Here is a 57,671-nt window from a genome sequence, read left to right as displayed (position 1 = left end):
AGCGGTGATCCCGACCGTGAGGATGATCGCGCCGAACCAGTCGATGCGGTGCTCGGTGCGCTTCTTCGGCAGATCGAGCTTGAGCCAGAGCCACACCAGCGAGACGCCGCCGAGCGGGAGGTTCACGTAGAAGGCCCAGCGCCAGTCGAGGTGGTCGGTGATGAAGCCGCCGGCGAGGGGGCCGGCGATCATGGCGAGCGACATGATCGCGGCCATGATGCCCTGGTACTGACCGCGTTCACGCGGCGGGACCAGGTCGCCGATGATGGCCATCACGCCGACGATGAGGCCGCCGGCGCCGAGGCCCTGGATGGCGCGGAAGGCGATCAGCTCGGTCATGCCGTTGTCGACGCCGCCGAAGAGCTCCGAGCCGGCCATGCCGCACAGCGCCGAGCCGACCAGGAAGATGACGATCGAGGTGAGGAAGACGGTCTTGCGGCCGTAGAGGTCGCCCAGCTTGCCCCAGATGGGGGTGGACACCGTGGTGCCCAGGATGTAGGCGGTGGTGACCCAGGTGAAGTATTCGAGACCGTTCAGTTCGCCGACGATGCGGGGCATCGCGGTGCCGACGATCATGTTGTCGAGGAAGGCGAGCATCATCGCCAGGAGCAGTCCCGGCAAGATGATCATGACTTCTCTGGACCGCGCCGGAGGTGGACTGGCGGCGGTTTCCGACATTGCGGGGCCCCCTTGTTAACCCTTGAACTTACTTGCCGACCGGCAAGTAGCCGGAGTTAAGGTAAGGTCCGTACTAGCCGCCCGTCAAGTTGAATTAAAAGGACGACCAAACGCCATGAGCGAACGTGCGTTCGCCCCTCGGGAGACCCGAGACACCCGCGCGCGCATCCAGGAGATCGCGCTCGATCTGTTCACCGAGCAGGGCTATGAGGCGACCTCGCTCCGCGAGATCGCCGAGGCGCTGGGGGTGACCAAGGCGGCCCTCTACTACCACTTCAAGACCAAGGAAGACATCGTCGCCGGCATGATCATCGATCGCATCGCGTCGCTCGACCTGATCATCGAGCACCTGCGCTCGCACGTGACGGTCACGCCCGAGGTCCGCCGCGCGGCCATCATCCGCTACGCCGAGGGCGCCTACGAGGGCCGCGCGATCACCCGCTTCATGGAGCGCAACCCGACCGCGATGAAGCACCACCCGGTGATGCTGCGGATGCGCGAGAAGGTCGTCGAGCTCAGCGAGCTCCTGATCGACCACGACCAGCCGCTGACGCTGCGGCTCAAGCACGGCCTGGCCCTGTTCGCCATCCACGCGGTCGGGTTCATGCTGCCCGATCCGAAGATCGACGAGAACGAGAAGTATGAGGCTTCACTGAAGGTTGCCCTGGAATTGATCGAGGCGACCGGGAGTTGATCCGCCCGAAAGGGTAGGTGAGTCCACATGCTGTTTGGCAAGGAACACGTCGAGCGTTACCAGGCCACCGACGGCGCCGAGGGTCACGACTGGCAGGGCACGACGGCGGCCCTGCTGACCACGACCGGCCGCCGCACCGGCACGAAGCACACGACACCGCTGATCTACCAGAAGTACGGCGACGACTATCTGCTGGTCGCCTCCAAGGGCGGCGCGGACGCCCCGCCCGAGTGGTATCTGAACCTGCAGTCCAACCCCGAGGTGGAGTTCCAGGTCCTGGGCGACAAGTTCCGCGCCCGCGCCCGGACCGCCACCCCGGAGGAGAAGCCCGACATGTGGCGGGTGATGACCGCCGCCTGGCCCGACTACGACGAGTACACGAAGAAGACCGACCGTGAGATCCCGGTCGTCGTCGTCGAACGCGCCTAGCTACCAGGCCACCACGCCCGCCTCGTTGACGAACGTGCCCGTCGGGCCGTCGTCGCCGAGCAGGGCCATCGACACCGACACGGCCGCGCCCTGGGCGGCCGTCCGGTCTCCCTGGAAACCGTTGAGGTCGGTGGCGCAGTAGCCGGGCGAGATCGCGTTCACCTTGATCGCGGTGCCGGCCAGCTCCTTGGCGTACAGGGCGGTGACCATGTTGAGGGCCGTCTTGGACGACTGGTAGGCCAGGCTGTTCAGATCCCCCCACGGGTTGGCCGGGTCGGTCGTGACCGTGAGGCTGCCGACCTCGCTGGAGACCATGACGATCCGGCCGGCGGGCGACTTGAGCAGGAGCGGCACCATCGCGTTGGTGACCGCGACCACGCCGAAGACGTTGACTTCGTAGAGGCCCCGCATCAGGTCGAGCGGGGTCTCGGTGGGCGGGCCGCCCTGGGCGATCCCGGCGTTGTTGACCAGGATGTCCAGGGAGCCGAAGCGTTCTGCCAGGAACGCCGCCGCGGCCGTGATCGTCTCGGGAGAGGTCACGTCGAGCCGCACGCAGCCGACGCCGAGGCGCGCGGCCGCCTCCTCTCCCCGGCCGGGATCCCGGGCGCCGATGACCACGTCCACGCCCCGCTCCGCCAGCAGGCGGGCCGTCTCGAAGCCGATTCCCTTGTTCGCGCCGGTGATGAGTGCTGTTGTCATGGCCCCCAGCCTGGGCGGGGGCCGTACCGCCAGACGAGAGACCCGCCGAAGCTGGGATCAGCGGTACCACCCACGCGCCCCTCAAAAGAGGAAAAATCGGCTCATGGACAGGAACGGGCTGGCCGACTTCCTCCGCACCCGCCGCGCCCGGCTGAAGCCCCGCGACGTCGGGCTGCCCGACGGCGCGCGGCGGCGGACCGCCGGGCTGCGCCGGCAGGAGGTCGCCGAACTGGCCGGCATGTCGGTCGACTACTACATCCGGCTGGAACAGGGGCGCGGCCCCCATCCGTCACGGCAGATCCTCAACGCGCTGGCCAGGGCACTCATGCTCAACGCCGACGAGCGCGCCCACCTCTGCAACCTGGCCGGCGAGGCCCCCGCCCGGCCCGGCGTCGCCCCGACGCCGCCCCAGGGCGTGCTGGAGCTCCTGGCGACGCTGACCGACATCCCGGCCTACGTCCTGGACGACGGGTTCGACGTGCTGGCCGCCAACCCGATGGCCCTGCACCTGATCCCCTACCTGCAGGTCGGCGGGAACGAGATGCGCGGCATCTTCGCCGGTCCGGTGCACCGCGAGGTCTGCCGCCACGCCGACTCGTTCGCCGCGGCGGCGGTCCGCGAGCTCAGGGCGGCCTCTGCGACCCGGCCGGAGCTGATGGACCTGGTCGCCGAACTGGCCGCGCGCAGCCCCCTGTTCACCGGCCTGTGGGCCGCCCATGACGTGGAGATCCGTCGTGAGCTGCGCAAACAGCTGCTGCACGAGGTCGTCGGCGAGATCGACGTACGGAGACAGATCCTGGCCATCCCCGACTCGGGCCAGCGCCTGATCATGTACGTCCCGATCCCCGGCACCGGCGCGCAGGAGGCCCTCAGGAGGGTTCGGGAACTGTTGGAGAGACGGGGATACGCGCGGTCAGGGTGAATCCGTCGGCCGCCGCGCCCGCCTGGAGGGTGCCGCCGACCAGCATGATCCGCTCCCGCAGGCCCGCCAGCCCGTAGCCCGACTCGCCGAAGACCCGCCCGCGCGGCGGCCCGGCGGCGTTGTGGATGACGATGACGAGCTCGTCGTCGGAGACCCGGCCGGTCACCGTGACCGTGGCCCGGGGCGCGTGCTTGCGGGCGTTGTTCAGCCCCTCCTGGACCACGCGGTAGGCGGCGTGCTCGACGCTGCGCGACAGGCGTACCCCGTCGAGCGCGAAGTCCAGGTCGACCCGCTGCCCGGTCGTGTTGCTGTCGGCCACGAGCCGCGGGATGGCGTCGATCCCCTGGGCCGAGTCGGGCAGGTCACCCGCCCGCAACACGGTGAGCAGCTCGCGGAGTTCCGTGAGGGCGCGTACACCCTGGTCTTCGATGTCCCTGGCCAGGGCGGGGTTGTCCTCCAGGTCGGTGTCCTCCTGGATCATCCCGGCCTTGAGCACCATCACGGTCACCGCGTGGGTGACGGTGTCGTGCAGCTCGGCCGCGATCCGCCTGCGCTCGCGCGCGGCGGCGTTCTCCTCCCTGATGTGGACGTCGTCCGTCAGCGTCTGGATCATGTCGCGGTAGCCGCGCACCCAGGTGCCGACCACGGCGGCCACGTACACGGTCGTGATCGCCCGCACGGCGTCGATGACGATGTTGGGGCTCATGTTGGGCTGGTAGTGGTAGCCGACCGCGAACCCGACGGTCAGCACGGCCGCCACGGCCTGCCACCACCGCACGGTCCGGTGCGCCGTCATCGAGTAGGCGGCGATCGACACCGGGACCGACTGCCCGGTGAACAGGTAGCAGACCAGCGAGAACACCAGCGACGGCCCGGCCCACCGGCGTCTGATGAGCATGGTCAGCGAGGCGATGACCGCGCTCGCGGTGGCCAGCCAGATCGGGACCACGATCGAGGAGTCGTAGGGGTCGACCAGCGCCTGCGGCAGCGTGTAGGCGAGGAGCGTGACGACGAGGGCGAGGTCGACGATCCGGGCCCTCGGCTCGGGGTCGAGGGAATCCCAGCGCTCCCGCCACCGGTGGATCGTCTCCCGCATCCCGCCAATGTCGGCTCTCCGCGGGACCCGCGAGCCCTCTGACACGCGGACTTTCCCGATCTTGTACGAACCCGCCGTGTGTCCGCGGCTCGTTTCGCTCTCCCCGAGCTTCGGGGCAGGATAGAGCGGTGAGCCTGATCGAGCGCCTGCCGCGGACCCCCGACCCTGATTCCCTCTTCGAGGCGTTCGCCGCCTGGAACGAGGAGCGCGGGCTGACGCTCTATCCGGCGCAGGAAGAGGCGCTGATGGAGGTGGTGACGGGCAGCAACCTGATCCTGTCGACCCCCACGGGCTCGGGCAAGTCGCTCGTCGCGGCCGGGGCCCACTTCGCGGCGCTCGCCAACGACCAGGTCTCGTTCTACACGGCCCCCATCAAGGCGCTGGTCTCGGAGAAGTTCTTCGACCTGTGCGCGATCTTCGGCACCGAGAACGTCGGCATGATGACCGGCGACGCCTCGGTCAACGCCGACGCCCCGATCATCTGCTGCACCGCCGAGATCCTCGCCCAGGTCGCGCTGGCCGAGGGCCGCCAGGCCGACGTCGGCATGGTGATCATGGACGAGTTCCACTTCTACGCCGAACCCGACCGGGGCTGGGCCTGGCAGGTCCCGCTGCTGGAGCTCCCGCAGGCCCAGTTCGTGCTGATGTCGGCGACCCTGGGCGACGTCACCCGCTTCGAGAAGGACCTCACGCGGCGCACCGGCCGTCCGACGGCCGTGGTCAAGCACTCCGAGCGCCCGGTGCCGCTGGTCTACTCCTACCGGATGACCCCGCTGCACGAGACGCTGGAGGAGTTCCTGTCGACCGGGCAGGCCCCCGTCTACGTGGTCCACTTCACCCAGGCCGCCGCCATGGAGCGCGCGCAGGCGCTGATGAGCATCAACATGTGCAGCAAGGCCGAGAAGGAGGCCATCGCGGCCCTGATCGGCAACTTCCGCTTCACGACCAAGTTCGGCCGCGCCCTCTCCCGGCTGGTACGCCACGGGATCGGCGTCCACCACGCGGGCATGCTGCCCAAATACCGCCGGCTCGTCGAGAAGCTCGCCCAGGCCGGCCTCCTGAAGGTCATCTGCGGCACCGACACCCTCGGCGTCGGCGTGAACGTCCCGATCCGCACGGTCCTGTTCACCGCGCTGACGAAGTACGACGGCAACCGCGTCCGCCGCCTGCGCGCCCGCGAGTTCCACCAGATCGCCGGCCGGGCCGGCCGGGCCGGCTTCGACACCATCGGCTACGTCTCCTGCCAGGCCCCCGACCACGTCATCGAGAACGAACGCGCCCTGGCGAAGATCGGCGACGACCCCAAGCGCCGAAGGGGCTACGCCCGCAAGAAGCCGCCGGAGGGCTTCGTCAACTGGAACGAGGAGACCTTCGAGAAGCTCCAGACGGCCGAACCCGAGCCGCTGAACAGCCGGTTCAAGGTCTCCAACGCGATGCTGCTGGCGGTCATCAACCGCCCCGGCAACTGCTTCGAGGCGATGAAGAGCCTGCTGACCGACAACCACGAGGAGCGCAAGAACCAGCGCCGCCACATCAGCCACGCCATCGCGATCTACCGCTCGCTGCTGGCCGGCGGCATCGTCGAGACGATGAAGGAGCCCGACGACCAGGGCCGCTACGCCCGCCTGACGGTCGACCTCCAGCAGGACTTCGCCCTCAACCAGGCCCTGTCGACCTTCGCCCTGGCCACCTTCGAACTCCTGGCCCCCGACAGCCCCACCTACGCCCTCGACGTGGTCAGCGTCGTCGAGTCGACCCTCGACGACCCCCGCCAGATCCTGCACGCCCAGCTCAACAAGGCGCGCGGCGAGGCGGTCGCCCAGATGAAGGCCGACGGCATCGAATACGAGGAGCGGATGGAGCTCCTCCAGGAGGTCACCTACCCGATGCCGCTGGAGGCGCTGCTCTTCGGCGCCTACGAGACCTACCGCCAGGGCCACCCCTGGGTCGGCGACCACACGGTCAGCCCGAAGTCCATCATCCGCGACATGTACGAACGCGCGATGACCTTCACCGACTACATCCAGTTCTACGAACTGGCCCGGTCGGAGGGCACCGTCCTGCGCTACCTGGCCGACGCCTACCGCGCCCTGTCGCGGACGGTCCCCGAGCACATGAAGACCGACGACCTGATCGACCTCATCGAGTGGCTCGGCGAACTGATCCGCCAGGTCGACTCCAGCCTCATCGACGAGTGGGAGAAGCTCGCCAACCCGTCGGAGGCCCTGGAACACCGCGACGAACTGGAGTCGAAGATCCGGCCCGTCACCGCGAACGCCCGCGCGTTCCGCGTGCTGGTGCGCAACGCGATGTTCCGGATGGTCGAGCTGGCCGCGCTCGACCAGCAGGAGGAACTGGAGGAGATGTACCCCGACGTCGACTGGGCCGCGGGGCTCGACGCCTACTACGAGGAGCACGACACGATCGGCACCGGGCCCTCGGCCCGTGGGCCGGCGTTCCTGCGGATCGAGGAGGAGCCGGGGGTCTGGCGGGTGCGGCAGGTCATCGAAGACCCGGCTGGCGACGGCGACTGGGGGGTGAGCGCAGACGTGGATCTGGCGGCGTCCGACGAGGAGGGCACCGCCGTGCTCCACGTGACGGGGATCAACCGCCTCTAACGACCGGACCAGCCGAACTGTTCAAGCCGATGCCGGGCGATCTCCGTCTCCGCTTCGGTGAACAGTTCGGCGAATTCGGGGCGAAGCACGAGCGCTTCGACGGTGAGGTCCAGCCGTCCGCGTTCCCACAGAGCCGCGAAGCCGTCCGACACCGCCGGTGAGTTCAGCAGCCGCCGGGCTGTGGCCAGGCCGCCGTGCTCGGCGAGCATGCTCAGGAAGTAGGACGCGTGGTAGTTGGCCTCGCTACGGGCGCGATCGTAGATGGAGCGCATGGCCGCCTCGAAGGCCGTGTGATCGGGATCAGATGAGCCGCTCGGAATGGGCATGTCCTGCTCCTCCCCGGACGCCGCCTCGCTGCGCCTGGAGGCATAGCCGAGAAGCGCGTCCACTGACGTGAACACCTCGTAGCCGAGCTCCTCCAGCCTGGGCAGGTCGGCCGCCTCGGGGTCGAGTTCCAGGACCACGGGCTTGCCCTGCCCTGCCTGCAGTCCCTCGGGCCAGAACGCCTCGGCCACGGCCAGGGAGCGGCCGGTGACAGGGTCGGCGATCTCGCTGTCCAGAGCCGGGTCGGCGTAGCCGAGCCGGGTCAGCTCTTCGGCCATGGCCTTCACCTGAGCGGATCGCACGTCATCGGCGTCGTCCGCGACGACCGCGACCGGTGGCAGCTCCCCGGCTGCCGCGACCGCACCGCCGTCCCGCAGGCCGGCGAGGAAGGACTGCGCGGACGCCGCCAGCAGCTCCCGCCGCGCCTCCAGGAAGTCGAGATAGCGGTCGACGCGCCAGAGGTCCGGATCGGTGGGGATCCACTGCGACGCGAGTACGCCCGGGTGCTTCTCCTCGGCTTCGGCGAAGTAGTCCTCGGGGGCCCGCTTGCCGATCACCAGGTTCGTGTTCTGGGTGAGGAAGCAGAAGTTGGCGATGGCGTTCACATCGGCACGGTCGTAGCCGGCGGGGTAGAGCAGTGCCTTCGGGAAGATGTGGTGGACCTGCAGGTTGGTCAGTTTGCCGAGCATCTCGGCGTGCAGCGGCAGGCCGGTGCCGAAATCCCGTGCACCGTGTACACGGGTCAGCATGTAGAGAAGCGGGTAGAAGCGGGACCCTCGGGTGGAGCCGTCGAAGTCGTGTGGCCGGATCTCCAGGTTGCCACCACGCCAGCGCTCCAGCGACGCGATCAGCCCGTCGATTCCGGCACGCCCGGCGGTGTCATAGTCCTGGGCGAGGATGGTCTCGGTGGAACCGGCGTGCCGACCCCACAGCGCCGCATGGACGTACCAGAACAGCACCCGGTCGCGGTAAGCGCCGTCGGGGAAGCCGCCGCCGGGAGTCAGGTGCAGCAGCCGGGAGATGACCGGAAGGGCGTAGCGCCCCATCAGCACCTGGTCGTGGTCGAGGCCCAGGCGTCCGGACGCCGCGCCGAGAAGGGTGTCCACATAGAGCACCGACTTCGCGAGGGCCGTCTCGAACTCCCCGTCGCTGACCATGTCGAGCGCCGTGAAGACCGACCGTCCGGTGGCCACGGCGGTGACGTTGCGCAGCAGCCAGTCGAGGGAGAAGGTGAAGCCCTTGTCGGCCCAGCCGTCCAGATGCTGCCTCATGACCTTACGCGCGGGCGACCACTGGGCGCAGATCTTGGCCAGGGCGAGATCGCCCTTGGACAGAGCCGTGCCTCCCGAGTTGACCCGGTTGAAGATGTCGACGACCACATCCACGTTCTTGTCGGGCCCGGTGATCTTCTCCTCGTGGAACTGCCGGTTCTCCAGATTTTTCAGCTGGTTCAGCCTGGAGAGGTAGGTCGACAGCTTGTCGGGATACTGGGCGAAGGCCTGGAAGAAGGGTTCCAGCCCGTGAGTGAAGAGCCGGGTCACGTCGACCCACCTGGCGTCGTCGCGCATCTTCGCCGGGCCGTAGAACTCGAACGTCTCGTCTTCGACGTTGAACCGGAGCCCGGTGAACGCCGAGGCGTCTCCTTCGAAGAACGCCGGAGGCTTGCCGCGCATGATCCCGTAAAGCGTGGTGATGCGCTGCTGCCCGTCGAGTAGCAGCAGCCGCACCCCGGCTTCGGCCGAAGCGCCGCGAATGGAAGCCATTTCCGGCTCGGTCTCCCACAGCAGCAGCCCGCCGACGGGATAGCCCTTGTAGAGCGAGCGCATCAGGCCCCGGACCTGGTCGCGGGTCCACACGTAGCCGCGCTGGAACTCGGGCAGCAGGACGGTGCCGTTGTCGATCTGATGGAGGAGTACCGAGAGGGTGGCCAATTCATTCGCTCCGGGGAAGGCTGGCGAGTAATTCGCGAACTTGTAAGACGCTCGGATGTTTCGGTCCGTATCGATTCTCAATGTCAGGGAGCAGATCCGTCAGCGTTTTCCCCGCCCGGACCGGATCTCCCGACCCAACTTCGAGAAGTGCGATCTGGCGCCGGAGCTCCAGCGTGCGATCGTCGTCGATGCCGAGCCGGCGCTCGTCTTCCAGCAGCCGACCGAGCTGGTCGAGGGCGAGGGTCGTCTCTCCGACAGCCGCGTGGCAGTTGGCCTCCATCAGCCGGAAACGCAGCACGAGATCGGCGCCCGGCCCATCTCGTTCGGCAAGGACGGCGGCCAGGTCGGCGAACTCCGTCGCCGCCCGCCGGTAGTCACCGGCCAGGAAGAGCACGTCCGCCAGCTCGATCCGCACCGAGATCACATCGGGGTCGGTGACGCCTAGCGCCCGTGTCGCGGGCTCCAGAGCGCCGGCGAGCACCTCGGCCGCCTGGGTGAACCGGGATTCAGCCTTGAGCAGGTGGGCGTCCTTCCTGGCCAGCCCGAGATCGCTCGGCCGGAACGGCGCCGCGTCAGGAACGGATGTGGTCGATGCGGGACGGACCGGCGCCGGCTCCGGTCGCTCCTGCGGACGCGCTCCGACTCGGCTGACGACGCCCGCGTACATCCGGGCAGAGTGCGAGCCGGACGCATCGACATAGCCGGGGAAGGCGGGCAGCTCACGGCAGAAGCCGAGCAGGCGGTCGTAGACGACGGCGGCCGATTCCGGACGGTTGTCGGGTGCCTTCTGCAACAGCCAGAGAACCAGGCGTTCAAGCCCCTCCGGTACGTCACGCCGCCGCTGGCGAAGAGGTCGGGGGGCGCGGCCGATGTGATTGTGCATCGACGCCAGCGGAGTGGCGCCCGCGAACTGGTTCTCCCCTGACAGCATCTCGTCGAGGACCACACCCAGGGCGTAGAGATCGCTCTGAGGGCTGGTCGAACCCGCCATGACCTGCTCGGGCGCCATGTATTCAGGGGTGCCCACCGCGACGCCCGTCGCGGTCAGCCGCGTCGAGCCCGGCGACAGGGCGATGGCCACCCCGAAGTCGAGGACCTTGACGGTGCCGTCGGGGCTGAGCATGAGGTTTCCGGGCTTCAGGTCGCGGTGGATCAGCGAGTTCTCGTGGGCCCTCGCCAGCACCGAGCAGACCTGGGCGGCGATCGCCGCCGCCCAGGGGACGGGAATTTCCGTCTCGTCGAGAAGGGCTGAGACTGAGCAGCCGTCGATGAGCTGCATGACCAGATAGAGGTCGTCGTCGTACGTCCCACAGTCGTAGACGGCGGGTACACCCGGGTGTTCGAGCCGGGCGGTGATGCGGGATTCCCGCACGAACCGCTGGGTGAGTTCGTTGTCCGGTCTGCCGTCGGGCAGACGGTCGATGCGGATGAACTTCACCGCGACCGGGCGATCCAGTCGCTTGTCGTAACCGAACCACACCTCGCCCATACCGCCGCCGCGCCGGGAGAGCGGATCCAGCTCGTAACGACTGTCGATGACCCGCAAACCGACCGCCCTCCATGCCCGAATCCGCGTTCCTCCGAGAAGTTACACCAGCCACGAAACGGAAATCTCCCTAGAATTCCCTCATGCCTCGCGAATATTGGGCGGCAACCCGGAATGACGGCATGAACAGACGGATTCTCACAAGTCCAGTCACCATGAGTTTCGGTTGGACTTTAGCGCCTCTATGGTCATTTGGGCTTCTCACGGTGTGCGTCACCGGACCCGCCGCCTATCGGCTCCGCAGTCGCGAGCACGGGTTGGTGGCCGGGGCCCATTTCGTTCTCCTCCTCGCGGCCTTCGCGCTCACTGGGATCTACGGCCCCGAGTCCTGGCAGAACTCGGTCGCAGCCTTCATGTGGGCGCTGGGGCCGTGGTGGGGAGGCAGCGTCCACGCCTTTGTGCTCAGGGCCCGCCTGGCCCGGCCGCCCATGGCTGCCCCGCCGATCTCCAACCCGCCGATCTCCGTCCCAGCCACTCCTGTACCCCCGGGCTCCGGCCCCTGGAATCCCTGGGGCACGCCCGCGCCGCCCGCGCCGCCGGTCTCCCCTGCACCTCCGCGGGTGCGCATGTATGGGACGTACACCGTTTTGAGCACGCTGGGTGAGGGCGGCCAGGGCGTCGTCTACCTCGGTGCGGGGCCCGACGGACGGCAGGTCGCGATCAAGGTCCTGCACGAGCGGCTCCAGGGCACGAAGGGGCACCTGCGTTTCACTCGCGAGGTCACCGCCGCCAAGCGGGTACCCCCGTTCTCCACCGCCCGGATCCTCGACGTCGGCTTCGAGGACGAGGCTCCCTACATCGTGAGCGAGTACGTCCGCGGGCCCTCGCTGGACCGGCTCGTCCGGGCGAACGGCCCCCTGAACGGCGACAGCCTCGTCCGGCTCGCCATCGCCACCTCCGCCGCGCTGAACGCCATCCATTCCGTTGAGATCGTCCACCGAGACCTGAAACCCGCCAACGTCCTCATCGGGCCCGACGGCCCGCGCGTCATCGACTTCGGGATCGCCAAGGCCCTCGACCAGGCCACCATGACGTCGGGCGTCGTCAAGGGCACGCCCGCGTACATGTCACCGGAACAGGTCTCGGGGCTGCCGATCAGCCCCCAGACCGATGTCTTCAGCTGGGCCTCGACGATGTACTACGGGGCGACCGGCCGTCAGGCGTTCGACGGCCGGACGGTCTTCCAGGTCTTCGAGGCCGTCTTGCACCACCAGCCCGACCTGCGCGAACTGCCGTCACCGTTGCGCGGCCCGCTAGCGGCCTGCCTGGACAAGGAGCCGCGCAACCGGCCGACCCCGGCCGAACTCATGCTGTCGATGGCCCGTTAGCCGGACGGCCGGAGCTGTCCGTTGATCAGCCCCTGGAGGATCTGCTCCACCAGGGAACCGCCGGTCTCCGCGACCTGACGTACGGCGCTCTCGAAGATCTCCACCTGCCGGAACACCTCGCCGTAGCGCCGCTGTTCGTCGACGGGCAGCCGCGGCAGGCGCGCCCGCCGCACGTCCACGCGATAGGCGCCGGACCCCGTCGTCGCGGCCCGCTCGGCGGAGACCCGGAGGAAACCGGCCACGAAGCGGGGGTCGAGGACGGCCGAATCCACCCGGATCAGGATCAGGTGGGGGCCGAGCGCGACCTCCTCCGTCATCACCCGCGCGGTCACCAGGCGGGTCACGACGGGAATGACGATGTCGCCGGGCCTGGCCGTCACGACGTCACGGCCATCTTCTCCCTGACCCGTCGGGCCCCGGCCGAGAGTGACGTCCTTCGCCGTGAGCAGCGGCACCGGCCCCGATTCCGTCTCCATCCGCATCGGTGTCTGCTCGATCTGGACGGTTCCGGCCCTGGCCAGCTCCGCGAGAGTGGTCATGGCCAGATCGCGGGTCTCCGGGCCGACACCCGGCAACAGCCCGGTCAGTCCGGCCGTGAACCGCCCGAGGGTGTCACGGGTCCGATCGAGATCGTCCATCCGGACAGCCGCCACCTTCGGCAGATGACGCGACGGGGTCAGGTCGACGTCGTCGTCGAGCAGATCGATGATCGGGACAGGGTGACCCACCGCTTCGATGCCGTCGGCGAACGCCTCTATCGGGCCATCGGCCATGAGAACGGTGGCGGGGACGCCGGCTGTGTCATCGGGGCGGCGCAGCACCCATATGTGGGGTGGCAGCGCCGACTGCGGGGCCGAACCGGCCGGCAGTCCGATGACCGCCTGGAGGGTGCCAGTCCGCAGGAGTTGCGCCCGGATCCGGCGTCCGGACCGCCGGTTGGCCGCGGCCGGGGGCATCAGGACCACCACTCGGCCACCCGGCGAAACACGGGCGAGGCAGTGTTGCACCCACGCGAGCTCCGATTCGCCACGCGGCGGCAGGCCGTACTGCCATCGGGGGTCGTTGGTGAGCTGTTCGTAGCCCCAGCCACGCTCGTTGAAGGGCGGCACGCACATGGCCCCGTCGACGTGAATGTCGGGCCAGGCGTCGTTGAGCAGCGCGTCCCCTTCTCGGACCTGTGTCTCCGGCCCTTTCGCCGCGATGCGGGCGGCGGCGAACAGCGCCATCGCGGGGTCGCGCTCCTGCCCGCGCACCTTGCCCCGTTCGAACAGCGCCTCCATGAGCAGCGTGCCGGGGCCGCAGATCGGATCGAGCACGGTGACACAGGGCCCGAGCAACCGCGCCATCAGTGCCGCGACGGGGGCGGGGACGGTCGACACCCGGCGGGAGTGAGTCTCGACGTAGCGTTTGAACAGGAACTCCACCGCGTCTGCGGTGCCGTGCCGGGCGGCGAGTCCGGCCGCAGCCTCGACGAGCGGCTCGGGAGGCGGGTCCCATGCTCCCAGGAGCAGCCGATTCCGCACCAGGGTCGCGGCCACCCTGCTCACCAGCCACGCGAGCTCAAGATCGTCTGCGGAGTTGCGGATCAGCTGCCAGGCTCGTTCGTCCTCGGGGAGCTCGTCGAGTTTTCCCTGCTCGCGCAGCCAGGTCTCGACTTCGGCGAGCGAGAAGAGTGGATTGGACGAGGTCCCGCCGACCGGTTCGGGAAAGTCCTGAAACCTGCGGCGCCAGTTGCTGACGGCGGCCCGGCCCACTCCGGCCAGCCGGGCGATGTCGCCCGCCGCCACCGTGGCGTTGGCCGTGGCGTCGTCGTGCATCACATACCTCTCTCCCCTAGCGGAGCCGTTCGAGCACGCCTCTGGCCCGTAGCTCGGCGACGTGCTCGGCCGCGCGCTGCGGCGCGGCCCCGCCGTGCACCAGCAGTCCTGCCTCGATGTTCCTGGCCACTCCCGACTGAGTCAGGTTGGCGCTGGACACCAGCAGCACCCGCCGGTCCGCCACGGCCAGTTTGGCGTGCATCTTCGCACCTTTCCCATCCGCCTCACCGGGTCCGGCCCGGTGGGCGGCAGGCCAGTGCCACAGCTCGACTCCGGGCACGGTCAGGAACGCCGCCGCCGGCTCGGCACCGCCCAAGGCGGAACCGGCCCCTTGGAGGGTTTCGACCACCGCGATCACCGAGACGCCCCGCCGGACCGCCGTGCGCAGGGCCTCCAGCAAAGGAGCGTACGGTTTGGCCGAATAGGTCATCAGCACCAGCTCTTGGACCGCCTCGGCGACCAGATCCACCAGCACCTGCGCGGTCGCCCGCACCGGGACTGAATGGCTACCCGGTCCGCTCCAGACCGGCTCGACCCTGATGGCCCCGGCGTGCTGGGCATGCCCGTCGGCCACTCCCCTCAGATAGGCGACCGCCTCGACATCGGGTATGGACTCCGCCTCGATCGCGGCCAGCACGTCCCGCGCCGCGTCGGCGAAGCCCGGCACCGGCAGCGCCCCGGGGATCGCGCTCCTAGGCCGTCCGTCGGCGATCCGGTCGGCCAGGACACGCAACCGGGACGGCCCCATCGTGGCGGCTGCCGCAGCCACGGCCTCGGTGAAGCGCGAACGCCGCGTCACGGCAGCTCGGGATAGAGGGCCAGGTCGGGGTCGTCGATGGGCACCACGAACCGCCGGTCGAGGAAGCGGTTGCCGCGCTCACAGGTGGTCTCGGAGACGAACAGGCACACGTGGCAGGCGGCTCCGTGCAGGAAGTCGGCCGGGGCCTGCGGCAGGCGTCCAGAGCACAACGGGTCGGACGAGCAGTGCATCGCGTCATGCAGCGCCCGGCGGGTCAACCGGACGAGGTTCGCCGGCTCGGCCAGGGAGACCAGGCCGCCGAGGGTTCCCTCCGCGTCGGGCACCGCCGTGTAGATCAGGATGCCGGTGCGTGGGTCATCAGCCGAGCCCGCGTAGATGCGCTCCGACAGGCTCGCCGAGCTGTAGCCGCATTCCAGCGCGATCGTCCTGATCAGCAGGTGGGACAGCGTGTGCAGGGCGTAGAACCGGGCCCCGGGCCAGTGCTGCATCTCGTCGAAGGTGTTCTTGATGCGGTCGCTGTAGCGGTGCGTCCGGAAGCGTCCATAGGCCTCCTTGTGCTCCCGGAGGGCGAGTGTGTTCTCGACGCGCTTCTCCCAGTCCGACAGGAGGTCTTCAGGAAGCTTGAGGAAGATCCCCTCTCCTCGGACTTCGCTCGCCGGAACCCACGTGGGCTTGTCTCTGGCGAGAGGGGCCCGGGTGACCAGGTCGGGGTCTTCGGGGTCGGGAGCGTCCAGGCGGGTGAAGCCGATGAGGGCCCGGACCTCACGGAGCCGTTCAGCCTGGATGACATCGGCGAAGACACCGAGAAGCGGTTCAGGGACGCCGTCGGGGTCGCGGCGCAGGGTGAAGTCGGCATCGGGTTCGGGCAGCTCAACGGCCGAGAGCACCTCCCATTCAGCGGTCCGCAGGTCGGGGTAGCCCTGTTCCGGGGGTTCGGGCGCGTCGATGCGGGTGCGATGCCGTTCGAGCGCCTCCCACAGGGTCTGGTCGTCCCACTTGTCGAACTCACGCAGCGCCGGCACGTTGTCACGCAGGTACGGCAGCATGCTGACGTTCTGAATGCCGTAGAGGGCCGGCCAGTGCTGGGCCACTTTGGCGGCCAGAACGCTTGCCCCCGTCTCCGGCACCCACAACGACGACAGCGTCTGGGCGAACCACTGGTTGGACGCGCCGACGACGAGAACCCGTACCGGCCGGGTGCACGTCTCGAACGTCGACAGGTGGGGGTGGCGGCCTCGGCAGGCCGGCAGGTTCTGCTCACCCCGGCGGCCCATGGCCTCGGTGATGTTGCGCCGCTGCTCGCAGCGGTCACACTTGATCTCCACGTTGGCGCCGAGATTGCCGCCCCGGTCGTCCATGCTCAGCGGCGGGAAGTCGACCTCGCACTTACCGCCTCGATGCACGAACCGGGCGTAGGGAAAGTCGTCGAGATGACCGGCCGTACACGCGAGCACGAAGCGGGCGGCCACGGCCAGCGGCTTGGGGCCCGACTTCTTCCGGGGGCAGCTCTTGTGGAAGAACCGGGCCTCGTGCGGCGCGTGCTTCCTGCTGTTCTCGAAGTCGAAGACGACCTGTGACTCGATGGGGGCCAGCGTGTTGCAGGCCGTGCACCGCATCCACGCGGGGAACGGAACCGTCGGCACCCCGACCCGGGCGGCGTCGTCGCCATCCCCGTCCGGTCTCCAGGGGGCCGGCTTCAACTTCGTGACCGTCTTGCCCAGCAGGGTCTGCACGGCCGCAAGAAGCCGGGGCTCGGCCAGTTCCGCCGGACCGGCGGCCGACTCGTAGCGCCAGTCGTCCACACCCCTGACCAGGACCGAGAAATTGGGCAGGTCGACCAGCGCCCCGACTCCTCCGGTGAACATCAGATGGCTCGGCCGTACCGCGCCGACCCTCCGCCGGTGCCCCTCGGGCCTTCCGGCCATCACCGCCCCTTTCCATTCAGAGTGGTCTCGCCGAGTTCGTCGCCCTCGGGAGTGTCATCATCGCTGTCGTCCGCCCCCGTCGAGGCGAAGACCCATTCGGGCACCCCATAGGCGGGGGCGAACATCTCCTCGACTCGGGGAACCAGGAGGTTGATCTCGTTCTCGGTCTCGCGCATCGACTGGCCGATGGTCATCGTGTCCCACCGGCCGTCTCCCGCCTGGTGCAGCAGCCCCTTGAGCTGCTGCTTGCTGGACGAGTTCGCCTGGTAGCCGAGCCGGAACTCTCCACCCTGCTCCCTGTTCCAGACGTCGGTCACCACGTTGAGGCGTTCGCGCAGGTAGTCGCGTCCGCGTTCGCCCGCCACCGCCTCCGCCCTGGCCAGGAACCTGTCCCGGACCCGGGCGGCCAGTGGTCCGCCCAGATCGACGTCCTGGGCGTCGGCGTTGCGGGAGTAGGTGTCATCCGCATTGCGCAGCGCAGCGACGAAGGCGGCCGTGACGCCTCGGTCAAGGGCCCTTCGCGTGTACGGGGTGACCGACAGTGCCTCTACCTGCCGGTAGAAGGTGGCGTGGTAGTGCTCGAAGTCCTCGAAATGGGCCAGGTCACGTGGGCGTGACCAGTTGTAGAGCGTCACCACCAGTCCGGGCCGCTCGGCGTCACGGCCGACACGGGAGGACGCCTGGATGTACTCGGCCGTGTTCTTGGGCTGGCCCGTCACCACCATCAGCCCGAACCGCGACACGTCCACGCCGACCTGCAGCATCGAAGTGGCCAGCACGACGTCCACGGGCAACCGTTTGCGCGCGGAACGCCGGCCGACGAGCTGGTGTTCCGGCCGCTTGTCGCGATAGGCGAACGCCCGCTCCTGCGCGATGTCGAACTTGCGGCGGGAGGTGTCGAACTCCGGGTCGAAGCCGACCTCCAGGTTCCTGAGCACCTCGCTGATGTCGGTGGAGGAGATCCGCGACGTCAGCTCCTGGACGGTGAGCATCTCCAGCCGGGTCGACAACCGGTTCGACAGACCCTTGCGCCTGCCGTGCGACCGGATGCGGGTGGTCACGTCGTCGTCGACGTAGCGCCGCATGCCGGCCAGTTCGCGAGTGGCGTTGAAGTAGCCGACCAGGGTCATGTACGGATCGGCGGGCGCCCCGTACTTGTCGAAGGTGGTCTGGCCGGCGATGAGCAGGATCTCCGCGAGCCGGATCTCGGCGGACTTGAGGCGCACCCCGTGCGCGCACACGCCGAGGTAGCGCCGGCCGGGGTCGGCGGGCGTGATCGCGACCTGGCGCGAGAAGAAGGTGTCGGCCACGTCGATGACCTGCGGCGGGAAGATCGCCAGTTCTCTCGCGAAGACGCCGAGGACCTGGGCGTCCGCCCGCTTGGTGGTGGCCGTGGAGGCGACGATCTTGGGTCCGTGGTTGTCGCCCCACGTACATAGCTCATCGACCGCGGCCTCGAAGAGGCCGACCGTGGTGCCGAGAGCGCCCGAGATCAGGTGCAGCTCGTCCTGGATGATCAGGTCCGGCGGACGCAGCCGGACGACCTGCTGGATCTGAGTGGCCGGAAGCGCGCCCTTCGCGTTGTGCCGGGGCGTGCAGCCGGTCTTGTCGTTCAGGTCGTCGTGGCGATAGCCGTGGCGGGGACACCACTCCCGGACCCGCCCGAACAGGTTCCCGGCGAACCCCTTCCACGGGAGCTGGGCGAGCTTGTCGACCGTGGCGATGACCAGGCTCGGCGTGAGCCGGTAGATCTCCTCGTCGACCGTCAGGATCGGCAGCCCCTCGCCCGGCGACATGCGCCGGGAGAACGGGCACGCGGTCACCCCTTCACCGTTGGCGCAGTAGAGCACCACCCGGCGACGGTCTTCGTCGACGTGCAGATCCTGGTGACCGCGAAGGGTCTGACCGCACCAGGGACAGGCGAGGGTCTGCAGCACATTGGGCCGTTTGCCCTCCGGAGCCGCCCGCGCGGCGTCGACCTCCTTCTGGGCCCCGTCGAACCAGTTCGGCGAGACGGTGCCACCGACCCAGAGCCCGATCCGGAAGGGTGTGTCACCCCAGGTCACCGGGTCATCGCGGCGGATCATCTCCGCGGCGCAGACGAGCGCGGCGGCCCGCTGGAACTGCTGCGCCGTGAGCAGCCGGAGCGTGTACCGCATCAGCACGGCCACCCCGTCGAGCCCGCTGCGGGCCTGCTCGGCCGTGCCCACCACCTTCTGCAGGCGCCTGATGGCGAAGGTGTACGCGGTCAGCCCCAGATAGGCCTCGGTCTTGCCGCCACCCGTGGGGAAGAACAGCAGGTCGGCGGTGCCGGTATGGTCGGCAGCCCGTTCCGGGTGGGCCGGGTCGGCCAGCGCGGGCAGGTTGAGCAGGACGAACGCGAGCTGGAACGCCCGCCACGACGCCGCCTTCGCGCCCTGCTCCTTGACGACCTCGGTGGCCTGCTCGAAGGTCAGCCCGCGTTCCTGCCGCAGCTTGGCGATCGCGCTGTGCCGCCGCTGCGCGGCCATCGCCTCGTTGGCGAACCGGAACGCCTTGAAGGCGTCGTCGTCGCGCATCAGCAGGTCGATGCCCGCCTTGATCCGCCCGGCCGCCATCCGTGCCTTGAACACCGCATTCTCGGCCACCGGCCGCAGCGCCTCGGGCAGGCCCGGAATGTCGGCGTCGCGCAGGTTCAGCCAGTGCACGTATCCGTCGGCGAGGGGCGCGAGACCGGCGCAAAGCTCCTCCCGGCCGGCGGCGGCCAGCGCGTCCATCGACAGCTCGACACCGTCGAGACCGTCGGTCGGCGCGACGGTCGCCGGCACGTTGTACTCGGGCAGCCAGGTCGTGCGCAGCTCGTGCGCGCATCGCTCGTCCGGGCCGATCTCGGCGTGGACGGCGACGTTGCGACCTGATGCGTAGCGGCGTTCGTTGCGGTAGAGCAGGCGTAGGTGGGCGTCCTCGTCGTCGTATCCGGCCTGGCCGCCGTCGAGCGGGTCGTCGATGGGCAGGAAGATCGCCCTGGCGCCGTCGAGCGCGCGTACCTTCAGCTCGGTCTGGAACAGCCAGGCCGTGTCCTTGTTGCTCGACGGCTCGACCTGGGTGTTGATCAGCGCCAGCTCGACCACCCGGCGGTCGTCCCGGTTCTGCACGGTGATCGCCAGCAGGACCCCGGGATCGTCGCCTCGTCCGCTGGTGAGCGGGACACGCGCCGACGAGCCACGATCGAGCCGGATCTCCTTATCGTGACTGACAGGTCGACGCGCCCAGGTCCGGACCTTCTTGCCGCCCTCCTGCTCGACCTCGGACTTCGTGTAGTGACCCCACGACGTGGAGACCGCGACCACGTCGACGTCGGCGGGCACCGCGAACGACAGCCCCATGGAAGAGGCCCAGAGACGACCGAGGTTCTGCGCGGTGGTGATCTCGGGCAGATCGGCCTCCGACGCATCGCCCTGGACGGCGATCTCGGTGTCAGGAACCTCGTCGGCCTCATCCCTCGAGGAGGTCGGCGAGTGCTTCGGACCGAGCATGCCGACCAGGTAGCGCTCACGGGGGCCCATGGCGCGGGGCGAGAACTCCTCGTAGTCGCCGTTCCATGGGCCGAGAAGATCACGGCAGACCAGTTCCTGGAACTCGTCCCTGATCGTGTACGACGTTCCTTCGGCGAATTCCTGTGGCTGGTCCAGCGAAGGGATGTCCGCCTTTTCCTGTACGACTTGGGCCTCCGGGGCCGGCTTCGAGGTCAGGTCGAGCGTCTGCTGCCTGTTGCCCAGGTCGGGGAACAGGTCCTCCTGGTCATTGATCATGAGGTCGGCGGTTCCTCGGTGGTGATCCGGCAAGGACGGGGGGTGGGATCGCGGACATCAGAACAGGGTTTCGTCGTCGGCGCGCTTGGCCCTCTTCTTGGCCTTGTCATGCAGGCCGCGGGCGACTTCGTCGGCATAGCGCTGATGGTTGAGTTCAAGAAGCCGGTCGACGAACTCCCGTTGCACGGCAGGGCCGACCGTGTAGCGGATCTCTCGGCCAACAGGGTGATGGCCATGGTCGAGATTGTCGATCAGGTCATCCCAGCCGTAAGCCCGACAGACGGCCTCGTCGATGGCACGATGGATTCGGCGCAGCCCGATGATGTCCTCATCGGTATTCGCGGAGGAGTTCACCATGTTGTATGTGGAGGTCAGACCTACCTGCCGAGAGAGCATTAGGTTCCGGCGAAAAGCGTCGAGCTGATCACCGAGATTCCGCATCTCCTCCGTAAGCTCGGGGAGCGGCAAGGTTTCAAAGACATCCGAGGGCGTGTAGCGAACCCTGGTCTCCAAGGTCGACGCTCGCGTGAGAGTCCACCAGTAGTGGGGAGCAGCGGACAGCAACGCGAGAACTGCCGTATCGTCAGTGGCAAAAATGCCGAGGCCGTGCGAAAAAACGCTACCAGTTGGAACCATTGCAGGCATGACGATTTTCGTGTGGAGCACTATCACGATAACCCGCTCAAGCCCTGAAATCTTCCTCAACATTGCTGGCCGCTTCTCGCCAAATTGCCACCAGAAGTCGCGGTAAACTTTTCGATTATTCTTGTCACGCTCGGGCTTTACGAGCTCTAGAACTCTAAAGTAGGGACCCGGATAGGTTTGAGCGCGACTCAAGGGCCAATCTCGAAAATTGACTACCCATCGACTATTGGAGCTATCAGGACGCGCATTTAGATCCTGTCCACTTAGATATGGAGACAAAACCTGGACATTCCTTGAGTCTTCCTCAACTAGCATACCGGCCGCCTCAGGCTCCATTACAAATCCCAAGCCAAGAACCACAGAGCCTTGAAAACATATGCCCTCATTGGCTATGAGTCGCTTCGGGTTTCCGATTACCCTGGATTCGGGGTCTAGCGACGGAGTGATACCTGCCACTGCAATACCGCCAGCAAGGCGTTCCGCCTCCTCTGCCAGAGCCCGACGGCTCGTCCATACAGCACAGTACTCGAGGACGGCACTTTTCGAGGGCCAAGGCGAACTCTTGATGGACCGTCGGATAGTGATCCCTTTCGATACAAGCTGATCGAGACCGACCTGCCGGGTGTCACCCTGCGCAAGAGTATTCGTCGCAATGATTCCCACCTGCCCGTCAGAATTAAGCAATTCGTGAGCACAGAGCGTGAAGTATGCCACCAGATCTGCACTCCCGCGAGCACCTTGCCCAATTATTTCAACAAGGTATTCTCGATAGGCCACACCCATAGCACCAGTGAGTTTTTGCCCACCCAAAAATGGCGGGTTGCCGACAATGGCGTCAAATCCGGCCGCATTTGAGTATTCACCAGCACTATCTGTAAAAACTTCCGGAAACACTAGCGGCCACTGAACCGGTCGGCGAAAGAAAGTGCCTGGCACATGGTCCTTGTTGAGCCATTCATTCCGCTGTTGACGAGCCTCCACTTCTGCGCCAACCGAACCGTTGGTGATGCGACGAACGTAATCTGCTGCATTGATTGAGCCATCACGAAGCCCAACGTCTCCTCTGCTCACGTGCGCGAGAACCGCACCCACCGTCAGATCGGCGAACAACCGCGCCTGCGATGTCTTCAGTTCTGCATCCGCCAAGATGCTCCGCTTCTTGTCTAATGCCGCCAGAGGGTTATTCCCTAGTTGAATGGCCGCCAATTTCCGGCGTTGCTGCGCGACTTCGCGGACCACAGCCCGCGCTCCGACGGCAAAGTTAAGCAGCCCCCGCTCCTCGTGGATCTCTCGCCCTCGCTTCGGGTTCATGTGCATGACCTCGAGTTGGTCGAGCGAGGTGATCCCCAGCAGCGAATCCCCCGCGACCAACCGGTCGTCGAGGAAGGTGAAGGGACGTTCGCGGTCCATCGACACGAGCCAGAGCGACAGTTTGGCCATCTCCACCGCCATCGGATTGATGTCCACTCCGTAAAGGCAGTGTTCGATGATCTGGCGGATGGCCTCGACGACTACTGGGTCCTGGTCCGCATCTCCCGTACCAGAAGCTGAACCGGCCGCCCGATAGGCAACCGCACGGGGGTCTTCTTCCCGTGACCACGCCTCCACGAGATGCCGGCTCAGGTAGCGCGCGGCGGCGACCAGGAACGCCGCCGAGCCCATGGCGATGTCGGCGACTTTGAGCGCCAGGATCTCCTCGCTCGATTTCGGCTCCCACTTCGACCGGTCAGCCGTCTGGAGCGGCCCGACCCGGTAGACCAGCGGCTCCAGCGCCCCTTCGACCACCTGCTCGGCAAGGTCGCGCGGCGTGTAGTGGGTTCCGGTGTTCTTCCGCAGCGCCGACTCGGTCACATAGAGCGCCCCGTTGAGGATGACCACGGGCAGTTCGCGCAGGTCGTGGCGGAGAATGCCGTAGAAGGGCAGCACCTGCTCGGCCAGATCACGATCACCCACCGTCACGGCCAGCAGCTTGCGCAGCGCCTCGACGCGCTCGGCGCTCGACAGGGGCGCCAGGCGCTTGGCGACGGCCGAGGCCGTGCCGATGCCGGAGGACTTGTACTTCTCCGCCAGCCTCGCGGCCAGTTCCCCACCCGACTGGGCCGCGAGTCTCTGCAGGTCGGAAAGACTGACCTCTTCCTCCAGGCCGGACTTTCCGACCAGCCCGAGAACGGTGTCGGTGGCGCGGCGCCCCTCATAGGACAGCAGGCCCTCGTAGACGTAGCCGATCTGCTCGACGTCGAGTTCCCGGAAGCTGAGCTTGCGCCGCTCCCCCGTCTTTCGGGTCCCGATCTGCACGTACTGGACCGCTTTGAGCATGTGCAGCACGGTCCGGTCGTCGATCGACAGCGGTAGCCACGCATACACGTCGGGGTCGAACATGGAGCCGTCGTGGGCATGCATCTTCAGGCGGGGATGGTCGATGCCGGCGTACACGGCATTGAAGAGAGCAAGCAGCCGGTGCCAGGCCGCCTGGGTCTGCTCCAGGTCGTTCTCGCTGCCTTCCAGTGCGCGCTGCTCCAGTTCCGCGCACAGGCCCCCGGCCGAGTAGGCGGTGGCGTAGAGCTCGTTGTCCGACGGCAGCAACCCGCGTTCTTCGGCGAAGAGGACGAAGACGATGCGCATCATGACGGTCACCGCGCCCCGGTAGACGTCGTGGGCCTCGACGTCGTCGATGCCCGGGCCGCCCGCCTCGCGGTCGCGGATGCCGGCCCGGCCGATGGCCGCCACCAGCAGTTCGACCGCCTGGCGGACCTGGACACCCAGCGCCTCGGTGATGTCCTCCTGGTTGTCCTTGCTCGACTTGAGGAGGGCGACCAGGGTCTCGTCGTCGGGATAGGAGAAGAAGCGGGCCCGGCCCAGCAGGGAGACGAACGCGCGCACGACATCGCGCTCCGCGGCCTCGGGCCAGGAGATGGCGTCGAAGGTGGCGCTCGTTGTGACACCACCGCGCGGGGCCCACACGAGAGTCCACCAGCGGCCGTCCGTGGCCAGGCCGAGTTCGACGTCGTGGTGGCGGCAGAGCTGGGCGAGGCGGTCGACGGTGGTCGCGGCCCAGGCGTCTCCCTTGACGCGGGCGGTCGGGCGGTCGTCGCTGATCAGGCCGAGCAGCCGGACCGTGCCCGGCTTGGCTTCCTCACCCGGTGTGACCAGGGCGAAGTCGGACGTCAGCCAGGTGTCGTGTTGAGGGACCTCCAGGCTGAAGGTGTCGAGCCCGGTCGTGTGCAGGGCCTCCTCCCAGCCGAGGAGGTGGCGCAGTACGTACAGGATCCAGTCGCCGGAAAGCCCACCCGCCTGCCAGGTGCCGTGTTCGAGGCGCAGCCGCTCGCGGGCGGCCTTGTCCAGGGGGTCGAGCGACGGCCAGGTGCGCCGGAGCACGGGCAGGGAGAGGAACGGGCCGGAGACCTCGACGAGGCTCAGCCAGTCTTGGTGCACGCGGGACGCGTCGGGCTGCTTGCGCCAACCGGCCTGGCTCATCGGGAGGCCTCCTGCCTGGGAACGACGAAGATCACGGCTACGGGGAAAAGGTGTTCCTTGAAGTCGCGGTAGCGGGCCGCGACGGCTTCCTGCTCGCGCCGCCTCTCCTCGTCGAGCCGGTCGAGGCGGGCCTGCCACGAGTCGCGGTCCTTCAGATACTGGCGGATCTCCTGCTCGTCTTTGGTCGCCTCGATGACCGAGAACAGGCCGTCGTCCTCTTCACCGGCGGCCAGGGTGGCGCGCAGGGTGGCCGCGAACCGGTCGAAGTTGGCCGCGATGCGGTTCAGCTCGGCTTCCTGGCGTTTAGCCAGCGCGTTGTCGAGCGAGTCGCGACGGGTGCGCATGCGCGCCTCGATCGCGTCGACCAGGCCGGGCCGCATCCGGCCCCAGACCTCGGCCAGCCGCCGGTGCAGGTGGGGAGATGCGGGCAGTCCCTGGTTCAGGCCCCGGTCGAGGATGCCGCTGAGGGTGCCCTGGGCGTCGAGGCGGCGGAACCGGCCGCTCTGCTGGGCCCAGCCGCCGGCGTAGATGACCTCTTCGTGCAGCCGCATCCCGTCGCCGCCGACCAGGACGAATCTGGCATAGGCGCCGATCAGTGTGGTCTCCAGGGCGGGATCGTCGCTGATCACAGCGGTCACCCGGTTGAGACCGATGTCGGGGTTGGAGACCGCGGCGCGCAGGAGCCGGGTCGACATGGCGACCAGCGGGTGGTTGAGGTGGGCGAGCACGACGTCGTCGCGCAACTCGGTGAGAGCGGCCGGGTCGAAGGTCACCGGGCGCTGTTTCGGCGGGGCGCCGTCTTTGGTGATCTTCTCGAGCAGTCCGGCCGAGGCCCGTTCCCACGACGCGGTCAGCGTCGGCACCTCGAAGAGCCCTTCGGTGAGGTGCTTCTCGTCGAGGTGGGGCTTGAGCGGCTGCTGTCTGGCCAGGTCGAGGGCTGTGTCGACCACCCGTTTGATGTTCCCGGGGGTGATCCGCAGCTCGCCGACGGTCTCGTCGAGCCGCGCGCGGAGCTTTTTGACCTGTGCGCCGATGTCGGTCTCGACGGGTACGTCCTCGGTGGGGGCGACGCGATCGACGTCGTCGAGGCCGACGTCTTCGCCGAGCATGCGGCGCTGGACCCGCTCGGAGATGACCGCATTGACCGGACCGAGGTCCTTCTGCTGCCGGGCCACCTTCTCGGCGATGCGGGCGAGGAACTCCAGGTCGGCCTCATAGGAGTCGACGGCGGTGGTCCAGCCGGTGCCGATGAAGTGGCGGATGTCCGGAGTGTGCCGCTGGCCGTAGCGGTCGACGCGGCCGATGCGCTGTTCGAGCTTGTTGGGGTTGAACGGGATGTCGTAGTTGACCAGCCGGTGGCAGTGGTTCTGCAGGTCGATGCCTTCCCCCGCCGCGTCGGTGGCGATGAGAATCCGCACGTCGTATTCGGCGGGGTCCTTCTGAAAGGCCTGCCGCACCTGTTCGCGCTCTTCGGTGGACATGCCGCCGTGGAGCAGGTTCAGCCGGTCGCCGCCGAGACCTTCCTGCGTCAGCAGGCCGGCCAGCCAGGTCTGGGTGTCGCGGTATTCGGTGAACACCACGACGCGCTCGTTCTCCCAGTGCGTGTCGGGGCGGCAGACGGCCTTGAGATAGGTGATGAGCTCCCGCGCCTTGGCGTCAGGCCGGACGGCGTGCTTCTTCGCCCATTGCTGCATGCGCTCCAAGAGCTCGACCTCCTGCCGGGTCGCGCCTTCCTGCAGGGGGTGGGCGCGGTTGACCGCGTCGTCTTCGGCCTCGGCGAGTGACTCGTCGTCGAGCGAAGCCGTGTAGTCGGCGAACTCCTCCAGCCATTCGGGGACGTCGTCGGACTCGTCGAAGGTGTCGGCAGCCCTGCCCTTCACGGTTTCGAGGTAGACGCCGACCGTGTGAAGGAACGCAGCCGGGCTGGAGAAGAGCCGCTTCTTGAGCAGCAGGGTCACGAGGTCGGCCGCTTTGCGGCCGCGCTGCTTGGTCAGGCGCCTGCGCCGCACCTCGGCGAACTCTTTGAGGAGCTCGTGGATCTCCCGCTCGTCGGCCGGATAGAGAACGGGCATCGCGTGAGCTTCACGGCGGCGGAACCTCTCGGAACCGTCGGCGTTCTTGATGTCCCGCTTCAGTCGTCGCACGACGACATCGGTGAGCGCGGCGGAGTCGGGCTCGATCCCGCGGGCGAACCGCTGGTCGTCGAGAGTCTCCAGCAGCGCGGTGAACGACGCCTGGTAGCCGTTGTGGGGAGTGGCGGACAGGAACAGCCGGTGGGTGAAGTGGGGAGACAGCCTGCGGATGAGCTTCGTCTGCTGGGAGTCGACGGCGTACACCTGTTTGGGAGCGGCCGGGGCGACGTGGTGTGCCTCGTCGAGGATGAGCAGGTCGAAGGCGCGCTTCTCGCCGGTGGGGTCGAGCATTTCGTCGAGCAGCCGCTGCGCTTTCCGCCCTCGCAGCCAGGGGAGGCTGACGATGGTCAGCGGGTGGATCTCGAAGGGGTTGGCCGCGCTTCCGTGGGTGCGGCGAACAATCGCGCAGCGCTCCGTGTCGATGATGGTGAAGTCGAGGCCGAACTTCTCGGCCATCTCGTCTTTCCATTTCAGCGTCAGCCCCGCCGGGCAGACCACCATGATCCGCCGGGCGCGCTGCGTCAGCAGGAGTTCCTGCGCGACCAGGCCCGCCTCGATGGTCTTGCCGAGACCGACGTCGTCGGCGAGCAGGAGGTTGACCCTGGGCGCCTCGACCGCGCGGGCGACCGGCTCAAGCTGGTAGTCCTCGAGAGCGACGCCTGACCGGAACGGCGCCTGCAACATCTTCACGTCGGCGGAGGTGACGGCCGACCATCGGATCGCGTCGAGGAACGCCGCCAGCCGCGCGGGCGGGTCGAACGCGGTCACCTCAGGTAGTGAGCCGCCGGGCAGGACCCTGCTCCCGGGTTCGACTTCCCAGATCACGTCGAGCGTGTGGCCGTATCGCCCCTCTTCGACGCTCTGCAGGCTCACCAGCGTGCTGGACGCGCCCGCCTCGACATCGCTCACCACCCAGCGCTGCCCGCGAACCGCGACCAGGGCTCCGATGGCGGGTTTGTCCGACGTCGCACTCGTCACGTTCTCTCCTCGCCAACGGCATCGGTGGGGGCTGGGGGTCCGCTGCTTCGCGACAGTTTGGCAGCCCGGCGGAACGATCCAGATCGTTTTCGCCCGGAACGGCGTGCGGTGGAATCTACGCCACCTTTTTGTAGGTTGTCCAGAGCAGAGAAAGAGTTGTGCACTCGGTTCACAGTCTGCTCTAATTTGCGCCACCTACACACCGCGAGTCGCTCGGAGCCCCCCGTGTACAACAATCACCCGCAGCCCTACCCGCAGACCGTGATCGTCCAGAAGAAGGGAGGCGGCTGCCTGAAGGCGGTCCTTGTCGGAGCCGCCGTCCTCATGGGCTTGACCGTCGTGGGCGCGATCGTCAACGGCGGCGCCGAACCCGAGGGCGCCGGCACCGCGACAATGGCCGATCCCGCCGCAGAGGGACCTGCGGAGGAGACCGAGGCAGACGCGGAACCGGAGGAGCCGAAAACCGCGGGCATCGGCGACACCGTCAGAGACGGCGACTTCGCCTTCAAGGTGACGAAGGTCGAGAAGGGCCTTGCCCAGGTGGGCGAGGGCTTCCTCGTCTCGGAGGCGCAGGGGCAGTACGTGCTGATCCACGTGACGGTGAAGAACATCGGCACCGAGTCACAGATGTTCAGCGACTCGTCCCAGAAGCTCGTCGACAAGAAGGGCCGCCAGTTCGACGCCGACTCAGGGGCCGCCGCGCTTGGCCTGAAAAACTCCAACAGCTTCCTGAACAGCATCAACCCCGGCAACTCCGTCAAGGGCATCCTGCTGTTCGACGTCCCGAGGAACATCACCCTGAAGTCGGTCGAGCTACACGACTCGATCTTCTCTGACGGAGTAGAAGTCTCTCTGACCAAATGACGTCGCATGCCGTCGCACTGGTTGACATGCGTACCAACCACCCGGAATGATCTCGCCGAATTCCCCCGGATGGATCGGTCCATCCGGAATTCCAGTGGACGTACGCCCCAAATCTGAAGAGAGGTTCGGTCTCCCGTGACGGACCAGGAGCTTGCCGCCGAACTCCGCGCGCTCGCCGATCTACCCGGCCTCGATTCCCGGGCCCGGCAGTTGCGCGACCTGGCGGAGGCGGTCGTCGAGCCCGCGCAGGGCGAACGGTGGTGCGACCTGGACCTTTTCGCGGCATTCGACCCCGCCGACTCGGTGCAGGACTTTCCGGCCGACTCCCGGTTCCTCAAGAAGCTGGACTGGATCCAGTCGGTCATCATCTTCCTCCCCATCGTCGTCACCTGGTTGGGACTCAAGGTGGCGACCACCGCATACGGGGAAACGCTGGCCGCGGGCGGGGTCGAGGCAGCGCGCAGGCCATTCCTTGAGATGTGGCAGCAAGGCTTCGACGGCCGTCTGAGCGTCTGGTGGCGTTTCGACAACATCGCGATCGGGACTCTCATCGCGATCGCGGCCGTCGTCGCCATCACCATCACCGAACGGGTCAAGCGCCGGCAGGCCGAAGACCGCGCCATCGACGAGGCGGCCGCGCTGCGATCGCGTCTGCGGGCCGCTCTGACCGAGGCGTCCCTGATCCTCAACCAGGTGCGGCTGAGCTCCCCGGCCCGGTTCCAGGCAGAACTTTCCAAAGGCGCGGCCGACCTGAACAAGGTCGGCAAGACCATCGGCAAGCTCCACACGCAGGTGGTGGAGGCCCTCAGCACCGCCCTGGGGGCGACGGACCAGGCCACGGATGCTCTCACGGCCGGAGTCGCGCAGACCCGCGACTCGATGGCGACCGTCGAGAAGCACCTCACCGCGGTGACGGCCGCGGCCGAATCGCTCAAGGCGTCCGTCGACCGGACCGCTTACGCCATCGACGCCATCGGCGAGAAGACCGACGAGGCCGTCGGCCGCGTCGGCGAACGCCTAGGCAGTGTGCTCGCCGAGAGCACCAACGGCGTTCAGAGGTCGATCGACAACCTGACGAGCGCGACCGAGAAATCGGTGCGCGAGAGCACCACGGGCCTGAACACCCGGGTCGGCGAACTGGTGGGCGCCACCCTCGCGATCGGAACCGCCGTCGGCCGGGTCGAGACGGCCGCGGCCGAGAGCGGAGACCGCATCAGCCATGTCCTGGCGGAGACCAACGGGACCCTCGGCGCCGCCGGCACCGAGGTGCGGGAGGCCTTGGACGACTGGGCCTCCACCGCCAGCGCACACGCCTCCCGGATCGAACTGGTCGCCGACACGGCGGGCCGCACCGCGCAGCTGCTCGAAGACGCCCGGGACGCGATGGACCGGCTCCCGAACGACCTCACCACCGCGCTCAGAGAGATCCCCATGGCCGTCCGGGACGTCACCGGCCTCGACGTCGCCGAACTGCGCGACGCCATCGGACGTCTGGAGAACGCGGTGCTCCAAGCGGCCACCGCAGTGGCGGCCGGGACGGGTGGAGAGCGGGCTGCAGGATGACGCCCGCACGCCGCAGCGCCAAGCCCGCCCCGCTGGTGCTCCTGGCCGGCTGGCTGTTCGCCGACCTGCTGCTGGGGCTGACGATCATCATGCTGGGGGCGCAGGCTCCCCCACCCGTACCGGCCAAACCGGCCGCCGGGAAGAGCAGCCCCTCGCCGAGCCCGTCCCCCTGCTCGAGCCGGGCAGCGGGTGTGGCGGCCAAGCCCACGAAACTCTCGTTCCGGGTGAACCCCGGATCCTCGGAGCCACAGCTTCTCGGGCAGGTGAAACGGGAGCTGCGCAAGCACCGCAAGCGCCTCGCCGGGCGTAACGCGGGCATGGTCCTCACCTTCGGCGCCGACGGAGGGGCGGGCGACGGTGTGCACCTGGCCACCCGGGTCAACGCCGCCGCCCGTAAGGCGCTTCCGCGCGTCTTTGAAAGAGCGGCGACCCGCAATTTCCACGACCTCTCCGCGCCAAGCGGATCGGTCTCCATGGAGGTCTACTTCGTCTCCGGCGGCTGCGCGCCCGCCAAGAAGAGTGCGTGAATGGCCTTCCGTCCACATGCTCTCGACCGCGAGCGCGCCACGCTGGCCCTCGGGTCCACGCCGCTCGGTCATGGCACCAGCGGTGTCATCACACGTCTGGAGGGCGGGGAGAAGCTCCTCTACAAGGAGTACGCGCCACGGGCCGGCCGGGTGAACGGCACCGCTTTGGCCGATCTCGTCGAGTCGGGGCACCGTGACCCGGAGCTGCGGTCCCGCTGCTCCTGGCCGATGGCGAGAGTGGTCGACGGAGACCAGGTGACCGGTTTCCTGATGCGTGAAGCAGCCGGAGGATTCCATCGCACGGTCGGCGCGGAACTTGACCTCGCCACCCGGCATGATTTCGCCGTCCAGGCCGCCGAGCTCGTTCTCCACCTGCACGGCAAGGGCTGGATCGTCGGGAACCTGTCGATTCACAAGATCCTCTGGAGGCACGGCGAGATCTTCCTGGTGGGCTGCGACGGGCTGCGCAGGCACGGCGCGGAACCCGTGGTGCGGCCAACCGGGATTTCCAGCGTGGACGATCCGTGGCAACCGCCGACCGGCCCGGACTTCGACACCGACCGCTATCGCCTCGCACTCCTCATCGGCCGGACACTGTCCGGAGACCCCGCCGTACGACCAGGTGAGCCGCTCTTCCTCGATCCCGGATTCCCCGATCGGGTGTCTTCTGCGGTCAGCGAGATGTTCGCCCGTGCCGGTGGCCCGCGTGGCGGCCGCCCTGCGGCGTCCGAATGGCTGCAGTCTTTGTCCGGCCGCAAACGCATCGCGGTTTCCCGTCCTCTACTCGGCGGCGTGCGGGCCGGGGTGCTTTCGGATTCCGTACCGGAAGATCCGGAATCCGAGAATCTCGTCTTCGTGACTCGGGACCCTGAGGACTCGGAGCCAGAAATCTTCGAGTTCGAAATTCTCGATGTCGAGGAAGACGAGTACGCGGTAGTCGTGGAACCGGTTGCCGAGGAATCCCCCGACCTGTCGGTACCCGCCGAATCATTGGGCCGACGGGTGATCGACTCCCCTGTCTACGCCGAGCAGCGAGAGCTGGCGCCCCGCACCCCCGTCGATGACGTAACCGTCGCCTTTCTCGTCACCCATGTGGCGGACGGCAATGGCCGGGCCTCGGTCGCGGATCTCGCCCGGCTGCTCGGTGAGGAGCCCAGCCGGATGGTCATGCTGCTCCGTTCGGTCAGGGGCCTGCTCAACGTCGAACAGACCGAAGTGATCACGCTGAAGGACAACGACCGCACGGTCGTACTGAACGTGCCGCTGCTGGAAGAACAGTTTCTCGAGGAGGACGAACCGTGACCAAGGTCAGCCGTGCCAGGCGGCGGCAGATCATCGACGCGCTAGGCCGGGGGACCGTGCCCAGCGTGGGGCTCGACCTGTTCGCGGTCGGCATGGACCGCTTCGAGCGGGCACTCGACGACGACCTGACCGCGGTCACCGCCGGAGGCGCGGGTTTCAAGGCGATCCGCGGGGAATACGGCTCGGGGAAGACGTTCTTCGCGCGCTGGCTGGCCGAGAAGGCCAAGCGGAAGAAGATGGCGGCCAGCGAGATCCAGATATCGGAGCGCACTCCGCTGCACCGGCTCGACACGGTCTACCGATCCATGGTCGGCAGCCTGAGCACGGCATCCATCCGGCCCAGCGCACTGCGGGACATCGTCGACACCTGGCTGCTCACGCTCGAAGACGACACCGGGGTCGCCAGGGGTGACAGGAGGAAGCTGTCGGCGGCGGTAGAGGAGCTGATCGAGACCCGCCTGGCCGCGACCGCCAGAAACGCCCCGGCGTTCTCGGCAGCACTGCGCTTTTACCGGCGAGCCCTGATGACGGGCGACCAGGCGACCGCCGATGGCCTGCTCGCCTGGGTGAGCGGCGAACCGAACGTCTCCGCCACCGTCCGCCGTTACGCGGGTCTCAAGGGCGACGTCGACGGAGCCACAGCCCTCCACTTCCTTCAAGGACTGCTGACGGTGCTGCGCGACTGCGGCCATCCCGGGCTGCTGGTCGTACTCGATGAGGTCGAGACCCTCCAAAAGGTCCGCAGCGACTATCGCGACCGGGGCCTCAACGCCCTGCGCCAGCTCATCGACGAGATCGACAAGGGCCGCTTCCCGGGGCTCTACCTGGTCGTCACGGGCACGCCCGCCTTCTACGACGGCCAGCTCGGCGTCCAGCGGCTGACTCCGCTGGCCCAGCGGCTGCACACCGACTTCACCACGGACCCGCGCTTCGACACCGCTCGCGCGGTGCAGATCCGGCTCACCGGTTTCGACCGTGAGAGGCTCGTCACCCTCGGCTGCGTCGTCCGCGACTTGTACGCCGGGGGCGACCCCGCCGAACGCCGGATCAGAGACCGGGTCGACGACGTCTACATCAAGGACCTGGCCGGTGCGGTCGAGGGCCATCTCGGCGCGGGCGTCGCGCCCCGGATCTTCCTCCGCAAGCTCGTCCAGGACGTGCTCCACCGGGTCTCCGAACACGAGCACTTCGACCCGCGTCGTGACTACCGCCAGGTCAGCGTCGTGGCGAGCGAACTCACCGACGACGAGCGCAACGCCTATGAGAAGCGTCGTCGCGCCGTGTCGGCCGACGACGTCGATCTCGACCTGCCATGAGAACCGCCGCCCTCCACCCCACGCTCGCCTACCACCTGACCAACACCATGGGCTGGCCGAGCCTTAGGCCCTTTCAGGAGAAGGCCTCCCCTCCGATCGCCGAGGGCCGCGACACCCTGCTCATCGCGCCCACGGCGGGCGGCAAGACCGAGGCGGCGGTGTTCCCGCTGTTCGGCCTGATGGAAGAGCGCGGCTGGACCGGCCTGACCGTCCTGTACGTCTGCCCGCTGAAGGCCCTGCTCAACAACCTGCTACCCCGGCTGGAGAGATACGCCGCCTGGCTGGGCAGGAGGGTGGGGCTCTGGCACGGCGACGTGTCGGCGTCCCGCCGGCAGGCGATCCTGCGGGATCCGCCCGACATTCTGCTGACCACGCCCGAGTCGCTGGAAGCCATGCTCGTCAGCCGAGGCGTCGACCACCGCCGCCTGTTCGGGGGACTGCGGACGGTCATAGTCGACGAGGTCCACGCGTTCGCCCGAGACGACAGAGGATGGCACCTGCTGGCCGTCCTCGAGCGCCTCACCCGGCTGGCCGGCCGGCCGCTCCAGAGGGTCGGCCTGTCGGCGACCGTCGGCAACCCGCACGACCTGATGTCCTGGCTTCAGGGTTCGGGCTCGGCCGACCGCCCCGCGGATGTGGTCGCCCCGGACGAGGAGGCCGCTGCCGCCGCCGACGTGGAGCTCGACTACGTCGGTTCCCTTCCCAACGCGGCCCGCGTCATCGCGGCGCTGCACGGCGGTGAGAAGCGGCTCGTCTTCTGCGACTCGCGCAGGATGGTGGAGGAGCTCGGTGAGCTGCTCCGGGGCCAGGGCGTGACGACCTTCCTGTCCCACTCGTCGCTGTCGGCCGACGAACGCCGCCGGGCCGAAGAGGCTTTCGCCCAGGCGCGCGACTGCGTCATCGTCTCGACGTCAACCCTCGAACTCGGCATCGACGTCGGGGACCTCGATCGGGTCATCCAGATCAACGCCCCGTGGTCGGTCGCGTCCTTCTTGCAGCGGCTCGGCCGGACGGGGCGGCGGGCCGGCCTGCGGCGCAACTGTCTCGTGCTGGCGCTGACCCGGCACGACCTGCTCGCCTCGGCGGGGCTGCTGCTCCTGTGGAGCAGGGGGTACGTCGAGCCGTTGCACGCCCCGCCCCAACCACGGCACATCGTCGCCCAGCAACTACTCGCGCTCACGCTGCAGGAGGGACGGATCGGCGACGCCCTGTGGATCGACTGGTGGCGAGGGCTCGCTCCGTTCGAATCGGCCCAGCCCATCCTCGATCACCTGATCCGCGACGGCTATCTCGAACGGGACGGCGAAGGCCTCCACGTCGGCGCCCAAGCGGAGCAACGGTTCGGGCGCCGAAACTTCATGGACCTCACCGCGGTGTTCACCGCCCCGCCCGAGTTCACCGTCATGAACGGCGACACCGAGATCGGCCGCACCGATCCGGCCCTGTTGACCGCCGCCGTCCCGGGCTCGCGACTCCTGCTGCTGGCCGGTCGAACCTGGTCGGTGGAGTGGATCGACTGGAAGCGACGACGCTGTTTCGTCAGCCCCGTCGACGGCGGCGGCGGAAAGGCCCGCTGGTCGGGAGCCCAGTCGGTAGGCACCTCTTTCGCCCTGTCCAGAGCCGTGCGGGACGTCGTCCTCGGCACCGATCCGCCGGTCGGGCTGACCCGGCGGGCGACCGGTGAGCTTTCGCTGGCCCGCGGCGAGCATCGCGACCTCGTCCACCCCGACGGCACCGTGATCGCGCGAGAGAACGGAGATCTCCACTGGTGGACCTGGGCGGGTTACCGGGCCAACGCCACGATCAAGGCGACCCTCGGCGCGCTGGCCGACCCGACCCATCCCGTGGACGACCTGTCCATCCGGCTCAGGAACGACCTCACGGGCACCGGCTGGCGACGCGGCCTCGCAGACCGGCTTCGGCCACCGGCGATCGATGACCGGGCGCTGAACGGGCTCAAGTTCACTGCACTGCTGCCGCGGGAACTCGCCGCCGACACGCTCGCCACCCGTCTGGCCGACCCGGTGGCTGCCGTTTTCGTGCTGTCGAAACCGGTGCGGCTCGTGGTCAGGTGATCTTGGACAGGTCGACGATCACGTGACGCCCGTCCTGCTGGTAGCTCAGCAGCCGGTCGTCCCCCGCCGGCACCGGGATCGCGATCCCGCCCGCCTGCACCCCCCGCGCCGCCAGCGGCTTGACCCCCAGGTCGGCCACCTGCCCCGACACGAGGTCGTAGAGCCCCGCCCAGATCTCCCCCGGCCCCGCCATCGTGCTCGACGTGACGAACCGGTCGCGGGCGGGCCGGGACACCGGCGGGTCGGTCAGCTTGGTCGCGCGCATCCCGGCCCCCGACCGCGCCGACGCCAGCCGGTCGGCGGACACGCACAGGTTCACCCCGCACAGCGATCCGGGGCGGGTCTCCCGCCGCTCGCCCGTCTCGACGTTGACGGCCGTGGTGAACGCGCGGGCGGGCGACCCCACCCACGGCCACTTCAGCACGTGCTGCCCCTGCGTGCCGGGCACCTCGGCAGGCCGGCCGCCCGCGTAGGGCACCCGCCACACGCCCCCGGCGTCGGTCGACCACACGACCCCCTGAGGCGTCAGTTCCAGGCCGGTGACGGTTCCCGTCAGCGCGAAGGCCGCGATCGCGACCGGGTCGCCGCCTTCGAGCGGCACCGCCCAGATCTCGCCGACGCGGCCGGCGCCGTCGCGGCGGGCGGTCCACCACGCGATGTGGCCCGACCCGGCGGCGACGCCCGAGGGGTGGACCACCGTCCGGGGCGGCAGGGGGAGTTCGGCCAGGTCGGTGGTCTGCCCGTTCGTCAGCTTGTACGACACCAGCGCCTCCGACCGTTCGAAGCCCTTGGCCGCGGTCGCGAGCAGGGTGTCGTCGTCGAGGAAGAGGCGAGGGGTGAGCGTCCGGCCGTCGGCCAGCACGGCCGGGATGACGTGGACGGCCTGGGGCCAGAGGTTCTGCACGGGCGGCGGGCGTTCGACGAGCACTGTGCCGTTCAGGGTGCCGTTCAGGGTGCCGGTGAGCGCGAGGGCGGCGAGCAGGACGCGCAAAGATCAGCCCCCCACCGCGCCGCAGTCGGACACGAAGGAGCCCGTCTGGCGGCAGGTCTGGAGGGCCACGTCGGCGGCTTTCAGGTAGTGCCTGACGACGGTCCCCGCGCCGCCCGTGTTCTCGTCGTAGCCCTGGCCGACGCCGCCGACGCCAATGTAGGTGCGGACCGCCTGGCCGTCGGCCTCGGTGTCCCACACGTCGAGCACGCCCTGATCACCGGACCGGTCGAAGGTCGCCTGGCCGCCGCCCGGGGTCAGGGTCGTCACCGGGCCGCCCGCCGCCGCGCTCGCGGGCGCCGCCAACAGGGCCACCGTGAAGACGGCGGCGACAGCCGATCTGCGACGCATGCAAGCACGATAAGTCACGAATCTATAAAGTGCCTATCAACCGCCGGAAAGTGCGTCTTCGACCTCAGGGACGGCGAAGTCGTCGGGGTCGTCGAGCCAGCCGTGCGGCAGCAGCACCTTCTGCCGTTCGCCGCTCTTGCCGCGCGGGCCGTCGGCCGCCTCGCCGGGCCACGGCTGGTCGAGGTCGAGGCCCGACAGGCGCTCGCGCAGTTCGTCGAGCGAGGCGGCCTGGGCGGTCAGCCGCCGGGTCTCCGCGCCGACCGAGAACGCCTTCAGATACCACCCGACGTGCTTGCGGAAGTCGGAGACGCCGTGCTTCTCGTCGCCCATCACCTCGACCAGGAGCTCGGCGTGGCGCAGCAGCATGGTCACCACCTCGCCGAGGCGGGGCTCGGCGCGCTCGGAAGACCCGTTGAACGCGTTCTCCAGGTCGCGGAACAGCCACGGCCGCCCGAGGCAGCCGCGCCCGATCACCACGCCGTCGCACCCCGTCTGCGCGACCATGCGCAGGGCGTCGTCGGCCGTCCAGATGTCGCCGTTGCCCAAAACCGGCACGTCGCCGGGCACCGCGTCGCGCAGGCGGGCGATGGCGTCCCAGTCGGCGAAGCCGCCGTAGTGCTGGATGGCGGTGCGGGCGTGCAGGGCCACGGCCTGGACGCCCTCCTCGGCGGCGATCAGGCCGGCGTCGAGGTAGGTCAGGTGGTCGTCGTCGATGCCCTTGCGCATCTTCACGGTCACCGGCAGGGGGCCCGCGCCGGCCACGACCTCGCGGATGATCGACCGCAGCAGCCGCCGCTTGTAGGGCACCGCCGCGCCCCCGCCCCGCCGGGTCACCTTGGGCACCGGGCAGCCGAAGTTGAGGTCGATGTGGTCGGCCAGGTCCTCATCGACGATGATCTTGGCCGCGCGGCCCATCACCACCGGGTCGACCCCGTAGAGCTGGATGCTGCGCGGCGACTCGGTCGGCCCGAAGCGGATCATCTCGTAGGTCAGCGGGTTGCGTTCGACCAGCGCCCGCGAGGTGATCATCTCGCACACGAACAGCCCGCCGCCCTGTTCGCGGCAGAGCGTACGGTAGGCGCGGTTGGTGATGCCGGCCATCGGGGCGAGCACCACGGGGGGCCAGACGTCGAGCGACCCGATTTTCATCCACTCATTGTCGTCCACGGCCGGGAGTGACCGGTGCACTAGCCTGGTCGCATGCTGCTGCGGCTGCGGATCGCGCTGCCCGACCGTCCCGGCGCACTGGGCGCCGTCACCCAGGCCCTCGGTGTCGCGGGGGCCGACATCATCCAGGTCGTCGTCCTCGACCGCGGCGAGGAACGCGCGGTCGACGACTTCACCGTCTCGTGGCCCGACGCCGCGCCGCGCGAGCACCTCCTGCGGGCCCTCGACGAGATCCCCGACATCAAGGTCGAGGGCGTCTGGGCCACCCGCGAGGCGCCCGGTACCTTCCCCGAGCTGGAGGTCCTCAAGTTCCTGACCACCGCCGGAGACCGCGCGCTGGCCACCCTGGTCGACGCGATGCCGGTGATCTTCAGCGCCGACTGGGCGGCCTGCGCGGCCGACGGCAGCCACGATGTGGTCTGCGCCAGCTGGCGGGCGCCCGAGTCGATCAGGTTCCCCGACCTGGTCCCGGCCCGGCCGGTGGCCGCGACGCTCGAGTCGGGCGTCCACGTCGTCAACGCGCCGTTGCCGCCGCTGGCGCTGACGCTGGTGCTGGCCCGGGTCGAGGGGCCGGCCTTCCACCGGATCGAGGTGGCGCGGCTGGCCCGGATCCTCGACATCTTCCTGCTCCTGCCGGCGATCGAGCAGAGCGCGGAGAAAGCCTTCCGGTCGGCCTCTCAGCCCACGTGATCGCGCCAGGAGTGCTGGGGGTCGTACCCCAGCACCTTCCTGGCCTTGTCGATCGAGAGCAGGGTGCCGAACTCCCCCACGTCGTGGGTGAGCTCGACGCCGGGGAACTCCTCGCGCAGGAGGTCGGCCGACGGCCGGTTCATGATGGTGTCGGCCGCCGCGATCACGAAGCTCTCCGCTCCGGTGACCTCGGCGGTCAGGCCCAGGCGGCAGCTCTGGGCGACGTCGCGCACGTCGACGTAGCCCCACAGGTTCCAGCGCCGCGAGGCGGCGTCGGCCCAGTACGACGGGACGTTCGCGTAGTCCTCGGGCAGGTGGATGTTGGACAGCCGCAGGGCCACGAACGGGATGCCCGACCAGGCCGCGACGTGCTCGGCGGTGGTCTCGGTGACGACCTTCGACAGGGCGTAGGTCGAGGTCGGCACCGGGTAGTGCGCCTCGTCGACGGGGGCGTAGCGGGGGGCGTCGTCGAAGGGCAGGCCCAGGGTGGTCTCGCTGGAGGCCCAGACGACGCGGCGCAGCTTCAGGGTCGCCGCGGCCAGGAACACGTTGGCGTTCATGGTCACGTTGCGCTGGAAGGTGACGGCGGGGGTGGCCATGCCGGGTGCGGGGATGTTGGCCAGGTGGACGACCGCCGAGCAGCCTTCGAGGACCTCGACGGCCTGCCCGTGGTCGGTCAGGTCGGCGGCCAGCACCCCGGGGCCGGCGAGGTCGGTGGCGACCACGTCGTAGCCGTGTTCGCGCAGGTCGGCGACGACCGCCCGGCCGGCCTTCCCGGCTGCGCCGGTGACACAGATGCGTTCCATGGCACGGAAGCCTTTCACATCCGGGCGAGCCGGTTGATACCGGTCGCATACAGGATTTTCGGGGCTTTTTCTCCGCGCGCCAGAGTGAGCATGGCCTGGCCGATCGCCTCGGTGGTGGTCACCATCCGCGGGAACAGCCGGGACAGGACCGGCCAGATCGGCGTGCCGATCATGTACAGCACCCGGTAGGCCCGGGTCTTGCTGGCCGCGCCGTGCAGGGCCCTGATGACGCCGGGGCGCAGCGCGAAGGCCCGGTCGAACCGCTCGAACAGCGCGTTCTCGGTCTCGCCCTTCACCCGCGCCCACATCCGGCGCCCCTCGGCGTCGGCGCCCTGGCTGGAGACGTACACGAACGTCACGTCGCGCCGCAGCGTCCGGGCCACGTCCATGGTCATCGTGTACGTCACCTGCCGGTAGTCGGCCTCCTTCAGGCCGGACGAACTGACCCCGACGCAGAAGAAGCAGGCGTCGAAGCCCTGCAGGAACGCCGCGTATCCGGCCGGTCGCGACACGTCGGCGATCACTTCGGTGAGTTTGGGGTCGGTGACGCCGCTGGGCGTGCGCCCGACGACGAGCACCTCGGACACGTCAGGGGCCCGCAGGCATTCCCGCAGGACCCCCTGGCCCACCATTCCGGTGGCCCCGAACACGATCACGCGCACATAACCGACATTACGCCTGCACGACCACGGAGGTGACGACGAGCCCGCCCTCGGCCGCCCAGCGGCCCCGGAACACCGGTAACGGCGAGTCGACGAGGATCCGGGCGCTGAACACACCGTCCCCGAAAGCCACGTGGGCGTCTTCGAACCCCAGCCAGCGCCCGGTGATCGGGAACCACGCCTTGTACACCGACTCCTTGGCGGAGAACAGCAGCCGGTCCCACGCCACCACCGGGCGGTCGGCCAGCAGCCGCCCGACCGCCATCTGCTCCTCGGGCGAGGCGACCGCGCCCAGCACGCCGTCGGGCACGGGCTGGTCGGGCTCGGCGTCGATGCCGATCGAGACCACGACGTCGTCGGAGGCCACGGCGGCGGCCCGGTAGCCGTCGCAGTGGGTCATGCTGCCCACGATCCCCTTGGGCCACAGGGGTTCGCGCTTGGGGCCGGAGAGGATCGGCGTGTCGGCGTGCCCGAAGGACGACAGGGCCTGGCGGGCGCACCAGCGGGCGGTGGCGAACTCGGCCCGGCGGCGCGGCACGGCCCGGGCGACCAGAGACTCCTCCTCGGGGAGGGGCCGCACGCCGGGCGGGTCGCCGAAGCTCTCGTGCCACACGACGCCCGGAGGAAGCACCGATCCCAGCATGAAACGCCCCCTTTCCGGCTGGACCTTACCGCGTGAACGGGGGCGGTAAAGTGACAGCCCAGGAGGTCCGATGTCTGACAGCACACCCGATTCCGCCGTCGAGGCGGAGCCGACCGACGAGTCGATCGACGGGGTCGCCGACGAGGCGAGCGCGGAAGACGAGCTCAAGCGGAAGTTCCGCGAGGCTCTCGACCGTAAGCGCCAGGCGCAGTCCGACCGCAACGGGAAGGGTGCCCGGGGGTCGTCGAAGATCCACGGCACACACGAGGCCGCCGGCGGCAAACGTTCGTTTCGCCGCAAGAGCGGGGGCTGACATCCGCTGAAAGGGGCCGCCATCGGAGGGGGGCCTTCCGATCCGCGTGATCCAGGCGCACTATGGAAAGTGACATCCTGGGCGAAATCGCATGGAGCGGCTGTGCAAGGTCACCTTCCGGCGGCGGTCCCGCTGCTGTCCCGAGGCAAGCACCGCAACCCGCGCAAGGGTGCGTGTTTCATGGAGTTCGCGTCCTACCTGGCCGGTGAGCGCTGGAGCGATCACCCGGCCTGCACCCACCCGCTGCTGGCGGCGATGGCGCGGCTTGTCAACGACTACACGACCGACACCAACCGGCAGCGGCTCGCGCCGCTGATCCCGTCGGTGATCGGACTCACCACGAACGATCCACGGGCCGACGTCCGGATCGCGCTGACCGCGGCCACGACGGCGCTGCCGGTGGTCGCGGCCGAACGGCAACTGGCCCTCGCGGTCTCGGTGCTGGCGGCCGAGCACGTCCTGGCCGACCTCGAAGGCCGGGAACCCGGCCTCGAACCGGCCAGCCAGGAGGCGCTCGACCTCGTGCCCGACGCCGCCCGATGGGCCTACGGCTTCCGCAGCGGGGTCAAGGTGTCCCGCCGCGGCTTCCGCCGCTACGCGGCGCCGAACACGGTCCAGCTGGCCGTACGCGGCGTCTCACAGGCCTGCGTCGACGATCCCGACCTGATCCTGCGCGACCTGTTGACCACCGCCATCGGCGAGGTCAGGGCCATGGTCGGCGACGATCAGGTGGAGACCCGGCCACTGGCCTTCAGGGCGGGGCGATAGAGGGCGCCCCCGGCGAGGATCGCCACGCAGGCCGCGCCGAGCATGAAGCCCCAGCTGACGTCGGTCAGGTGGTGCATGCCCCGGTAGAGCCGTGATCCGGCGATGGCGAGCGGGATGGCCAGGCCGATGGCGAGCAGCAGCCACCGCAGAATCGCGTGCCGGTGCATGTGCAGGGTGAGCACGGCGGCGACCCCGAAGTAGAACGCGACCCCGGCGCTGGTGTGCCCGGAGGGCCAGCTCGACGTGGGCGGCGCCGGGTCGAGGTGGGCGACCTCGGGCCGGGGCCGCTGCGACACGACCGTGGACGCCAGGAAGATCAGCGACTGCGACCACACGGCGAAGATCAGGAACACCGACTCGCGCCAGCGCTTGTAGGCGATCCGGAAGCCGATCGCGAAGATCGCGGTGGCGACGACGATCACCGGCGTGTCCGAGAACGACGACACGACGTCGGTGACCCCGTTCCAGAACGGCGACCGCTCCCCCGCGACCTCCCGGCTGACCTCCTCGTCGCGGGCGATCAGCCAGCTGTCGCCCAGCACCCGCACGAGCAGCAGGCCCGTGCCGAGTGTGGCGATCAGCAGGGCGAACAGCGGCAGCAGCACCCGCCGCCCGACCTCTTTGAGGTCGACCCGCCGCCACGGGCGCTCGTGCGCGCGTTCCGGGCTCTTCGGAGGGCTGGTCGTCACCATTGGGGCTCCAATCTGGTTCATCGGGGCTCTCCCGTGGCCTTCGGGGCGGCCATCTCCGGCTCGACCCCCTCGATGTAGGGTTCGACCGGCCGCCGGCCCATCCGCCGCCGCCAGGCCTCGAATCCGGCGGCCGTCGCGGCGACCACCGCCAGCGCCAGGATCAGCCCGGCCACGACGTCGCTGACCCAGTGCACCCCGAGGGCGACCCGGGTGAAGGCGACCGTCACCGACGCCAGCGCGGCCAGCGTCCAGGCGACCGCCCGCCAGACCCCGTGCAGCACGGGGAGCAGCAGCAGGACCAGCGTGACCGCCCCCAGGGCGGCGTTGAGGGCGTGACCCGAGGGGAACGACCAGCCGGGCGCCCACGAGACCGGGTCGGGCAGCATCGGCCGGGCCCGCTCCACGGCGATCTTCACGGCCAGCCCGATCAGGCCGCCGGCGGCCACGGTCGTGATCGCCCAGATGGCCAGCCGGGGCGCGCCGCGCAGCAGCGTGTAGACGGCCGCGGCGCCGACCAGCACCCGCCAGGTCTCGGGCGCGAGCGCGTTCGTGATGAACTCCATCGCCCGCGCGAAGCCGGGGTTGCTCAGCGCGTAGGAGTGCAGATCGGCGGCCACCCCCTGGTCGAACCGGTTCAGGGGCGTGAAGGCGCTCTTCACGAGGACCAGCAGCAACATGAACGGGACCATCAGGATCGCGGCCGCCAGGGTCGCGGCGGTCAGCCGGGCGCCCAGGGCGCCGTCGGGTCCCAGCAGCCATCGGCGCATCTCCGTCATGGGCCGCCGTGCTACCCCGGCGAAGGCCGATCGAACGTCGGTGGAGTCGGCCCCCTGCGGCTCTCAGCAGCCGACGCGCAGCGGGGCCTTCGCCGACCAGCGGCCCGAGGCGACGTCCTGGGCGCGGGCGTAGGCGTTGGGGGCGCCGGAGCAGTGGGGCAGGCCGGTCTTCTTGCCCCAGCTCCCGCCCGGGTAGCCGGGGAACTCGGCGGCGGCGATCACGCCGCTCCAGACCAGGTCGCCCTCGGAGCGGCGGACGTAGAGCTTGACCTGGCCGACGTTGTAGTGGGAGCCGTTCAGCTTGACCACGTGGCCCTCGGTGGTGATCCACAGCTTCGCGAGCATGCGGCGGGAGTCGGCCGCCGCGTTGTCGGACCTGGCCTGGGCGCGGACCGAGGGGATGACGCAGACGTCGTCCTCGTGGAAGGCCTCGCGCCAGACGTAGCCCTCGACGCAGGCGTGCGTCTCGTCGGCCCAGCGGGTGGCCTTGAGGGCGTTGTCGGCCAGGGTGCGGGCCCGCGTCGCCGGGGTCACGCAGACCTTGTCGGCGGGGCGGGCGGCCCGGAAGACGAAGCCCTCACGGCAGAGCTGCGGGGCGGCGGAGGCGGGTGCGGCCGTGGCGCCGAGCACGAGGGCAGCGGCCGTGAGGGTACGCAGGATCATCGGTGGTGCTCCAGGAGGGCGCGGGTGTTGCCCTCCCTTATGCACCGGGGCGCCTGCAGAATCCTTGCAAGCGAGATACGGGACGGACCCGTGTCAGGCCGACTGGAGCAGGGCATAGGCCCCGCCGGCCCGGACCAGCTCGTCGTGGGAACCGGTCTCGGTGACGCGGCCGTGCTCCATGACCACGATGCGGTCCGCGGTCCGGATCGTGGACAGCCGGTGGGCCACCACCAGGACCGTCCGGCCGGTCACCAGGCGGGCCATGGCCTGCTGGATCAGCTTCTCCGAGCGGGTGTCGAGGGCCGAGGTGGCCTCGTCGAGGATCAGGATGCGGGGGTCCCTGATCAAGGCGCGGGCGATGGCCAGGCGCTGCTTCTGGCCGCCCGACAGGCGGGCGCCGCGCTCGCCGACCACGGTGTCCCAGCCGTCGGGGAGCCGGTCGACGAACTCGGCGGCGTTGGCGTCCTCCAGGGCGCGCCGGACCACCTCGTCGGGGACGTCGGGCAGGCCGTAGGTGACGTTCTCCCTGACGCTGCCCTCGAACAGGATCGACTCCTGCGGGACGACCGACACGAACCTCCGGTAGGTGCGCAGGTCGAGGGTCTCCATGTCGACGCCGTCGAGCAGGATGCGGCCCTTCGTCGGGCGCAGGAAGCCGATGACGAGGTTGAGGACGGTGGACTTGCCCGCGCCGGAGGCGCCGACGAGGGCCACGGTCTCGCCGGGGCGTACCGACAGAGAGAGGTCCTTGACGCCGTAGGTGAAGGCGACGTCCTGGAAGTCCAGGCGGCCGGTCACGCCGGTGACCTCGGCCTTGCCGTCGTTGTGCTCCAGGTCGGGGGCCTGCAGGACCTCGCCGATCGAGCGGACCGACTCCAGGCCCTTGCTGATGATCGGGGTCAGGCTCATCAGCGAGGTGACCGCGGTGGTCAGGGTGGTGAAGAAGGTGCTGAGCATGACGACGTCGCCGGGAGTCAGGGCGAACACGCGGTAGTACGACACCAGCGCCGCCCCCGCCAGGCAGACCACGCCGAGCGTGTTGAGCAGGATCCAGGCGAGCGAGCCGAACCTGCCGTTGACGAGGTCGAGCCGCAGCCCGGTGCGCAGGACGTTGCGCAGGGTGCCGTCGACGCGGTGCAGGGCGTCCTTCTCCAGCCCGTGGGCGCGGGTGATCGGGATGAGGTGCGTCATCTCGGTCACCCGGGAGGACAGGCGCTCGACTTCGAGGCGGAAGCTCTCGTTGTCGGTCCGCATGCGGTCGCGCATCTTCATGACCAGGATCGCGGCGGCCGGGACGACGACCAGGAAGACGGGCAGGGCCTGCGGCGCCTTGACCGCGATGACGGTCACCCCGCCCGCCAGCATCACGATCGCCGACAGGCCGATGTCGCCGGCCTGCTGCGACATCGTCTCGACGCTCTCGACGTCGCGGATGACCTTGGTCTGCAGCACTCCGGCGCTGACCCGGGCGTGGTAGCCGATCGAGAGCTGCTGCATCCGGGCGCACAGCGAGGAGCGCAGCCCGGTGCTCACCTTGCGGATGGTGCCGCTGAGGTGGCGTACGTAGAGCAGGTGGAAGGGGTAGTTCAGGGTGAGCAGCAGGCAGAGCACCCCGGCGTTGAGCCAGATGCCGCCGACCGGTCCCCCGGCGACCAGGACGTCGATGATGTTGGCGGTGACCAGCGGCAGCATCCACGTGGGGCTGTGCTTGAACACGAAGGCGACCACCGCGATCAGGAGCGATGCGCGGTGGTCGCGGTAGAGGTAGGCGAGCGTCCTGATCGGATGTTCGCCCCGGTAGCGGTGGTCCAGTTCACCCATCGATGTCCCCAGCGCAAAATATCTACAGATTCAGGGTAGATCTTCGCATCTCAGGATTAACGGGTCATATCGTGGCGTAAACGACCTTCCACACGCCGCCGTAGAGGCACTGGTCGGAGACCTTCGTGGTCTTGGCCTCCGAGCAGACCTTCAGCTCGACGAGGGTCGCCTTCTTGTACGTGAAGCTGTAGGACGCCGGCGTCTTGTAGGTGCAGTCGCGGAAGGTCTTGTGGGTGAAGGGCTGGTTGCCGCCCTTCTGGTAGGTGATCCGGAAGACCGCGTAGCCGCAGCCGGAGCCCTTGGTCAGGTCGCTGATCTTGCCGCTGACCTTGACGTCGGCGTTCTCGATGACGGCGCCGGGGTTGGTGACGACGCCGGTGAGGGAGCCCTTGGTGTAGGCCCGCTTGCCCGAGCTGTAGCGCTCGAACTTCTTGGCCGGGGCCTGCTGGGCGAGGTCGGTCTTGGAGGCGACCGGGGGGTTGTCGGCGAAGGCGGGGGCGGAGGGGACGAGGACGACGGCGAGAGCTGCGACGAGGCCACCAAGGAGGCGCACGGCTGGTTCCCTTCGGGGGGTGTTCCGCTGTTGTGGTGACACCATCTCGGAATCGCCTTGCACGACGCTTACGATCCGGTTATGAAGGCCCTGAACGCCCGGCGTGTCGCCTGGGAAGCCGCCCGTGTCCTCGTCGAGGCGTCGACGGCCGAGACCTACTGGTGGGTCAGTGACATGGTCGGCCGCCACTTAGGCGTGATGTACCAACTGAAGCTGGCCGAGACGCGCCTGCGCCTCGTCGAGAACGACGAGTTCACCGTCGCCGAGACCGGCACCTGGCGGGCCCGCCTCGACGAACTGCTGGGCGACCGGCCCGACCTCATGCCGCTGGTCGCCGACCTGACCAAGGAGACCGCGGCCCGTCTTCCCTAGGCTGACCGCATGACGATCCGTCCCGTCCGTCCGGACGACCTCCCCTCCGTCGCCGCCATCTACGAGCACTACGCGCTCACCACCGTCATCACCTTCGACGAGACCGGGCTCGACGCGGAGGCCTGGACGGCCAAGGCCGGCACCGGGCTGCCGTTCCTGGTGGCCGAGGTCGGCGGGGTCGTGGCGGGATTCGGGTACGCGGGGCCGTACCGGCCGAAACCGGCTTATCGCCACACGGTGGAGGATTCCCTCTATATTTCCCCCGAGCACACCGGACGGGGGCTCGGGCGGGCGTTGCTGCGCGAGCTGATGATCCGGTCGAGGGAAGCGGGGGCCAGACAGATGATCGCGGTGATCGCCGACGCGCAGCCCGCGTCGGTGGGCCTGCACGTCGCCGAGGGGTTCACGGAGGCCGGGCGGCTGCGGGACGTGGGTTTCAAACTCGGGCGCTGGGTCGACACCGCCCTCTACCAGAGGACGCTGTCATGAGGGCGGTCGTGTACGACGCCTTCAAGCAGCGGCCGTCGGTCCGCGAGGTGCCCGACCCGGTCGCCGGGCCGGGCGAGGTGGTCGTGAAGGTCGAGGCCACCGGCCTGTGCCGGAGCGACTGGCACGGCTGGCAGGGCCACGACGCCGACATCCAGACCTTCCCCCACGTGCCGGGCCACGAGTTCGCGGGCGTGATCGCCCAGGTCGGACCGGGGGTGTCCGGCTGGTCGGCGGGCGACCGGGTGACCGCGCCCTTCATCCTGGCCTGCGGCGTGTGCGCCGAGTGCCGGGCGGGCGACCACCAGGTCTGCCCGGCGCAGACCCAGCCGGGCTTCTCCCACTGGGGGTCCTACGCCGAGTACGTCGTCGTCCGGAACGCGGCGGTGAACCTGATCGCGCTGCCGGACGACCTGTCGTTCGGGGCCGCCGCCGCGCTCGGCTGCCGGTTCGCGACCGCGTTCCGCGCCGTCGTCCACCAGGGGCGGGTCCGGCCCGGCGAATGGGTGGCCGTGCACGGCTGCGGCGGGGTGGGGCTGTCCGCGGTGATGATCGCGGCGGCGGCCGGGGCCCGGGTGGTCGCGGTCGACGTCCACCCCGACGCCCTCGCGCTGGCCGCGGCGGCGGGCGCGAGCGAGACCCTGCCGCCGGGCCGCGTCGACCGGCTGGTCGACCTCACCGGCGGCGTCCACCTGTCGATGGACGCCTTCGGCAGCGCCGAGAGCTGCCGGAACTCGATCGCGAGCCTGCGCAGGCGCGGACGGCACGTGCAGATCGGGCTGCTGCCCGGCGACACCGAGCTCCCGATGGGCCGGGTCATCGCCTGGGAGCTGGAGCTCCTGGGCAGCCACGGCATGCCCGCGCACGCCTATCCCGAGATGCTCGCCCTCATCGAGAGCGGCTCGCTGGCGCCCGAACTGCTGATCACCCGGACCGTCTCCCTGGATGAGGCTCCCGAGGCGCTCGTCCGGGGCGGCCGGCCCGGGGTGACGCTGATCAGCCCTTGAAGCCGCGCAACCGCAGGCTGTTGGTGACCACGAACACCGACGACAGCGCCATCGCGGCTCCGGCGATCATCGGGCTGAGCAGGCCGAGCGCGGCCAGCGGCAGGGCGGCCACGTTGTAGGCGAAGGCCCAGAACAGGTTGCCCTTGATGATCCGCAGCGTCCGGCGCGACAGCCGGATCGCGGCGGCGGCCACCCGCAGGTCGCCTCGGACGAGGGTCAGGTCGGCGGCCTGGATGGCGGCGTCGGTGCCGGTGCCCATGGCCAGCCCGAGGTCGGCCTGGGCCAGCGCGGCGGCGTCGTTGACGCCGTCGCCCACCATGGCGACCACGCGGCCCTCGGCCTGGAGCCGCTTGACGGCCTCGACCTTGCCGGCCGGAAGGACCCCGGCTATGACCTCGTCGATGCCGACCTGGCCGGCGATCTCGCGGGCGACGGCCTCGTGGTCGCCGGTCAGCAGGACCGGCCGCAGCCCGAGGGCGCGCAGCTGGGTGATGGCCGCGGCCGACGACGGCTTCAGCACGTCGCTGACCGTCATGACGGCGGCGCGCACGCCGTCGACGGTGACCGCGATCCCCTGCTCGGCCCGGCCGACGGCGACCTCGCGTCCTTCGACGACCCCCCGTACGCCCTCTCCGGCCGTCGCGACGAAGTCGGTGACCGGCGGGAGGTCGGTGTGGCCCTTGACCAGGGCCCTGGCGACGGGGTGTTCGGAGGCGTGCTCGACGGCGGCGGCCAGGCGGCGGACCTCCTGCTCGTCGAAGCCCTCTTCGGTGCGGACCTCGACCAGGGTCATCCGGCCCTCGGTGACGGTGCCCGTCTTGTCGAGCACGACCGTGTCGACGCGCCGGGTCGATTCGAGGGCCTCGGGGCCCTTGATGAGGATGCCGAGCTGCGCGCCCCGGCCGGTGCCGACCAGCAGCGCGGTCGGGGTGGCCAGGCCCAGGGCGCACGGGCAGGCGATGATCAGCACCGCCACGGCGGCGGTGAAGGCCGCCACCGGTCCCGCGACCGGGAGCCAGAAGCCGAGCGTCGCCACCGCGAGGGCGATCACGACCGGCACGAAGACGCCGGAGATCCGGTCGGCGAGGCGCTGCACCCGGGCCTTGCCGGTCTGGGCCTCCTCGACCATGCGGGCCATCTGGGCCAGCGTGGTGTCGGCGCCGACGCGGGTGGCCCGCACGACCAGGCGCCCGCCGGCGTTGACGGTCGCGCCCGTGACCGCGTCACCGGCCCGCACCTCGACCGGCATCGACTCGCCGGTCAGCATCGAGGCGTCGACCGCCGAGGCGCCCTCGTGGACGACGCCGTCGGTGGCGATCTTCTCGCCGGGCCGGACCACGAACAGGTCGCCCGCCTTGAGCAGTTCGGCCGGGACCCGGGTCTCCCCGCCGTCGCGCAGCACCGCGACGTCTTTGGCGCCGAGCTCCATCAGGCTGCGCAGGGCGTCTCCGGCGCGGCGCTTGGCGCGGGCCTCGAAGTAGCGCCCGGCCAGCAGGAACGCCGTCACGCCAGCGGCGGTCTCCAGGTAGATGTTGCCGGAGCCGTCGCTGCGCTCGATGGCGAACGAGAACGGGTGGATCATGCCGGGCTCCCCGGCGGTGCCGAGGAACAGCGCCCACAGCGACCAGCCGAAGGCGGCCAGCGTGCCCAGCGACACCAGGGTGTCCATGGTCGCCGCGCCGTGGCGGAGGTTGGTCCAGGCGGCCTTGTGGAAGGGCCATCCGGCGTAGACGACCACCGGGGCGGCCAGGGTGAGCGAGAGCCACTGCCAGTAGGTGAACTGGAGGGCCGGGATCATCGCCATCGCGATCACGGGGACCGCGAGCACGACGGCGGTGATCAGCCGGTTCTTCAGCGGGTCGCTCTGGGCGGCCTCTTCGGTCTCCTCGGGCAGCGTCGCGCTGTAGCCGGCCTTCTCCACCTCTTCGACCAGCGTGCGCACCGACACACCGGGCGCGAAGACGACGCTGGCCTTCTCGGTGGCGTAGTTGACCGTGGCGGTCACGCCGTCGATCCTGTTGAGCTTGCGTTCGATCCGGTTGGCGCACGACGCGCAGGTCATGCCGCCGATGGAGAGCTGGATCAGGTTGGACATGTCATCCCTCCAGCGTGAACGACGCGGTGCGGACGACGCCGTCGTGCTTGAAGTCGAAGAAGACCCGGTAGGAGCCGCCCTCGCGGGGCGCCTGGGCCATGAAGACCAGCCCGGTCATCGGGTGGACGTGCAGGTAGGCCAGGTCGCCCGCGCGCAGCATCACCAGGTGGCCCTGGGCGCCCAGGTAGGGCTCCGGGTCGACCTTCTGTCCGTCTTTGGTGACGGCGAGGGAGAGCGGCGAGGGCTGGCCGGGGTTCATCTCGCCCTGGAGGGTGACGGTGTAGCCGTCGACCGTGGACGTCCGGTTCGTCTTGGGGAACGGGTCGGGCTCGAAGTCGCCCGGGGCGGTCAGGTCGGCGCCGAGGGTGAGGGCCGGGCCGCCTTCGGGGGCGAAGTCGGCGTACATGCGGTAGGCACCGGGTTCCGGGAGGGTGAGCGGGATCGTCCAGGTGCCGTCGGGGGCCAGCTCGGGGTGGAGGTGCTGGAACCCGCCCAGGTCGCGGGGGGCCACGATCAGGTGCAGCTTCTTCTCGTGGGCGACCTGGTAGGCGGTGACCGGCTTCCCGTCGGGGCCGACGACGTGGAAGGAGAAATCCTCCCGCTCGCCGGGCTTCAGGGTGGTGGTCGCCGGGCGCAGGCGGTAGCCGTCCTGGGAGATCTGCAGGCCGCCCGGCACGCTCGCGGCGGGCTCCCCGGTCTCCTCCTCCTCGTGGGCGTGACCACCGTGGGCGGGGGCCTCCTGGTCGGCCTCGGACGTGTAGTCGGCGTAGCGGCGCGGCGGGTCGTCGTTCTGGGTGACGCCTACCGCGTAGGCCCCGCCGAACACGACGGCGAGGCCGGCGGCGAAGACGCCCAGCCTGGTCATGGCGTTCACGCCGGGCCCACCAAGGTGTAACCGGCCTCCTCGACGGCGGCCTTGACGGCGGCCTCGTCGACCGGGTTCTCACTGGTCACGGTCACCCGGCCGGTCGGCACGTCGACCTTGACGTCGCTCACCCCCGCGATGGCGCCGACCTCCTCGGAGACGGAGCTCGCGCAGTGGCCGCAGGTCATGCCGGTGACGGAGTAGGCGGTGACGGTCATGACGAATCCTCTTTCAGGTGTGCTTAGGAACGGACGAGCCGGGCGATGGCGTCGGAGGCTTCCTTGATCTTCGCGTCGGCCTCGGGGCCGCCCTTGGCGGTGGCCTCGGCGACGCAGTGGGCCAGGTGCTCTTCGAGGAGGGCGAGGGCGAACGACTGCAGCGCGCGGTTGGCGGCCGACACCTGGGTCAGCACGTCGATGCAGTACTTGTCTTCTTCGACCATCCGCTGCAGGCCCCTGACCTGCCCCTCGATCCGGCGGAGCCGCTTCAGATGGTCTTGCTTGTGATCGGAGTATCCGTGCATCGCGACCTCCCCGGGCCTTCGTCCTTGCTCAATAGTACCCCTAGGGGGTAGTGGTATAGAATCTAACATACCCCCCGGGGGTTTCGTCGAGGAGGTACCCGAATGCACGATCACCATGTTGCGCAGTACCGGCGCCTGTTCTGGTGGATGCTGGCGCTCGCCGTCCCGACGGTTCTCAGCTCCGGCATGTTCGCCATGGTCGTCGGCTACGACGCGCCCGGCCCGCCCTGGCTGTCGCCGGTGCTCGGCACGGTCATGTACGTCTGGGGCGGCCGCCCGTTCCTGACCGGCGCCGTCAGCGAACTGCGGTCCCGCGCGCCCGGGATGATGCTGCTGATCGGCCTGGCCATCACGGTCGCCTTCGTGGCGTCGATGGGCGCGAGCCTGGGGCTGCTCGACCACGGGCTCGACTTCTGGTGGGAACTGGCCCTGCTGATCGTGATCATGCTGCTGGGCCACTGGATCGAGATGCGCTCACTGGCCCGCACCACCTCGGCCCTCGACTCGCTGGCCGCCCTGCTGCCCGACGAGGCCGAACGCGCCGACGGCACCCGGGTGCCGCCGTCGGAGCTGCGGGTGGGCGACCTGGTGCTGGTCCGGCCGGGCGGCCGGATCCCGGCCGACGGCGTGGTCGTCTCGGGGTCGGCCGGCATGGACGAATCCATGATCACCGGCGAGTCGGCCACCGTCCGCCGGTCGGAGGGCGACCGGGTGGTCGCCGGGACCGTCGCGACCGACTCCGCCCTGCGGGTCGAGGTGCGGGCCGTCGGCGACGACACCGCGCTGGCGGGCATCCGGCGGCTGGTCGAGGCCGCCCAGAACTCCACCTCCCGGGCCCAGCGGATCGCCGACCGGGCGGCGGCGCTGCTGTTCTGGTTCGCGCTCGGCGCGGGGCTGGTCACGGCGGTCGTCTGGACGCTGCTCGGGCAGCCTGACGAGGCGATCACCAGGACCATCACGGTCCTGGTGATCGCCTGCCCGCACGCCCTCGGGCTGGCCATCCCCCTCGTGGTGTCGATCGCGACCGAGCGGGCCGCCCGCGCCGGGGTGCTGGTCAAAGACCGGCTGGCGCTCGAGAGCATGCGGACCGTCGACACCGTGCTGTTCGACAAGACCGGCACCCTGACCAAGGGCGAACCGGCTGTCACCTGGGTCACCTCCGACGAGGTGCTGGGCCTGGCGGCGGCGGCCGAGGCCGACTCCGAGCATCCGCTCGCGAAGGCGATCGTGGCGGCGGCCAAGGAGCGCGGGCTCGACGTCGAGCCCGCGTCGGAGTTCGTCTCCTCCCCCGCCCTCGGGGTGTCGGCCCGGGTCGGGTCACGGCTGGTACGGGTCGGCGGGCCCCGGCTCCTCGACGAAGTGGGCGCCGAGCCTGTGCGGGAGGCGGCGGGGGCGACCGTCCTCCACGTCCTGGTCGACGGCGCGGTCCTCGGGGCGCTGACGCTGGCCGACGAGATCCGGCCGGAGTCGCGGGAGGCCGTCCGCGCCCTGGAGGCCCGGGGCGTCGAGGTGGTGATGATCACCGGCGACGCCGAGGCGGTGGCCGCCTCGGTCGCGCACGAGGTCGGGATAGCGCGCTACTACGCCGGGGTTCGGCCCGAGGACAAGGCGGGAGCCGTAAAGGAACTGCAAGACGAAGGACGGCGCGTCGCGATGGTCGGCGACGGGGTGAACGACGCGCCCGCGCTGGCGCGGGCGGACGTCGGGATCGCCATCGGGGCGGGCACCGACGTCGCCATCGCCTCGGCCGGGGTCATCCTCGCCGGAGACGACCCCAGGGCCGTGCCCTCGGTCATGGACCTGTCGCGGGCCACCTACCGGAAGATGAAGCAGAACCTCTGGTGGGCGGCCGGTTACAACCTCATTTCGGTCCCCCTGGCGGCCGGTGCGCTGGCGCCGTGGGGGTTCGTGCTGCCGATGTCGGTCGGCGCGATCCTGATGTCGGCCTCCACGGTCGTGGTCGCCGCCAACGCTCAGCTGCTGCGGCGGGTGAGGCTCTCGTAGAGGTCGCGGGTGCGTTCGGCGATGGCCGGCCAGGAGAACTCCGCCACCGCGCGGGCGCGGCCCGCGTGGCCCATCCGGGCGGCGAGCCCGGGGTCGGCGAGCAGCCGGTTGACGTCGGCGGCGATGGCGTGCGCGAAGACCTCCGGGTCGCGCGGCTCGCCGTGCTCGCCCGCCTCGATGGGCACCAGCAGGCCGGTCTCGTCGTGGGCGACCACCTCGGGGATGCCGCCGGTCGCGGTGGCCACGACGGCCGTCTGGCAGGCCATCGCCTCCAGGTTCACGATGCCCATGGGCTCGTAGACCGACGGGCAGACGAAGACGGTCGCGTGGGTGAGGATCTCGATGATCTCCGGGCGCGGGCGCATCTCGGTGATCCAGATGACGCCCTCGCGGGTGGCCTGGAGCTCCTCGACCAGGGCGGTGACCTCGGCGGCGATCTCGGGCGTGTCGGGCGCGCCGGCGCAGAGCACGAGCTGGGCGGCCGGGTCGAAGTCACGGGCGGCCCGCAGCAGGTGGGTCAGGCCCTTCTGGCGGGTGATCCGGCCGACGAAGACCACATAGGGCCTGGTCGGGTCGATGCCGTGCCTCAGCAGGGCGGCGTTGCCCGTGGCGGGCGCGTACTCGTCGGTGTCGATGCCGTTGTGGATCACCGTGACCTTGTCCGGGTCGATCTCCGGATAGACGGCCAGGACGTCGCGGCGCATGCCGCCGGACACCGCGATGATCGCGTCGGCGGCGGCCAGGGCGGTGCGCTCGGCCCACGACGACAGCACGTAGCCGCCGCCGAGCTGCTCGGCCTTCCAGGGGCGGTGCGGTTCGAGGCTGTGGGTGGTGGCGACGTGCGGGATGCCGTAGAGCATCTTGGCCACGTGGCCCGCAAAGTTGGCGTACCAGGTGTGGGAGTGCACGAGGTCGGCCCCGGCGCAGCCCGCCGCCATCTCCAGGTCGGTCCCGAGCACCTGGAGCGCGGCGTTCGCCGAGGTCAGGCCGGGTGGGGTCGAGTAGGCGTCGGCGCCCTCGCGGGGCGCGCCGAAGCAGCGGACCCGCGCGTCGAGGAGCCGTCGCAGCTCCCGCGAGAGGTATTCGATGTGCACACCCGCGCCGCCGTAAACGTCGGGCGGGAACTCACGGCTCAAAAGATCGACACGCATATGCGCAGCCTAGTGTTTGCGACCGTTTTGACGGGTTAAGGTCTGCGTCATGAGGGTCATGGCAATTGTGCTCGCCGGTGGTGAGGGGAAGCGGCTGATGCCGCTGACCGCGGACCGGGCCAAACCGGCGGTGCCGTTCGGCGGCATCTACCGGCTGATCGACTTCGTCCTGTCGAACCTGGCCAACGGGCACTATCTCCAGATCGTGGTCTTGACCCAGTACAAGAACCACAGTCTGGACCGGCACATCTCGCGCACCTGGCGGCTGTCGGCGATGCTCGGCAACTACGTGACGCCGGTGCCCGCCCAGCAGCGGCTCGGGCCGCGCTGGTTCGCGGGGTCGGCCGACGCCCTCTTCCAGAACCTGAACCTGGTCTACGACGAGCTCCCTGACCACGTGATCGTCTTCGGCGCCGACCACATCTACCGGATGGACCCGCGCCAGATGGTCGAGCAGCACATCGACTCGGGCGCCGACGTGACCGTCGCGGCGATCCGGCAGCCGCTGGGGCTGTCCGACCAGTTCGGCGTGATCGAGACCGACCCGACCGGCCGCCGCATCACCGCCTTCCGCGAGAAGCCGAAGGACGCCGTCGGCCTGCCCGACTCGCCCGGCGAGATCTACGCCTCGATGGGCAACTACGTCTTCCGCACCCAGGCCATGATCGAGGCCCTCCGCGAGGACGCCCTCGACCCGGGCAGCAAGCACGACCTGGGCGGCAACATCATCCCGATGATGGTCAAGGCCGGCAGCGCCGAGGTGTACGACTTCAAGGACAACGTCGTGCCCGGCTCCACCGAGCGCGACCGGGGCTACTGGCGCGACGTCGGGACGCTCGACGCCTACTACGACGCCCACATGGACCTGATCTCGGCCCACCCGGTCTTCAACCTCTACAACGACCGGTGGCCGATCTACACCGGCCACGACCCCCTGCCCCCGGCCAAGTTCGTGCACAACGACGGCGACCGGGTCGGCCGTGCGGTCGACTCGCTGGTCTCGGCCGGTGTGATCATCTCGGGCGGCCTCGCACTGCGCTCCGTGCTCTCCCCCGGCGTGATCCTGCACAGCCACGCCCAGGTCGAGGACTCGGTGCTGATGGGCAACGTCAAGGTCGGCCGGGGCGCGATCGTACGCCGGGCCATCGTCGACAAGAACGTCGTCATCCCCGACGGCGCCCGCATCGGCTTCGACCTCGAAGAGGACCGCGAGCGGTTCGCGGTGACCAAGGACGGGGTCGTGGTGATCGGCAAGAACGAGATCATCGACCGTTGACGCAGTGAGACGAGGGTGAAGGCGGCGGCGTCGCCCGGTGCTGGGCGACGCCGAAGGCTGCCCCCGAACACGGCCCAGGTGAACATGGTGAGCTCGAAGAAGATCGCGAAGCGCCACGCGCGAACGGCCGGCCGTCAGACTTGGGCCATGGACCTGCTGTTAGCGGAAGAGCTCCTCCTGCTCGCCTACAAGTCCAACGGCTCGCCTCTCGTCGAGCTGGAAAGCCTGGACTACCTGCTCAGCGCGGCCGTGCTCGCCGAGCTGGCCGTCCGGGGACGGCTCGCGTTCCGGGACGGCCGCCTGGAGGTGACCGACCCCACGCCGGTGGGGGAGGATGAGCTCGACCGGACGCTCGGACGGCTGGCGGCCTTCGAGCGGGCGCCGGCGTTCGGCGACTTCTGGACCGCGATGTACACGCCCGACAGGCGGGCGCGGCTGCTGCGGAGACTCGCCGACCGGGGCGCGATCACCCACGAGAGACGCAGCCTGCTCAAACTGATCAGGTACGACGTGTTCCCCGAGGTCGATCCCGCCCTGCGCACGTCGGTCCGCGAACGGGTGCGTGACGTGCTGGGCGGTGCGGAGCCTGACGCGCGTACGGTGGCGCTGATCTCACTGGGGCACGCGGGCAAGGTGATCCAGAGGGCGTTCCCCGGCACCGACCGCAAGCGGGCGGCGGAGATCGCGGCACGGGACCCGATCGGGGTCACCGTGGCGGCGGCGTTCAAGTCCGCCATCGCCGAGCACATCGCCAAGGTCGCGAGTGGAGGGGCTGCCTCCTAGGAGCTGTTCGAGGTTCGGATCATGTGGTTGAGGTGAGGAGTTTCAGCCACATGATCGAGCCTCGCAGGTGGAGTCCGGCCTCGTAGCTTTCCGGGGTTTTGTCGTAGCGGGTGGCTAACCCGCGCCAGGTCTTGATCTTCTGGAAGCAGCGCTCCACGGTGTTGCGCCGCCGGTAGAGCTTCGGGTCGAAACCGACCGGCCGCCCGCCGGCCGAGCCCTTCCGCTTCCGGTTGGCCTGCTGGTCGCTCTTCTCCGGAATGACCGCGATGATCCGGCGTCGGCGCAGGTAAGCACGGTTGGCCTTGGAGGAGTAGGCCTTGTCCGCGGCCACCGCACCAGGACGGGTCCGCGGCCGACCGGCCGGACCGGGGAAACGAATCTTGTCCAGGACGGCCGGGAAGCGCGGGCAGTCGCCCGCCTGCCCCGGGGTCAGCACGAACGCCAGGGGCAGCCCGGCGGCATCGACCACGGCGTGGATCTTGCTGCTCAGCCCGCCCCGGGATCGCCCGAGCCGGGCCCTGGCCGCGCGGGCTTTGCGGCGCCGCCGTGTGATCGCACGATCCTGGCCTGAGTCCGCATCGCCCGGCGCAGCCCCGCCACCCGCCTGATCTCCTTCTCCGCCGGGTGTGACCCGCGGCCCATGACCCGCAGCACCGGCGGCTGTTCCTCCAGCGGAGCCCCCTTTTCCTCGGTCAGGGCCTGTTCCAGCGCGTCCAGGGTCTCCCCGGCCACCGCCAGCCCGGATGATTCCTGATGCGCCCGCACGATCGTGGAATCCACAC

Annotated in this window: 47 protein-coding genes and 1 pseudogene (1 of these 48 running past the window's edge); 20 read left to right on the top strand and 28 right to left on the bottom strand. The window is 69.4% G+C overall.

Features of this window, described 5'->3' with window-relative positions:
- Positions 1-678, bottom strand: the start of a protein-coding gene (locus tag FDA94_RS17070) for an MDR family MFS transporter (protein WP_137248055.1). The gene continues 903 nt to the left of window position 1, outside the view; 678 of the gene's 1,581 nt are visible here — the first part of the coding sequence; the start codon lies at positions 676-678; the stop codon falls past the left edge of the window.
- Positions 679-793: 115 nt separating this feature from the next.
- On the opposite strand from FDA94_RS17070, the gene FDA94_RS17065 reads away from it, so the two are divergent.
- Both FDA94_RS17065 and FDA94_RS17060 read left to right on the top strand, forming a co-directional pair.
- Positions 794-1,372: a TetR/AcrR family transcriptional regulator gene (locus FDA94_RS17065; RefSeq protein ID WP_137248054.1), complete on the top strand. Its 579-nt coding sequence runs from the start codon at positions 794-796 to the stop codon at positions 1,370-1,372.
- Between the two features lie 27 nt (positions 1,373-1,399).
- Positions 1,400-1,801: a nitroreductase family deazaflavin-dependent oxidoreductase gene (locus tag FDA94_RS17060; protein ID WP_137248053.1), complete on the top strand. Its 402-nt coding sequence runs from the start codon at positions 1,400-1,402 to the stop codon at positions 1,799-1,801.
- Here FDA94_RS17060 and FDA94_RS17055 read toward each other — a convergent pair whose 3' ends face one another.
- Positions 1,802-2,500 (bottom strand): SDR family oxidoreductase, encoded by a 699-nt coding sequence (locus tag FDA94_RS17055; RefSeq protein ID WP_137248052.1) that lies wholly within the window; start codon positions 2,498-2,500, stop codon positions 1,802-1,804.
- Positions 2,501-2,603: 103 nt separating this feature from the next.
- Between FDA94_RS17055 and FDA94_RS17050 the strand changes: the two genes are divergently transcribed.
- On the top strand, positions 2,604-3,422 hold the full coding sequence (locus tag FDA94_RS17050; RefSeq protein WP_137248051.1) for a helix-turn-helix transcriptional regulator: 819 nt from the start codon (positions 2,604-2,606) through the stop codon (positions 3,420-3,422).
- On the opposite strand, the gene FDA94_RS17045 is transcribed toward FDA94_RS17050, so the two are convergent.
- The gene (locus FDA94_RS17045) at positions 3,370-4,518 is read right to left on the bottom strand and encodes a sensor histidine kinase (RefSeq protein ID WP_137248050.1); all 1,149 of its coding nucleotides are present in this window, start codon (positions 4,516-4,518) and stop codon (positions 3,370-3,372) included. The two genes, FDA94_RS17050 and FDA94_RS17045, sit on opposite strands and share 53 nt — an antisense overlap.
- 128 nt (positions 4,519-4,646) lie before the next feature.
- Between FDA94_RS17045 and FDA94_RS17040 the strand changes: the two genes are divergently transcribed.
- Positions 4,647-7,136 (top strand): DEAD/DEAH box helicase, encoded by a 2,490-nt coding sequence (locus tag FDA94_RS17040; protein WP_137248049.1) that lies wholly within the window; start codon positions 4,647-4,649, stop codon positions 7,134-7,136.
- Here FDA94_RS17040 and FDA94_RS17035 read toward each other — a convergent pair.
- Both FDA94_RS17035 and FDA94_RS17030 read right to left on the bottom strand, forming a co-directional pair.
- Positions 7,133-9,391 carry a GmrSD restriction endonuclease domain-containing protein gene (locus FDA94_RS17035; RefSeq protein ID WP_137248048.1) on the bottom strand — a complete coding sequence of 753 codons (2,259 nt, stop codon included), beginning with the start codon at positions 9,389-9,391 and terminating at the stop codon, positions 7,133-7,135. The genes FDA94_RS17040 and FDA94_RS17035 overlap by 4 nt on opposite strands.
- A 1-nt stretch (position 9,392) precedes the next feature.
- Positions 9,393-10,937, bottom strand: coding sequence for a serine/threonine-protein kinase (locus FDA94_RS17030; protein ID WP_246059977.1), 1,545 nt, complete (start codon positions 10,935-10,937; stop codon positions 9,393-9,395).
- Between the two features lie 206 nt (positions 10,938-11,143).
- Here FDA94_RS17030 and FDA94_RS17025 point away from each other — a divergent pair, with 206 nt between their 5' ends.
- Positions 11,144-12,265 (top strand): serine/threonine-protein kinase, encoded by a 1,122-nt coding sequence (locus FDA94_RS17025; protein ID WP_137248047.1) that lies wholly within the window; start codon positions 11,144-11,146, stop codon positions 12,263-12,265.
- Here the strand turns inward: FDA94_RS17025 and FDA94_RS17020 are convergent.
- Genes FDA94_RS17020 through drmD form a run of 6 tightly spaced genes read right to left on the bottom strand, consistent with a single transcriptional unit; the run spans position 12,262 to position 27,787 of the window.
- The gene (locus FDA94_RS17020) at positions 12,262-14,082 is read right to left on the bottom strand and encodes an N-6 DNA methylase (protein WP_137248046.1); all 1,821 of its coding nucleotides are present in this window, start codon (positions 14,080-14,082) and stop codon (positions 12,262-12,264) included. The two genes, FDA94_RS17025 and FDA94_RS17020, sit on opposite strands and share 4 nt — an antisense overlap.
- Before the next feature lie 16 nt (positions 14,083-14,098).
- The gene (gene drmC / locus FDA94_RS17015; protein WP_246059976.1) at positions 14,099-14,881 is read right to left on the bottom strand and encodes a DISARM system phospholipase D-like protein DrmC; all 783 of its coding nucleotides are present in this window, start codon (positions 14,879-14,881) and stop codon (positions 14,099-14,101) included.
- Positions 14,878-16,767: a DUF1998 domain-containing protein gene (gene drmB / locus FDA94_RS17010; protein WP_137248045.1), complete on the bottom strand. Its 1,890-nt coding sequence runs from the start codon at positions 16,765-16,767 to the stop codon at positions 14,878-14,880. Before drmB ends, drmC begins: the two co-directional genes overlap by 4 nt.
- Entirely contained in the window at positions 16,767-20,558 is a 3,792-nt protein-coding gene (drmA, locus tag FDA94_RS17005) for a DISARM system helicase DrmA (RefSeq protein ID WP_137248044.1), read from the bottom strand. The genes drmB and drmA overlap by 1 nt, the downstream gene beginning before the upstream one ends.
- Before the next feature lie 57 nt (positions 20,559-20,615).
- Positions 20,616-24,677 (bottom strand): Eco57I restriction-modification methylase domain-containing protein, encoded by a 4,062-nt coding sequence (locus FDA94_RS17000; protein ID WP_137248043.1) that lies wholly within the window; start codon positions 24,675-24,677, stop codon positions 20,616-20,618.
- The gene (gene drmD / locus FDA94_RS16995; protein WP_137248042.1) at positions 24,674-27,787 is read right to left on the bottom strand and encodes a DISARM system SNF2-like helicase DrmD; all 3,114 of its coding nucleotides are present in this window, start codon (positions 27,785-27,787) and stop codon (positions 24,674-24,676) included. The genes FDA94_RS17000 and drmD overlap by 4 nt, the downstream gene beginning before the upstream one ends.
- Before the next feature lie 225 nt (positions 27,788-28,012).
- Here drmD and FDA94_RS16990 point away from each other — a divergent pair, with 225 nt between their 5' ends.
- From FDA94_RS16990 to FDA94_RS16965, 6 genes are all read left to right on the top strand, one after another.
- Positions 28,013-28,651 (top strand): DUF4352 domain-containing protein, encoded by a 639-nt coding sequence (locus tag FDA94_RS16990; RefSeq protein WP_137248041.1) that lies wholly within the window; start codon positions 28,013-28,015, stop codon positions 28,649-28,651.
- A gap of 135 nt (positions 28,652-28,786) precedes the next feature.
- Positions 28,787-30,214: a hypothetical protein gene (locus FDA94_RS16985; protein WP_137248040.1), complete on the top strand. Its 1,428-nt coding sequence runs from the start codon at positions 28,787-28,789 to the stop codon at positions 30,212-30,214.
- Entirely contained in the window at positions 30,211-30,741 is a 531-nt protein-coding gene (locus tag FDA94_RS16980) for a hypothetical protein (protein WP_062428744.1), read from the top strand. Before FDA94_RS16985 ends, FDA94_RS16980 begins: the two co-directional genes overlap by 4 nt.
- On the top strand, positions 30,742-32,043 hold the full coding sequence (locus tag FDA94_RS16975; protein WP_137248039.1) for a hypothetical protein: 1,302 nt from the start codon (positions 30,742-30,744) through the stop codon (positions 32,041-32,043).
- Positions 32,040-33,359: a BREX system ATP-binding protein BrxD gene (gene brxD, locus FDA94_RS16970; RefSeq protein ID WP_137248038.1), complete on the top strand. Its 1,320-nt coding sequence runs from the start codon at positions 32,040-32,042 to the stop codon at positions 33,357-33,359. Before FDA94_RS16975 ends, brxD begins: the two co-directional genes overlap by 4 nt.
- Positions 33,356-35,434 (top strand): DEAD/DEAH box helicase, encoded by a 2,079-nt coding sequence (locus FDA94_RS16965; protein ID WP_137248037.1) that lies wholly within the window; start codon positions 33,356-33,358, stop codon positions 35,432-35,434. The genes brxD and FDA94_RS16965 overlap by 4 nt, the downstream gene beginning before the upstream one ends.
- On the opposite strand, the gene FDA94_RS16960 is transcribed toward FDA94_RS16965, so the two are convergent.
- The 3 genes from FDA94_RS16960 to dusB are packed head-to-tail and all read right to left on the bottom strand — an operon-like array spanning position 35,427 to position 37,922.
- On the bottom strand, positions 35,427-36,425 hold the full coding sequence (locus FDA94_RS16960) for a hypothetical protein (protein ID WP_137248036.1): 999 nt from the start codon (positions 36,423-36,425) through the stop codon (positions 35,427-35,429). The two genes, FDA94_RS16965 and FDA94_RS16960, sit on opposite strands and share 8 nt — an antisense overlap.
- A 3-nt stretch (positions 36,426-36,428) precedes the next feature.
- Complete coding sequence (locus tag FDA94_RS16955; RefSeq protein ID WP_137248035.1) at positions 36,429-36,773, bottom strand: hypothetical protein; 345 nt, start codon at positions 36,771-36,773, stop codon at positions 36,429-36,431.
- A gap of 36 nt (positions 36,774-36,809) precedes the next feature.
- Positions 36,810-37,922 (bottom strand): tRNA dihydrouridine synthase DusB, encoded by a 1,113-nt coding sequence (gene dusB, locus FDA94_RS16950; protein WP_137248034.1) that lies wholly within the window; start codon positions 37,920-37,922, stop codon positions 36,810-36,812.
- Positions 37,923-37,973: 51 nt separating this feature from the next.
- Here dusB and FDA94_RS16945 point away from each other — a divergent pair, with 51 nt between their 5' ends.
- Entirely contained in the window at positions 37,974-38,630 is a 657-nt protein-coding gene (locus tag FDA94_RS16945; protein WP_137248033.1) for an ACT domain-containing protein, read from the top strand.
- On the opposite strand, the gene FDA94_RS16940 is transcribed toward FDA94_RS16945, so the two are convergent.
- From FDA94_RS16940 to FDA94_RS16930, 3 genes are read right to left on the bottom strand one after another with little or no spacing between them, the layout of a single operon-like run.
- A complete protein-coding gene (locus FDA94_RS16940) occupies positions 38,618-39,436 on the bottom strand; it encodes an NAD-dependent epimerase/dehydratase family protein (RefSeq protein ID WP_137248032.1) in 819 nt (272 codons plus the stop codon). The two genes, FDA94_RS16945 and FDA94_RS16940, sit on opposite strands and share 13 nt — an antisense overlap.
- Before the next feature lie 14 nt (positions 39,437-39,450).
- The gene (locus tag FDA94_RS16935; RefSeq protein WP_137248031.1) at positions 39,451-40,098 is read right to left on the bottom strand and encodes an NAD(P)H-binding protein; all 648 of its coding nucleotides are present in this window, start codon (positions 40,096-40,098) and stop codon (positions 39,451-39,453) included.
- Positions 40,099-40,108: 10 nt separating this feature from the next.
- On the bottom strand, positions 40,109-40,741 hold the full coding sequence (locus tag FDA94_RS16930; RefSeq protein ID WP_137248030.1) for a 4'-phosphopantetheinyl transferase family protein: 633 nt from the start codon (positions 40,739-40,741) through the stop codon (positions 40,109-40,111).
- A 70-nt stretch (positions 40,742-40,811) separates the two neighbouring features.
- Between FDA94_RS16930 and FDA94_RS16925 the strand changes: the two genes are divergently transcribed.
- Together FDA94_RS16925 and FDA94_RS16920 are read left to right on the top strand one after the other, a co-directional pair.
- Positions 40,812-41,054: a DUF5302 domain-containing protein gene (locus FDA94_RS16925; RefSeq protein ID WP_170990987.1), complete on the top strand. Its 243-nt coding sequence runs from the start codon at positions 40,812-40,814 to the stop codon at positions 41,052-41,054.
- A 102-nt stretch (positions 41,055-41,156) separates the two neighbouring features.
- Complete coding sequence (locus FDA94_RS16920) at positions 41,157-41,822, top strand: hypothetical protein (RefSeq protein WP_137248029.1); 666 nt, start codon at positions 41,157-41,159, stop codon at positions 41,820-41,822.
- Here the strand turns inward: FDA94_RS16920 and FDA94_RS16915 are convergent.
- From FDA94_RS16915 to FDA94_RS16895, 5 genes are all read right to left on the bottom strand, one after another.
- On the bottom strand, positions 41,780-42,535 hold the full coding sequence (locus FDA94_RS16915; RefSeq protein WP_137248028.1) for a phosphatase PAP2 family protein: 756 nt from the start codon (positions 42,533-42,535) through the stop codon (positions 41,780-41,782). The two genes, FDA94_RS16920 and FDA94_RS16915, sit on opposite strands and share 43 nt — an antisense overlap.
- Positions 42,532-43,290 carry a phosphatase PAP2 family protein gene (locus FDA94_RS16910; protein WP_246059975.1) on the bottom strand — a complete coding sequence of 253 codons (759 nt, stop codon included), beginning with the start codon at positions 43,288-43,290 and terminating at the stop codon, positions 42,532-42,534. Before FDA94_RS16910 ends, FDA94_RS16915 begins: the two co-directional genes overlap by 4 nt.
- 63 nt (positions 43,291-43,353) lie before the next feature.
- The gene (locus tag FDA94_RS16905; RefSeq protein ID WP_137248027.1) at positions 43,354-43,953 is read right to left on the bottom strand and encodes a hypothetical protein; all 600 of its coding nucleotides are present in this window, start codon (positions 43,951-43,953) and stop codon (positions 43,354-43,356) included.
- 93 nt (positions 43,954-44,046) lie between these two features.
- A complete protein-coding gene (locus FDA94_RS16900) occupies positions 44,047-45,774 on the bottom strand; it encodes an ABC transporter ATP-binding protein (protein ID WP_137248026.1) in 1,728 nt (575 codons plus the stop codon).
- Between the two features lie 64 nt (positions 45,775-45,838).
- Positions 45,839-46,327, bottom strand: coding sequence for a hypothetical protein (locus FDA94_RS16895; protein ID WP_137248025.1), 489 nt, complete (start codon positions 46,325-46,327; stop codon positions 45,839-45,841).
- An 81-nt stretch (positions 46,328-46,408) separates the two neighbouring features.
- Between FDA94_RS16895 and FDA94_RS16890 the strand changes: the two genes are divergently transcribed.
- The 3 genes from FDA94_RS16890 to FDA94_RS16880 are packed head-to-tail and all read left to right on the top strand — an operon-like array spanning position 46,409 to position 48,192.
- Positions 46,409-46,699: a hypothetical protein gene (locus FDA94_RS16890; RefSeq protein ID WP_137248024.1), complete on the top strand. Its 291-nt coding sequence runs from the start codon at positions 46,409-46,411 to the stop codon at positions 46,697-46,699.
- A gap of 9 nt (positions 46,700-46,708) precedes the next feature.
- Positions 46,709-47,188 carry a GNAT family N-acetyltransferase gene (locus FDA94_RS16885; RefSeq protein WP_137248023.1) on the top strand — a complete coding sequence of 160 codons (480 nt, stop codon included), beginning with the start codon at positions 46,709-46,711 and terminating at the stop codon, positions 47,186-47,188.
- Entirely contained in the window at positions 47,185-48,192 is a 1,008-nt protein-coding gene (locus FDA94_RS16880; RefSeq protein ID WP_137248022.1) for a zinc-dependent alcohol dehydrogenase family protein, read from the top strand. Before FDA94_RS16885 ends, FDA94_RS16880 begins: the two co-directional genes overlap by 4 nt.
- On the opposite strand, the gene FDA94_RS16875 is transcribed toward FDA94_RS16880, so the two are convergent.
- The 4 genes from FDA94_RS16875 to FDA94_RS16860 are packed head-to-tail and all read right to left on the bottom strand — an operon-like array spanning position 48,182 to position 51,675.
- Positions 48,182-50,287, bottom strand: a complete 2,106-nt coding sequence (locus FDA94_RS16875) for a heavy metal translocating P-type ATPase (protein WP_137248021.1) — start codon at positions 50,285-50,287, stop codon at positions 48,182-48,184. The two genes, FDA94_RS16880 and FDA94_RS16875, sit on opposite strands and share 11 nt — an antisense overlap.
- Position 50,288: 1 nt before the next feature.
- Positions 50,289-51,152 (bottom strand): hypothetical protein, encoded by an 864-nt coding sequence (locus tag FDA94_RS16870; protein WP_246059988.1) that lies wholly within the window; start codon positions 51,150-51,152, stop codon positions 50,289-50,291.
- A gap of 5 nt (positions 51,153-51,157) precedes the next feature.
- Positions 51,158-51,370, bottom strand: coding sequence for a heavy-metal-associated domain-containing protein (locus FDA94_RS16865; RefSeq protein ID WP_137248019.1), 213 nt, complete (start codon positions 51,368-51,370; stop codon positions 51,158-51,160).
- 23 nt (positions 51,371-51,393) lie between these two features.
- Positions 51,394-51,675 carry a metal-sensitive transcriptional regulator gene (locus FDA94_RS16860; protein ID WP_062349662.1) on the bottom strand — a complete coding sequence of 94 codons (282 nt, stop codon included), beginning with the start codon at positions 51,673-51,675 and terminating at the stop codon, positions 51,394-51,396.
- Between the two features lie 102 nt (positions 51,676-51,777).
- Between FDA94_RS16860 and FDA94_RS16855 the strand changes: the two genes are divergently transcribed.
- Positions 51,778-53,679, top strand: coding sequence for a copper-translocating P-type ATPase (locus FDA94_RS16855; protein WP_137248018.1), 1,902 nt, complete (start codon positions 51,778-51,780; stop codon positions 53,677-53,679).
- Here FDA94_RS16855 and glgA read toward each other — a convergent pair.
- A complete protein-coding gene (glgA, locus tag FDA94_RS16850) occupies positions 53,649-54,830 on the bottom strand; it encodes a glycogen synthase (protein ID WP_137248017.1) in 1,182 nt (393 codons plus the stop codon). The genes FDA94_RS16855 and glgA overlap by 31 nt on opposite strands.
- Before the next feature lie 58 nt (positions 54,831-54,888).
- On the opposite strand from glgA, the gene glgC reads away from it, so the two are divergent.
- Positions 54,889-56,106 carry a glucose-1-phosphate adenylyltransferase gene (glgC, locus tag FDA94_RS16845; RefSeq protein WP_246059974.1) on the top strand — a complete coding sequence of 406 codons (1,218 nt, stop codon included), beginning with the start codon at positions 54,889-54,891 and terminating at the stop codon, positions 56,104-56,106.
- A 147-nt stretch (positions 56,107-56,253) separates the two neighbouring features.
- A complete protein-coding gene (locus tag FDA94_RS16840; protein ID WP_170990986.1) occupies positions 56,254-56,889 on the top strand; it encodes a GOLPH3/VPS74 family protein in 636 nt (211 codons plus the stop codon).
- A 19-nt stretch (positions 56,890-56,908) separates the two neighbouring features.
- On the opposite strand, the pseudogene FDA94_RS16835 reads toward FDA94_RS16840, so the two are convergent.
- Positions 56,909-57,671 (bottom strand): annotated as a pseudogene (locus tag FDA94_RS16835) (IS5 family transposase); the annotation flags it as partial.

This window comes from Herbidospora galbida, assembly GCF_005233835.1.
GTDB lineage: Bacteria > Actinomycetota > Actinomycetes > Streptosporangiales > Streptosporangiaceae > Herbidospora > Herbidospora galbida.
Note: the sequence above shows the minus strand (reverse complement) of the source record. Positions and strands in the feature narration are given on the sequence as shown.

Excerpts from the sequence above, each read along its gene's own strand:
- FDA94_RS17065 (WP_137248054.1), top strand. The coding sequence starts at position 794 with ATGAGCGAACGTGCGTTCGCCCCTCGGGAGACCCGAGACACCCGCGCG.
- FDA94_RS17060 (WP_137248053.1), top strand. The coding sequence starts at position 1,400 with ATGCTGTTTGGCAAGGAACACGTCGAGCGTTACCAGGCCACCGACGGC.
- FDA94_RS17055 (WP_137248052.1), bottom strand. The coding sequence starts at position 2,500 with ATGACAACAGCACTCATCACCGGCGCGAACAAGGGAATCGGCTTCGAG.
- FDA94_RS17050 (WP_137248051.1), top strand. The coding sequence starts at position 2,604 with ATGGACAGGAACGGGCTGGCCGACTTCCTCCGCACCCGCCGCGCCCGG.
- FDA94_RS17045 (WP_137248050.1), bottom strand. The coding sequence starts at position 4,518 with ATGCGGGAGACGATCCACCGGTGGCGGGAGCGCTGGGATTCCCTCGAC.
- FDA94_RS17020 (WP_137248046.1), bottom strand. The coding sequence starts at position 14,082 with ATGCACGACGACGCCACGGCCAACGCCACGGTGGCGGCGGGCGACATC.
- drmB (WP_137248045.1), bottom strand. The coding sequence starts at position 16,767 with ATGGCCGGAAGGCCCGAGGGGCACCGGCGGAGGGTCGGCGCGGTACGG.
- drmA (WP_137248044.1), bottom strand. The coding sequence starts at position 20,558 with ATGATCAATGACCAGGAGGACCTGTTCCCCGACCTGGGCAACAGGCAG.
- FDA94_RS17000 (WP_137248043.1), bottom strand. The coding sequence starts at position 24,677 with ATGAGCCAGGCCGGTTGGCGCAAGCAGCCCGACGCGTCCCGCGTGCAC.
- FDA94_RS16980 (WP_062428744.1), top strand. The coding sequence starts at position 30,211 with ATGACGCCCGCACGCCGCAGCGCCAAGCCCGCCCCGCTGGTGCTCCTG.
- FDA94_RS16975 (WP_137248039.1), top strand. The coding sequence starts at position 30,742 with ATGGCCTTCCGTCCACATGCTCTCGACCGCGAGCGCGCCACGCTGGCC.
- FDA94_RS16965 (WP_137248037.1), top strand. The coding sequence starts at position 33,356 with ATGAGAACCGCCGCCCTCCACCCCACGCTCGCCTACCACCTGACCAAC.
- FDA94_RS16955 (WP_137248035.1), bottom strand. The coding sequence starts at position 36,773 with ATGCGTCGCAGATCGGCTGTCGCCGCCGTCTTCACGGTGGCCCTGTTG.
- dusB (WP_137248034.1), bottom strand. The coding sequence starts at position 37,922 with ATGAAAATCGGGTCGCTCGACGTCTGGCCCCCCGTGGTGCTCGCCCCG.
- FDA94_RS16945 (WP_137248033.1), top strand. The coding sequence starts at position 37,974 with ATGCTGCTGCGGCTGCGGATCGCGCTGCCCGACCGTCCCGGCGCACTG.
- FDA94_RS16940 (WP_137248032.1), bottom strand. The coding sequence starts at position 39,436 with ATGGAACGCATCTGTGTCACCGGCGCAGCCGGGAAGGCCGGCCGGGCG.
- FDA94_RS16930 (WP_137248030.1), bottom strand. The coding sequence starts at position 40,741 with ATGCTGGGATCGGTGCTTCCTCCGGGCGTCGTGTGGCACGAGAGCTTC.
- FDA94_RS16925 (WP_170990987.1), top strand. The coding sequence starts at position 40,812 with ATGTCTGACAGCACACCCGATTCCGCCGTCGAGGCGGAGCCGACCGAC.
- FDA94_RS16915 (WP_137248028.1), bottom strand. The coding sequence starts at position 42,535 with ATGAACCAGATTGGAGCCCCAATGGTGACGACCAGCCCTCCGAAGAGC.
- FDA94_RS16910 (WP_246059975.1), bottom strand. The coding sequence starts at position 43,290 with ATGACGGAGATGCGCCGATGGCTGCTGGGACCCGACGGCGCCCTGGGC.
- FDA94_RS16905 (WP_137248027.1), bottom strand. The coding sequence starts at position 43,953 with ATGATCCTGCGTACCCTCACGGCCGCTGCCCTCGTGCTCGGCGCCACG.
- FDA94_RS16900 (WP_137248026.1), bottom strand. The coding sequence starts at position 45,774 with ATGGGTGAACTGGACCACCGCTACCGGGGCGAACATCCGATCAGGACG.
- FDA94_RS16890 (WP_137248024.1), top strand. The coding sequence starts at position 46,409 with ATGAAGGCCCTGAACGCCCGGCGTGTCGCCTGGGAAGCCGCCCGTGTC.
- FDA94_RS16885 (WP_137248023.1), top strand. The coding sequence starts at position 46,709 with ATGACGATCCGTCCCGTCCGTCCGGACGACCTCCCCTCCGTCGCCGCC.
- FDA94_RS16880 (WP_137248022.1), top strand. The coding sequence starts at position 47,185 with ATGAGGGCGGTCGTGTACGACGCCTTCAAGCAGCGGCCGTCGGTCCGC.
- FDA94_RS16875 (WP_137248021.1), bottom strand. The coding sequence starts at position 50,287 with ATGTCCAACCTGATCCAGCTCTCCATCGGCGGCATGACCTGCGCGTCG.
- FDA94_RS16870 (WP_246059988.1), bottom strand. The coding sequence starts at position 51,152 with ATGACCAGGCTGGGCGTCTTCGCCGCCGGCCTCGCCGTCGTGTTCGGC.
- FDA94_RS16865 (WP_137248019.1), bottom strand. The coding sequence starts at position 51,370 with ATGACCGTCACCGCCTACTCCGTCACCGGCATGACCTGCGGCCACTGC.
- FDA94_RS16860 (WP_062349662.1), bottom strand. The coding sequence starts at position 51,675 with ATGCACGGATACTCCGATCACAAGCAAGACCATCTGAAGCGGCTCCGC.
- FDA94_RS16855 (WP_137248018.1), top strand. The coding sequence starts at position 51,778 with ATGCACGATCACCATGTTGCGCAGTACCGGCGCCTGTTCTGGTGGATG.
- glgA (WP_137248017.1), bottom strand. The coding sequence starts at position 54,830 with ATGCGTGTCGATCTTTTGAGCCGTGAGTTCCCGCCCGACGTTTACGGC.
- glgC (WP_246059974.1), top strand. The coding sequence starts at position 54,889 with ATGGCAATTGTGCTCGCCGGTGGTGAGGGGAAGCGGCTGATGCCGCTG.
- FDA94_RS16840 (WP_170990986.1), top strand. The coding sequence starts at position 56,254 with ATGGACCTGCTGTTAGCGGAAGAGCTCCTCCTGCTCGCCTACAAGTCC.